The following is a 57671-nucleotide window of genomic DNA, read 5'->3' as shown; positions in this document are numbered from 1 at the left end:
ATATGACATTCGTTGGGCCGCTCAACAATTGAGAAACGGGGGCACTCTGAAACCAGTTCATAGACGCAGAGATTTGCCATGGGAACTAGCATAGTAACAGTGAGTGTTCGTTTTGCACTGTGAGTTCAACCGATAGCTGACTTTGCCCTGAGGGAGTTGGTGCCTCTGAAGAAAACTTTCCTGCCTGCCTGAATATTGCTTTTATGGCCATATCAGTGTTCTACTGGTATGGCTTTATACCCACTAGTGATGTCTATTTTTTGTACGGCTTTTAACTTGTGGGTACAAGTGCGGGTATAAGTATTTATTCCTGTTTCTAAACAGCATTGATATCAGTCTATTAGGTGTAAAATTCGGTCCGGCCTTCGCACCATAGTATGAAAATCAAGTCACCTCAGGGTGGCTTTTTTTATGTCTGAAATTCAGATGGTTATATCTTTTCCTTAATATTTTTTCCCTCAACCTTCTCAAATCATCCAATCTTCCCTTAACCACACAGATAGCCACAATCGTCATGAAAAAGAATCATATGCCGAAAGGCGGATTGTGCTTATGCTGAAACATATTACCTGCGTTGGGTTACGTGCAGAAGTACAGGAATCCCTGAAACCACATTTTCAGCGGCACGTTATTCATACTGGTCATATCTTTTTAATAAACGTGAGCTGGGGGGAGGGCGAGTGGAATTAATCGTGACGCACGACATTATCGATAGCGATCGGGAAGCACTTTTTGCGGGCCTGAGAAGCTACAACCATCGGTTTATTACTCCTGCGTCTTTTGGGCAAATCGGTATTTTTCACCGCAATAGTGCCGGGACTATGCTCGGCGGGCTGATCGCAACCCGTAAAGGATTGTGGCTGTGTATTGATTATTTGTGGGTTGGTGAGGAATCCAGAGGCCTGAAGCTCGGTAGCGCGTTGGTGAAGGAAGCGGAACAGGAGGCTATGCGTCTTGGATGCCGTCATGCGCTTGTGGATACGTTTAGTTTTCAGGCACTTCCCTTCTATGAAAAGCAAGGTTATCAGCTGCAAATGTCTTTACCTGATTTTCCTGAGGAAGGCATGTTAAGGCACTATCTAATAAAGAAAGATATGCAGGCTGCATGATAGTTAGCCGCCCATTGACCAATGACAAAGTAGATGAGGCATGGCCTTCTTTATAATCAGGCCCGTTTCTCTTCTCACTGGTGTGGACGCATGGCTTACCAACTTAATCTTAACTGGCCTGAATTCTTAGAAAAATACTGGCAAAAACAGCCTGTTGTATTGAAGAACGCTTTCCCGAATTTTGTCGATCCAATTACGCCGGATGAGCTGGCGGGTCTGGCGATGGAAGCGGAGGTCGATAGCCGTTTGGTCAGCCATCAAAATGGTCAGTGGCAGGCCAGCAACGGGCCGTTTGAGCATTTTGATAATCTGGGTGAAACCGGTTGGTCGCTGCTGGCTCAGGCAGTGAACCACTGGCATGCGCCGTCTGCTGAGCTCGTGAGTCCGTTCCGCGTGTTGCCAGACTGGCGTTTAGATGACCTGATGATCTCCTTTTCCGTCCCAGGCGGCGGCGTGGGCCCGCATATCGATCAGTACGATGTCTTCATCATTCAGGGGATGGGCAGCCGTCGTTGGCGCGTGGGCGACAAGTTGCCGATGCGTCAGTTTTGCTCACATCCTGCATTGCTGCATGTCGATCCTTTCCCGCCGATCATTGATGAGGATCTTGAGCCGGGCGACATTCTCTATATTCCGCCAGGCTTCCCGCACGATGGTTTTACGCATGAAACTGCACTTAACTACTCCGTGGGGTTCCGCGGGCCGAACGGCAGAGACTTAATCAGCAGCTTCGCTGACTACGTGTTGGAGAACGATCTCGGCGGTGAGCACTATAGCGACCCGGATTTGACCTGTCGGGAACATCCGGGGCGGGTTGAGGCGTATGAGTTTGACCGTCTGCGCGAGATGATGATCGACGTGATTAATCAGCCGGAAGCGCTGAAAGCGTGGTTCGGACGCTTTGTGACAACGCCGCGCCACGAGCTGGATATCGCTCCGGCTGAGCCACCTTACGAGCAGGATGAGGTTGTGGGTGCACTGATGGATGGCGGCGTGTTGACGCGTCTGAGCGGGCTGCGCGTTCTGGAAGTCGGCGGTAGCTACTTTATTAATAGCGAACGACTGGACACGGTCGATCCGAACGCGGCGGATGCGTTGTGTCGTTATACCGTTCTCGGGAAAAAAGAGCTGGGTGAAGCGCTGAAGAATCCGGCTTTTGTGGCTGAGCTAACCGCGCTGGTTAATCAGGGCTACTGGTTCTTCGACGAATAAATTCCCTTCTCTTTAGCGGCTTCCTGGCACGTATGGCATGACGTGCCTCGGGAGCCGCACATTACCATTCGCATGGTTCGCTGTATCAAAAGCGTATAGGTTCGCCCTGTTAACATTCGACTATCAGCCTGATGTCTGTCGCGGCAAGGTTAATATCGCCATGGCCTAATTTCTCTATTGCTAAAAGTTAGTTACCTATTGAATTTAATAATGAAGTTATCAATTTTTGACATCATTCAATCAATAACTGAACTACCTTTTAGGGGATGCCAAATCAAATAACTCTGGAGAGATGTCATGTTTCATTTACCTAAAATAAAGCAATCCCCCTTAGCGTTATGTCTCATTATATCAGCCTGTGTGGTGGCACCGTTTTCTTCCGCAGATACGAAGGCACCAGGCACGCTAGTAAAAAAAGTGCAGTTGGCTGAGGAGTATGGCTTACTGGAGGCCGCTGAGCAGTATCGGATCCTGTATCACTCTCGAAGTGGTGTGGATGGCAAAAGTCTACGGGACGACACCGGCGCTGTTTTCATCCCTAAAGGTGAGACGCCAGAAGGTGGCTGGCCAGTCGTGGTGTGGACGCATGGAACAATAGGTGTGGCGGCTGCCTGCGCACCGTCTCTCAATCCACGTTCAGCGCGAGATGCGCAGTATTTAAATACCTGGTTGTCGTTGGGGTTTGCCATTGTGGCGCCGGACTATGCGGGGCTTGGGTCTGCCGGGCTACATCATTACCTCAATGCACGAGGGGAAGCGTGGAGCGTGCTGGATGGCGTAAAAGCATCGTTGAGTACATTCCCGTTGCGTAATCAGTTAACGCTTGTCGGCCAGTCACAGGGGGCGCATGCGGCCTTTGCGACAGCGGGCTACCAACCTGATTATGCGCCGAACCTGCATATCGTATCGACGGTATTGACCGGTACGCCCTATTTTGATGACAAGACCTCTGCGGCAGATCTTTTTGCTGGGGAAAGTGGAGAGGGCGGCGATCCAAAAATACCTTATGTGATGTATATCTATCTCTCGGCGGCCGATATCAATAAAGAGCTTAAGGTTGATGATTATTTCACACCGAAAGCTGCAGCCATTGTCGCTGACGCACGTAAGATGTGTATCGGTGAGCTGACGCAAAAGGTGATGGCCGAGGGGCTGAACGCGAAGAATAGCCTGAAGCCTGCGATCCAAGGATTACTGGACAGCCAAACCCCGAGTTTGCGCTATAACACACTCAAGGTTAACCAACCGGTCTTCATCGGGATTGGGACCAATGACATTAACGTACCTACAAAGATGCAGCGTCACTTTGCGGAAGATGTTATTAATGCAGGGACGTCAGCAGAGGTACATGAATATAAAGGCATGAATCACAGTGAAACGGTTAACGTTTCACTGCGTAATTCGGCCCCCTTTGTGTGGTCGGCAAAACCGTAAACCTCTTGTCCCGACGTACCTGTCGGGACATTCATTTTTAATGTTCAATAATGTGCCAGGCATCGACGCACTGCCTGATTTTTCCGTCGGTATTGCCGCTGCCGATACCCTAACATTCCCCACGCCAGCAGGCCGTACAGCGCGGTCAGCATCCACAAGTGCCACCAAAATGCGCCGATCTGGGCAAAGTCAGCGCCCATCTGGTTAAGACGCAATATCCCCTGAATCGTGAAGACGGCGGGCACCCATTGCGCGAGCCAGTTCAGAGGCGCGGGAATCATTTCAACGGGCCAGATAAAGCCGGAGAGAAAGACAATCGGAATGGAAGACAGCAGCACAGCCTGACTGGGGAGATCTTTGCGCGTAAAGGCCGCCCCTAGCGCCACACCGAGCCATAGCGTCGAGAGCAGAAAGGGCAGCGCAAACAGCAGCAGTTGGCTCATGCTGGCTTCGCGTGCAATGCCGTAGGCATCGAGACAAAAACCGAGCATGTAGAGTAGCGAGAGCAGATAGGCTCCGCCAACGACCAGCGTGCGAGCCAGCAGCAAACGCCACGATGTCGCAGATTGCCAGTAGCGAACCTCGCCAGACTGCGAGCGCTGATTTTGTCCGGCACCGAGCAGGCCGCATCCCATCAGCAAAATCTGGTGCAGGATCAACATGAAAACGCCGGGAACCACGTAATCGACGTAGCCCATGGTGGGGTTAAATACCGGCACGGCATTCAGCGAGGTTGCCTGCCACTGTGAGCTGGCGGCGGGTATGCCTTCCCCCTGAGCCAGCAGCCGTCCGACTTTAACCTGTGCGCCCGCGGTTCCGCCAACTGTCGCCAGAGATTGCGCGATTGCGCCGTAGATCAGGAAGTAGCTGGCATCTGCTGAATAACTTACCGTGACGCTTTTTCCCTGCATGATATCGCGATAGAAGTGGCGTGGAATGTAGAGAATTCCTTTCGCTTCGCCGTGCAGAAGCAGCGCCTTGGCTTCATCCAGCGTGTTGCGTTGCGCCACCAGCCGTACCTCTGGCGTGGAATCGGCCATAAATGCCAGACGGCGTGAGAGCTGAGTGCCATCTTCATCAACCAGCACCACCGGCAGTTCGCGCGGCGTCTGGGCGAGGTAAGGCCGCGGATAGAGAAAGGAATAGAGCAGAATCCCGCCGAACAGAGTGAGCAAGATTGTCGGATCGCGCAGTAAGCTGCGCAGCTCAAACCGGATGAGGGTGGCGAGGGTCAGCATGCTACCTCCTTGTCACGAGGTCGATAGCGCCAGAGGGTGAGCGGTAGCAGCAGCCAGAATAGGGCGAGTGCTGCCAATGCGGGCGCGATCTGAACGACTCCTGCACCGTAGCTGGTGATGGCAATCGCGATATCGCCATAGTGAGCGACGGGCAGCAATTGCCGCCAGAATGTGGCGAATGTCTCCATCGCTGCCGCCGGAAAGGTGATGCCCATAAATGCCAGTCCGGGAGCCATTAACGCACCGACAATGGAAACGGCACGTGCCGGATCGCGAATCAGCGCATAGAAAGCCATGCCCAGTGCCACGCAGGCGCCGGCGGTCACGCCGATTGAGACAAAGAGCAACAGCGCTGAGCCGTTAAGCGGATAATCAAGCAGGCTATACAGCCCGTAGCTCCATAGGCCGCCCCACGCCCAGCCGATCAGCCAGTGCGTCAGGAATTTAGCACCGATGGCCGCGCGGTTCTCCGGCATCCAGTGCGCTCCGTGCCGATCCTCCCGAGCCAGCGTATTCAGGCCATATAGCGCGAGCAGGATCGACCAGATCGAGGGAATAATCGCGTTCAGTAAGAACTGGGCGTAGTTGGAATTTTGGTTAAACAGCGCGGTAATCTGTCCACCAATCGGCACCGCTAGCCCTTTGGCTTCTGGAACGGCCGCGCCTTGAGCCAGCGCCTGCACCACGGCGATCTGCCCATTGAATGTTCCCGCTACCAACGCCAGCGAGCTGTTGATGACCTTTGCAATCAGCACAAACTGCCCGTTATTCCAGGCGGTGATGGTCGGTGATGTTCCTTGCCGGATATCACGCGCAAAGTGGCGTGGGATGACCACCAACGCGTAGATCTCACCGCCGCGTAACGACGCTGAGCCTTCTGCCACGGTCGGGAACTGGTGGTTCAGGTTGAAAGACGGCGAAGCATGCAGCTCTCTGGCAAACTGGCGCGACATCGTGCTGTTATCCAGATCGATCAGGCCGATGGGGAGCTCGCGCACAATGGCCCCGGATAGCGTCCACCAGGTAATCAGCATGGCGACAAGCGGCAGCCAGAGCGCTAAAGCTATCCCCCAGCGGTCGCGCCACAGCGCCCTCCCTTCGCGCATCATCACATTTCTACCAGCGCGCTCATGCCGACACGCAGCCCACTAATCGGTTGAATCGGACGCGCCTCCACTTCGAACGTTCGCATATCGAATCCTTGTCGGGTATCCGTTGCGCGCCACGTGGCGAAGTCGCCCATGACGGAAACGTAAGACACCTTAAACCGGAATGTCTGGTTGTTCAGCGCAGGGATACGCGCCTCAAACTCGGTGCCCATCGCAAAGCGCTCAAGGAGATCCTCGCGCACCGCCAGTTGGATCCAGATGTCGCTCATGTCCAGCAGCGTGACTACAGGAAAGCCCTGTGGCGCAATTTCGCCGCTGCGCAGTAACACATTGCTGACTTCTCCTGTATGCGGGCTGACGACGCGCGCCTCTGCCAGATAGGCTTCCACCTCGGCGACCGAGCCGGCGGCCATGCGGACTTTTTCCTCTGCCGCTGCCTGAGTTTCTTTCCGCGTGCCTTCCTGCGCCATTTGATATTCCTGCCATGCCATTCCTTCGGTATAGCGTGCGGCATCCCACGAGGCTTTAGCTTCATCCCGTTTTTGCAGCGGCAGCACGCCTTCCTGATAGAGATTTTGTACGCGCAGATAGGTCTTATGACTGAGTTCGGAACCGGCTTTGGCTTTTTGCCACTGATCTTTGGCGGCGGCGATCTGCTGCTCACGTGCGCCTTTTTTGGCTTCCAATGCCACCGCACCTGCTGCGGCTTCACCTGCTTTTGCCTGTTCCAGCTTCGCATCCAGTTCCGGCGTCAGGAGCGTGAATACGAGATCGCCGACGTCAAGCTGCTGGCCTTTTTGTACCTGCACCTCTGCGATACGCCCCGCTACTTTTGATGACACCGAATACTGCTGTGCTTCGACTTGCCCCTGCAACCGTATCGGTTCGGGCTGATAGGCAAGCCAGAAGCGATAGGCTATCCAGACAACCACAATCAGCAGAACGGCCTGAAGGAGCCATTTGCGTGTTGAACGTGAAGGGAACTGGGGCTGTGTCATGGCGTCACCTGTATGGCGTATTGGGTCTGGTAGTCAGAAAAGCGGGTTATCTGGCCGGAAATCGCCATCAATCTGGCGATGGACACCACGTAACGATAGGCCGCAGAGGCACGCTGTGTTTTGGCTCCGGCCAGCTGGTTTAGCGCATCCACGACGTCCAGTGAGGTAGACATGCCCTGCATAAACGCCTTATTACGTAGCTGGACGTTCTCTTCGGCCAGTTTTTCTGTCGAAGATAGAGAATTGAACTCTTCCAGCGCCAGTCGGGCTTCTCGCCACGTACTTTCGACCATTATCTCAAGGTTTTGCCGCATATCGGCTTCCAGATGGTTAACCTGCATTTCTGCGCTTTTCGCGGCGGCGATGTTGTCGGAGCGGCCTTCACGGCTGATGAGCGGGACGGAAACACCGACACCCACCATCCAATCCGGCGTAGTTCGGGCGGCCAGCGTGTCCTGCTCATAGAGTTGATAGTTGCCGAAAAGAAATACGTCAGGAGCGTATTTGGCGCGCTCTATACGGATGAGATCCTTGGCCTGATCGCGCTTGGCAGAGAGCACCTTTAAGCCGGGGTGCGTGTTGAGTGTTTGCTTCACCAACGCAGGCAGTTCGGGAAGCGTTTTATTGACGAACAGCGACGAGGAGGGGGTGGCACCTTCTGTTTTGATGAGCTTTGCGAAGACCATTTCGGTGGTCTCCATACTGCGCCGCGCCTTTTGCGTTTCGATACGCGCCATGTCATAAGCGGATTGGGCGGACAGCACCTCGACTCGGGCGATTTGGCCTTGTGCTTCCAGCTTGCGCGCGTGGTCATAGTGCTGCGCCATGCCTTTCTCTATATCCTGACGCGTTTTCATCACCTGATGCGCCATCACCACGCCGTAGTAAGTCTGTGCCAGCGCCTCAAACTGCGCCAGCATGCGGATGATTAGCATTTGCTCAGCCTCATTGACCTGCGCGGCACGAATCGACTGAGCCGCATCAATCCGGCCTCCGGTGAATAACGGCCAGACGACCTGAACGGAGCTGGTTACCACATTTTGTTCTGTGAAGCGGGTGACGAAGGGATTGCTGCTGATATTAATCAACTGATTGAGCGCGGCGAAGATGTCCCGGTGATTCGATAGCGGGTTTAAGTCGCGTGCGTCCAGTTCGACTGGTTTGTCGAGGCGTGTATAGCTTGCGCCTACGTTGACCTGCGGCCAATAGAGCCCTTTGGCGGATTCTTTCAGGAACTGCGCGCGATCGACTCCTGCGTGTTCAGCGGCAATGCTGTCATCGCTCTGCAACAGGCGGGCCCAGGCCTGATTAAACGAGATGGTTTGCCCAAATGCCGTGGACGACCAGCACTGCAACAGCAGCAGCGCGATGGGAAAATAAGTCAGAAGCCGGATTTTGCTGTGTGTTATTCGAGGCATGACAGGTGAAATCATCCTTTTACCCAAATACCGTCAAATTGATAAAAATAAGCCCGCCAAAAGCAGCACAAGGCTTGTCCATTTTCACATAATGAGGAAAAAGCGTCTAACGTCAGGTAAACAAACTGCATATTGCAGGTGATGTGTTCCGTATTATTTTTTGTGATGATTTAGTTTTGGTCTAAATTCCCAATTATTCAAATAATATAAGGGATTGAATTGGAAATTTATTTTAGGGGCGAGGGGCTGCAGGGAATCAGTCACAGTATATCTGTGACGCCAGCATTTAGGCGGGAAAAATAATATCGCCATACTGTGAATAATAAGCAAAGAAAAGGCCCGACGTTTCCCTCGGGCCTGTGTGACAACTAGCGAAAAGCGTGGCAGAAAACGAAAATTAAACGGCTTCGTTTTCGTCGGTATAGCGTTTGGCTTTGTAGGCCGGGTGCATCAGGTTCTGGATGGAGAAAATGTCGTCCAGCTGTTCTTCGGTCAGCAGGCCGCGCTCCAGTACTACCTCACGCACGCTCTTACCAGTTTCGGCACAGATTTTCCCAACGATATCGCCGTTGTGGTGGCCGATGAACGGGTTCAGGTAGGTCACGATACCGATAGAGTTGAAGACGTAAGCTTCACACACTTCTTTGTTGGCCGTGATGCCGTCGACGCATTTTTCCAGAAGGTTGTAGCAGGCATTAGACAGAATCTGGATGGATTCGAACATCGCTTGCCCGATAACCGGTTCCATCACGTTCAACTGCAGCTGACCGGCTTCTGCCGCCATGGTGACACAGGTATCGTTGCCGATGACTTTGAAGCACACCTGATTGACCACTTCCGGTACGACCGGGTTAACTTTGGCTGGCATGATGGACGAGCCTGCCTGCAGTTCCGGCAGGTTGATTTCGTTCAGGCCAGTGCGCGGGCCGGAAGACAGCAGGCGCAGGTCGTTACAGATCTTCGACATTTTAACCGCAACGCGTTTCAGGGCGCTGTGCATCATCACGTAAGCGCCACAGTCGGAGGTCGCTTCGATCAGGTCTTCAGCCGGTACGCAAGGCAGGCCGCTGACTTTTGCCAGATGTTGAACGGCCAGCTTTTGGTACTCATCCGGCGTGTTCAGGCGCGTACCGATGGCAGTTGCGCCAAGGTTCACTTCCAGCAGCAACTCGGCGGTGCGCAGCAGGTTACGGTTTTCTTCTTTCAGCAGCACGTTAAACGCGTGGAATTCCTGACCGAGGGTCATCGGCACGGCGTCCTGCAACTGGGTACGGCCCATTTTCAGGATGTTTTCGAACTCTTTCGCTTTGCGCTCAAAGCCATCGCTCAACTGGGTAATCGCTTCGACCAGTTTCAGGATGGAAGTGTACACTGCGATACGGAAGCCAGTCGGGTAGGCATCGTTGGTGGACTGGCATTTGTTCAGGTGGTCGTTCGGGTTCAGGTATTGGTATTCACCTTTCTGGTGACCCATCAGTTCCAGACCGATATTCGCCAGCACTTCGTTGGTGTTCATGTTGACTGACGTACCCGCGCCGCCCTGATAGACATCGACAGGGAATTGGTCCAGGCATTTACCGTTATTCAGCACTTCATCACAGGCTTGCAGAATAGTGTCGGCAATTTTACGTGGGATGGTTTGCAGTTCTTTATTCGCCAGCGCGGCCGCTTTTTTTACCATTACCATAGCGCGGACAAATTCTGGAATATCGCTGATGGTGCTATTGCTGATATAAAAGTTCTCAATCGCACGCAGCGTATGGATACCATAATAGGCATCGGCAGGGACTTCACGGGTACCTAACAGGTCTTCTTCAATACGGATATTCGTTGACATGGATCTTCTTCCTTTTTTCTTGTTCGATGTACATAGCATCGTTTTCAATATTAAGACTATGATTTTTTAGGGTTTATCTTTCCTGTTTTTTGAATTTCAGGTAACACGAACCCATCACGATTTGTATAAAATCATGACTAAAAAGCGTTCTCGGGGAGACGAACATTGAATTAGCATCGTTAAATGGCTAGTGGTGGATATGTTCCTCCATTTGCTATCTCCCAATCATGAATAGGTTATTCCGTATTATCCGGGTTGATCTCAACCAACTTTTCTATTCCGCGGTTCAGCGTTTTCAATTTCGGAATAAATACGGTTTTAATAATGTCATGTGTGACATCACAAGCTTCTTCAAAGAACGCGCTGTATTCATCACGGTGCCCGACAATATACAGCGAGCGCTTAATATTCAGCTGTTCCGGCATATGTGTCAGCACTTCTCTGGAGTGCGCAACGGATTGCAGGAAACTAAGCGGAGTGGTTACCGCCCAACCGATACCAGCCGCCACCATCGACGTTAAGGTATCCGCGTTATCAAATTCGAGCATGTTCGGTACGCGAACATCAATGCGGCGCAGGTAACGCTCAATCTGCATCCCAATCTGTGAGTTCCGATTAAAGCGCACCAGCGGCAGCGCGGTGGAAAGCTCGCGGATGTCCTCAACCGTTTTGATGCGTTTGCGGTAATCCGGCGGCGTGATAATGAAATAGCCTTCGGAAAACAGCTGATGACGCACCACGCTATCGCTGTCGATCAACGGGTCGCTGGTGACGATTAAATCCAGCTCGCGTCGCATTAACGCTTCACCCTGCTGCGGGCTGAGCCCGGTACGAATCAGCAACTGCGATGAACTCTTCATCAAACTCTTGGTAAACACCGAACCGCAGGTTATAGCAAACGAATCCACCAGGCCGATACGCAAGTCGGGCTTAATCCCTTTTCCTGCTTCCAGCACCTGTGCCTTCAGGTTCGCAATCTCCTCCGTCAGGATTTCTCCCCGGTTTTTCAACGCAATGCCGTAGGGCGTCAGGACAAAGGGGCGACGAGCCCGGTTTACCAATTTGACACCAAAATCTTCTTCCAATAACCGGATCGTTTGCGAAATGGCAGAAGGTGTCAGACCTAGCCGCGCGGCGGCTGCCGTCATGCTTCCTGCTTCCGCCATCGTCACAAAAACATAGACGGCGTACATATCGATCGATTTATTGGCGGACACTGTGCGTTTAACCATGTGAGTTTGCCTACGCTGCAAGGTGGATGTCGTCGAAATATGAAGCGTTAGTCTATCTCATCTCGCTGACTACGACCTCGCTAACTGATGTCAGAATAGTCGGCTAACTTCAGAAAAAATACAGGTTGTATCACTGATTAATTTTTTCTTATTTCTAGCTTTAGCGGATCTGAAGATGATGTGTGAAGAGAGCCGGGGCACTGGCAGTCAGAGCGATTCTGCTATTTCCTCCCCTTGTGCAGGGGAGGGCTGGAGTAGGGTAAAAAATCATAACCCTAAATGTCATAACGTATTGTTTTTACTGCGTAGTGAGACGTGAATCACCCACCAGCGTTGCTGTTCGTACGTGGCGTTCGGCCTGTTCGCACATTTCCAGCAGTGCCGGTATCAGGTGTGCGGTGGCGTTGAGGCAAGCGCCGAGCTGGCTGAGGCTTTCCTGTGGCAGTTCAACGTCATTTTGCAGCGTGTCGCCGAGGTAGTGCAGGCCGTGGCACAGTCCTTCAACAGATTCGGCGGCAATCGCGCCGAGGTCGCAGAGCTGAACGTCATCTAACTGCGCGAAAGGCAGGCTGGCGATCAGGTCGCGGAAAATAGTAATGGTGCTGTCAGCGGGTGTGGCGTGATTGTCCGTCATGGTCATTTTTTCCTTGAGATAATTAAGTCCGCCACCACACAAGGTTCCAAATTCGGGTGGTGACACAGACAGGATTGGAACCCCGGCTCTCAAGAAGACCGGTCAACCTTGCGGTTGCCCTGCCTGCGTCACCGTAAAGAGTGTGCACGCAGCCCCTGAAAAAACAAAGCGTTTTTCAGTCTTGAGAGGTTCGGGGTTCCAAGCCCGGTTGCGGATGTTGCCGCAGCACAGAGACTGTATTCCAACGATGAAAAACGTGAAATAGGGTGGATGGATTTACAGTGGAATTACAGCGGGTTTTGGAATGGTGTTCGCAGAAATTGCTGAAAGGCTTGTCGCTGGCAAACCGCGATACACGGGGCGACCACAGGGGTGAGGCATCCCTCCCCCTGTGTTTCCCCTAAAATGAGGCGACTAGCTGCCTGTGAGTGCGGAAAAGTGGAGCGGTATCTTATGGAACCAATCAGTTCAACACATGATAGCGATAAAGCATTTTCTCAAGGTCCTGTTTCATGCTGACAAAGAGCAGGATCTCTATGACGCGATGCTCTTCATCAACATCATATAAACAGCGAAAATCATCTTCTATCGAGAGACGTTCACGTAGTGCGATTCCCTTATCGGATAATATTGCGTTGTGTCTGTAGCGGGCAGGATCTTTAGAAATGGCCTGTATGGATGTTAAGAACAGGGATTCAGACCACGTAGCAGCTTGTTCAATGCCAATATAGTGAGATTTATAAGACTCAGCATCCTGCAAAGACCAGACAGCCGCGGGCGCGACTTTAATGGTGTACGAACTGGCCAAATTGACTCCTTGTTTTACGTTCGCGCTTCACGTAATTTTTGTAGGGCTTCCTCTGCGGACATTCCCTGACCGTTTTTAATTTCTTTCTTGGCCGTCATCACCAGCTTTAAAAGTGCGTTAGATTGTCTTTCTCTTTCTCTCTCCAGCAGCTCTGCTTCCCGTTCCGCCGCTGTTTGCACGAAGAGTTCTGCGGAGCCGTTTTTCGTTACATAAACGCCCCCCTGAAACAGTTCAGGGTTGCCAAGGCCTTCACGGGCCGACTTCTGAGACATTGTGGTCTTCATGTTAAATACCTTAATTATAACAATATCTTATATTGATTTTGGCTATGAAAAATAGACCCCTGCCATGTGGTATAGCGAGCACTTCCATCTTGCTATTACCCGAGGATAACAGAGTAATGATATCGTAGCCTACGTGTTAAGGTATAAATTTATGATAAATTTATACCCGCTTCAACCCCTCCCAGCTCAGCCCAAAACGTGCCAGATACTTCCGTAGTCGGTCAGCATCGTTAGGCTTTTGTTTTTGCTGGCGTGAGACGGCGAACAGTCGTCGGCCGGCTTCGGAGAGCGAATTGGCGGTGCGACAGACGTCGAGCACGGTTTCAAGCTGACGCTGTTCGAAGAGGTCGATGTTGGCGAGTTCGGGCGGCAGCGCGGTTGTCGGGGCATCGCTCTGCCAACTGGCCCGCAGGCGCGTGATTTCTTCCTCTACCAGTGCCACGGTGATGCGCCCTTGTTCCGCCAGTGTCGCCATGCGGGCAATGGAGGAACCGAGTTCGCGGAAGTTGCCGCGCCATGCTGCCTGCGGCGAGCTGGCAAAGGCGAGGTAGCGCTGTCGCGCGTCTTTATCGAAGCGGATCTGTGTTTGGTGATCGCGTGTGAAGCGCTGGAGTTCATACTCAATGTTCGGTTCGATATCTTCCCGACGTTCCGCCAGCCCCGGCAAAGGGAAGGTCCACATGTTGATACGGGCATAGAGATCTTCACGGAATTTGCCCTGTGCGATCCACTCGCGCAGGTTACGGTGCGTGCCAGCAATCAGTTGAAAATCGCTGCTCACCTCTTTATCCGAGCCAAACGGTAAAAAGCGTTTTTCTTCAATCGCCTTGAGCAGCATGGCTTGTTCATCTAGCCCGAGTTCGGCAATCTCATCCAGAAATAGCATCCCGCCATCCGCTTCACGTAACAGTCCGGTTCTCGCCTGCAACGCACCGGTAAACGCGCCTTTTACGTGGCCGAACAGTGTCGACATCGCATTGTCGCCGCGCAGCGTGGCACAGTTAACCGCAACAAACCGGCCGCTAACCAGATGCCGCGACTGGCGTAGCTGGTAGATACGCTGTGCCAGAAAGGATTTCCCCGCACCGGTCGGGCCGGTTAAGAGCATCGGTGCGGTGGAACGCAGTGCGACGCGTTCAATCTGGTCGATCAGTGCGTTGAACGTGCTGTTGCGCGTTTCGATACCTGATTTCAGGAATGAGACGGAGCGCTCCTGCTCATGTTGGAAGCGGCTGGTGAGGGTCGCGTAGCGGCTGAGATCCAGATCTATGACGGAGTAGATCCCCTGCGGTGCCGGACGATCCGCTTTCTCTCCCGGTGCGGTTTGCAGCAGCTTGGCGGGCAGGTAGCGGGCTTCGGTCAGCAGGAACCAGCAAATCTGTACGACGTGGGTGCCGGTGGTGATGTGAACGAAATACTCTTCGTTTTCGGTATCGAACGGATAGCGGCTCGCAAAGTCCAGAAAGGCGCTGTAAACCTCTTCCAGATTCCACGGGTCGCGCAACTCAACGGCCTGAAGCGTGACCCGTGTGGCGGGTGACACCACGGCGATATCCTCCGCCACCTGTTGTGCCATTCCTTCGTTGCGTGACTGGTGCAGCAGTTCCAGTCGATCGACTGGAAAATCAGGCTGCTGGCACAGGCCGACGGTGGGTCGCCATTTCGTCCAGCGATTTTCTCGTTTACCCCGTTTGTCCAGCGTGGTACCCAACACACCAATAACGACGCGACGCTTCATACGATACCTTTGTATAAATTATTATCCTATGGGATAAATTTACCTATTCTTTTATCCCGTTACTAGTTTAGGTGGTGAGTTTTTTATTTGTTAATTATCAATTAATTATATTTTTATTTTGTTGTTTTCAGAAAATTGGCACGTCTTTCGCTATATCTCAGGTGAACAATACAAACAAAGAGAATGAAAAATGGAAGAAATGAAAACGCAGGATTACGACATGATGTCGCCAGTGAATAGCGCACCGGTAAAAATGTGGACACAGGGTGTACCTGTGGAGCCGGAGGCCCGCGACCAACTGCTGAATACGGCCAAAATGCCGTTCATTTTTAAACATCTGGCGGTGATGCCGGATGTGCATCTGGGAAAAGGATCGACGATTGGTAGCGTGATCCCCACGCGTGGCGCGATTATCCCGGCGGCGGTCGGCGTGGATATCGGCTGCGGGATGATTGCGGTGCGTACGTCACTGGTTGCCAGCGACCTGCCGGATAACCTGATGGGGCTGCGTAGCGCGATTGAACAGGCGGTACCGCACGGACGTAGCGTAACGCGTTCCAAACGCGATGTCGGTTCCTGGCATACCCCGCCACAAACGGTGGATGCGCACTGGTCGCTGCTGGAACCGCGTTTTAAACGTTTGACGGATAAATATCCGCAGTTGCTGAAAACCAACAATTATCAGCATCTGGGAACATTAGGAACGGGTAACCACTTTATTGAAATCTGTCTGGATGAAGTGGATCGCGTGTGGGTGATGTTGCATAGCGGGTCGCGTGGTGTAGGGAATGCGATTGGGTCGCTGTTCATCAAGCTGGCGCAGGAGGATATGCAGCAGCACATTGCGAACTTGCCGGACCGTAACCTGGCGTATTTCGAGGAAGGAAGCCTGCACTTTGACGATTACATTGAAGCGGTGGAATGGGCGCAGGATTTTGCCCGTCATAACCGTGAAGTGATGATGTCGCATACGCTGGCGGCGCTGTCCCGAATTGTGACGAAGCCGTTTACCACCCAGCAGGAAGGCGTGAACTGCCACCATAACTATGTGCAGCGTGAAACGCACTTTGGTGAATCGGTGCTGATTACCCGTAAAGGGGCTGTGTCGGCGCAGAAAGGGCAGATGGGGATTATTCCGGGGTCGATGGGCGCGAAGAGCTTTATCGTGCGCGGATTGGGAAACGAAGAGAGTTTCTGTTCCTGTAGCCACGGCGCGGGGAGAACCATGAGCCGTACCGCCGCGAAAAAACGCTTCACCGTGGAAGATCAGATCCGCGCGACCGCACACGTCGAGTGCAGAAAAGACAGTGACGTTATCGATGAAATTCCGATGGCGTACAAAGATATCGATAAGGTGATGGCAGCGCAGTCATCGCTGGTGGAAATTGTGCATACGCTGCGTCAGGTGGTGTGTGTGAAAGGATAAGAAGAGGGCTGGGAATATGGCATCGTACAATTTACTCCTGCAACAGCTGGAAAAGTTGGTGGCCTCACCAGATAACTATTATCGGCCCGCGCAGGCTGATGCTCTGGGTTCAGCGTCACACCTGATAACGCTCACACGTCACTATAACGGGCATATTCGGCAGCGTGCGGTGCTGTGTCTGGGCTTCATGGATGAGGTCTCGGCATTACCGGCGCTGATTGAACGAGTAAACGATTGGGCTGAACCGGTACGCCGCGCGGCTAAGCAGAGCGTGCGGCTACTGTTAACGCCGAACAATACCGCGTCTTTTGTCGCCAATTTGCCTGCCATTTTCTGGCTGTTGCAGTGTCAGCGGGAAGATCATCAGCCGCTGGTGGATGAGATTGTGAGCTTTCTGGTTGAGGAGCCGCACGCGCTGTCGCTATTCGCGGGGTTATGCTCGGAAGATAAAACTGTCGCCCGATTATCACTGGATATTCTGGCTCTGCGTGAGCGGTTCCCGTTGAAGCAGATCTTTGGTCAGGCGATGTTGCATCGCGATCCGTTAGTCAGAGCGAACGCGGCGCGGTATTTGCTGAGTGCGGACAAGGACGTCGATCATGAAGTGATGACCATTCTGTTGAAAGACTCGTTCGCACCCATCAAGCAGGTAGCGTTGCAGTATGTGATAGACAATGCGTTCCCCGTGTCTGATCCTCAACTGATTGCCTTACTGTTTGATAAGAATGCATTGGTGCGTCAACGTGCCTCAGCGCTACTGCGCGAACGAAACGACGATCCGGTTGTGTATTACCTTGCGGCGCTGGATCGGGCAAGTACCGTCACAGTGCGCAAAATCACGCTCTGGGGGCTGGATGAACATCGCTACGACGGTATTGTGGCATTGGCGGAACGCAATCTAGACGAACGCTATCCCAGCCTTTACTACAGTGCGTTGCGCATTCTCATTCTGCGTACGGGTGACGATGCGCGTGAGCAGCTGTTGGTCTCTCTACGTCACCCCTCGCTGGCTATTGCGAAGGTTGCACGGAAGCTGTTTTACCAGCAGAAAATTTATCTGTCGCTGTTTGAGCTTCAACGTTGTCTGGACAGCGCGTCTTCCAGAGAACACGCTGAGGTGTATTACTTTCTAGCGCACAAGCTGAATAAATGGGATTGGCTGATTTTCCTGCTGGATAACGCTGAGCCAGAGAATTCGGCACTAACGCAGGCTAGCGTTGCGTATTGGGTACAGCGGTTCAACCGTTCGGGCATGCTGCCGAATACACAACAGCAGGCACGTTTACGGACGCTGTTGGACGAACATCCACACGTCATCTCGCGCGACAGCCCCTATATCGCCCTGTTTTTGTATAGGTGATTTGTCGCTTTACCCCCGCCCTAAAAAAATATGCTCACGATGGTATGCCATCTGTGACAGGTTGGGCGGGTAGGTGTCTGGCACGTGGATTTGTTTGCCTTCGTACTGGGCGAAATTGACGTCGCTGATAGCGCTTTTCAGCTTTTTGATGCGTGGCGAAAGCAGCATTTCCAGCGAGTCGTTGAAGCTGATGAGCCCCATATCAAAGGCTTTGTCGTGCAGGTTGGACAGGCAGAGGCCGTTGCTGGGATCGAGGCGATATTCTGGTGCCGTTTTCCACGGTTGAATATGGCTGGCGACCAGCAGAGCCGGCTCTTCCAATCCTGTCACGCAGCAGCGTTCGCCGTAGTTGCTGAGCACGCGTTTGCGGAACAGCTGCTGACCGATGCGCGTTTTTACCTGTGTAAGGCGCTCGCCGCCGTGATAATCAGGGATTTCGCTGTCGTTGGCTTGGTACGGTGGTGGCACTGTTGTCGCTTCCGCCGCTCCTGCTTCGAGCGATACCATCGCTTGTTGGCACTGTTGTTCAAATAACTCGGGGTTGCTGTCCATCTCCTGCCACAGCGCGCGGTCAGCGTTGGACGCGCCACGCAAGCCAGTACGACCGGAATCGATAATAAACGGATCGAGGCTAGCCAAATTAACCAGCTTCATCGCCAATGCGGAAGGCGTGCGGTTAATCAACCCAGCATAGTGAATGATATCGGGGTTACGCGAATGTAGCCTGCCAAACGGTAGCTGACTGTACAGGGTGAAGGCGATCAGTAGCTGATCTCGCGTCCAATGGTTGGTGGCAGCCATGCGTGTGTCGTCCGTTCGTTAGCGCATTCGGTTAGTGATAGCGCTAACTATGCCAGGTCAGCCCGTAAAATGCATGTGCTTGCCTCCGGCTGGATAATTGGCGCGGGCTGCGCTAACGTTCTGACAGCTTTCCTATCATGATGCGAGAGACTATGTCCTGTTCTTCTATTCCCTTGTTTCGTCCCCTGTGCGCCTTGGCTCTGCTGGTGCTTGCGGGCTGTGCCAGCAAGACTGCGACGACACCGGAATCGCGGCCTGCGGATGTTCGTGCTCAGCTACTCAAGCTGTTACCGGACAACGTGAAAGATCGCCAAGGCTGGGCGACCGATATCGCCACGGCATTCACCACGCAGGGACTCGATCCCAGTCATGAAAATCTGTGTTCGGTACTGGCCGTAACCGAGCAGGAATCGACGTTTAATGCCGATCCGCAGGTACCGAATTTGTCGAAAATCGCCTGGCAGGAAATAGACCGCCGTGCGGAGCAGGTTCATGTTCCTGCGTTTCTGGTGCGTACCGCACTGCTTATCAAATCCCCTAACGGAAAAAGCTACAGCGAGCGGCTGGATAAGGTACGCACAGAAAAAGAGCTTAGCGCGATCTTTGATGATTTCATCGACATGGTGCCGATGGGGCAGACGTTGTTCGGTCGGCTGAATCCGGTGCATACCGGTGGGCCGATGCAGGTGAGCATCGCGTTTGCGGAAGCTAACGCGAAGGGCTATCCGTACACCGTGAACGGCACGATTCGTCAGGAGGTGTTTAGCCGTCGTGGTGGGATGTACTTTGGCATCAAGCACCTGCTGGGCTATCCGGCGAATTATCCGCAGTCGATATACCGATTCGCGGATTTTAACGCAGGATGGTATGCCAGCCGAAATGCGGCGTTCCAGCGTGCCGTTAGCCGTCTGACGGGGATCAAGCTGGCGCTGGACGGTGATTTAATCAACTACGGTTCGGATAAAGCCAGCGCTACGGAGCTGGCAGTTCGCGCGTTGGGGAAACGGTTGGACATGAGCGACAGCAGCATTCGTCGTGCGCTGGAGAAGGGCAATAGCCTCGATTTTGAAGACACCAGCCTGTATGAGCGCGTCTTTGCGCTGGCGGATAAATCGGGCACGAAGGCGCCGCGCGTCATCCTGCCGGGAATCACACTGGAAAGCCCGAAAATCACCCGTAAACTCACCACGGCGTGGTTTGCCAATCGTGTCGACGAGCGTCGGCAGCGGTGCTTGGCAAGGGCTAAATAGGCAACGCCCCCCGCCGAGGGCGCTGCTGTCATTCACTGCGGTTACTGCGTCAAACCGGCCACTGGCTGAGTTTGATGCCGCGTTCTTGCGCGTTCTCGCGGAAATCTTCCAGCATCGTGCGGACATCGGGGTCGATGTAGTCGGCGTTGTCGTGTTCGACAATCACGACGCTGTTGGCGGGGATCTTGTTGAGCAAGCCTTGCAGGCGCGGGTTGTGCACAAACGTCAGGTTCTGCTGAAAGCTCAGGACAAAGTGATCGCCGTAGCGTGTGAGCTGCATCGCGTTGCGGTGGCTTTTGTAAATGCTGAAGGCCAACTGGGTCACGATGCCAATCCCGATGCCTGCCAGCATCCCAAACACGATGATCCCGACAACGGTCGCGGCGAAAGGCACAAACTGCTGTAAACCCTGACGCCACAGCAGCAGGAACTGTTGCGGAGAAGCCAGCTTATAGCCGGTATACAGCAACACGGCGGCCAGACTGGCAAGCGGGATGACGTTGAGCAAATCGGTCATAAACAGGCCACAAAGCAGTAGCAGCACGCCGTGCAGCAGGATGGAAAATTTGGTACGCGCGCCGGCGTTGACGTTGACGGAGCTGCGCACGATCACTGCAGTGATTGGCAATCCGCCCAGAAAACCACTGAGCATGTTCCCGATGCCTTGCGCACGCATCTCTTTATCCGGCGAAGGCGCAGGGTGCTGCGGACGAATTTTCTTCAGCGCTTCCTGACTTAACAGCGTTTCCAGGCTAGCCACCAGCGCCAGCGTTACCGCGACGACATAAACCGCCGGGTTCTTCCAAGCCTGCCAGTCAGGGCGCGTCATCTCCCCCATCAGCTGTTCCAGACTGCCAAATTCCGGCAGGACAATACGCGGTAGGTTATCGACCATTTCGGAGGACAGGCGCTCGCCGTAGACGGTAAAGAGTCCGCCAAAGAGTACGGCGACCAGCGGACCGGGAAGCCAGCTAAAGGCGCTGATTTTCTGCACGGGCTTGGTGGTCCAGAGCCAAAGAATCGCCAGCCCGACCAGACAGACGGTCAGCGCGCTGGCGGAGAATCCAGGTTCGGAGGCGTCGAAGAGCGATTTCAGATTGTCCTCACCGTCCGAGCCGAAGGCGAGCGGGATTTGCTGCATAATCAGCAGGATGCCGATAGCAGACAGCATACCTTTAATCACGGTGCCGGGGATGAGCGTAATGAAACGCCCGGCGCGCAGCAGGCCCATAATGCATTGCAGCACGCCTGCGAGCATAATCGCCAATAGCAATGCCGAAAACGATCCCAGGCTGGCGATAGAGCCGGAGACGATAGTAACCAGACCGGCGGCAGGGCCGCTGACGGCGTAGCGAGATGGACTGAACAGGGTGACGACGATACCGCCGACGACGCCGGTCAGCAGACCGACAAAAGGAGGAAGACCACTGGCCTGCGCGATACCGAGGCTCAGCGGCAGGGCAACAAGGAAGACGACGAGCCCCGCGGGGATATCATGTCGGAGTGTGCTCAGATTCATGGGGATGCCTCCTGTTTCTGGGCGTGACGGTGGATGAGTTCTTTCAGATGACCGCTATGCAGGTCGTAGACACAGCCGAAAACATCAAGCTCGACGCCATTGCGCCAGGCTTTTTGCACTGGTTCACAGGCGATCAGGTGGGCGAACTGTGCCAGCACGTTGGCTTCCACCAGTTGATTCTGGCGCGTGCTTTCATCGGCATCGCTATCTTGCGAGGCGGCAATATGCGGCGAAAGCGCCTGACGCAGATCCGTGATGCGGCGGGAAAGGGCGGAATCCTCCTGAGCGAGGCCCATTTCGGGTAGGTTCACCGCTGCCTGAACACCGCCACAGCCATAGTGGCCGCAGAGCACGATGCGGGAAACATGCAGGTATTCGAGGGCATATTGCAGCACGCTCATGAAGTTATCGTCGTCTGCCACCACCATATTCGCGATGTTGCGGTGAACAAAAAGCTCGCCGGGAGCAGACCCCGTCAGCACTTCGGCAGGAACACGACTGTCTGAACAGCCGATCCAGAGCGAGTGGGGCGTCTGGCCCTGCGTGTGCTTTCTGAAATAGTGGGGATGGCGTTGGCGACGCAACGTAGCCCAACTGCGGTTTTTGGCTAATAGGGGTTTTAATGTCGTCAAATTAAACTCTCTCTTTAGAAAACACAGGGATATTTCCCGCCCAGTTGGGAAGGAAAACGGAATCATTAATTATTAGCCTTCACTTAATTAAGTTAGGCATAATTAAATTTAGTTCTGGTGTTTTCTAAATTGTGACGTTTATTGAGAATTTTCTTATATTTTGATTTGTTGATTATATAAATAAATGATTACTTAATTCCTTTTAAAACAATATGTTGGCGTTTATTTCTTTATGATAAGAAAAAGCTATTTTACTTAACCTTCTTTGAGGTTAGGTATTTAATGTTGCATTGATATTGCAATTTATATCCTTATTGCCGAGCCTTTTTATATAAAGTAATGCGTTATCGACATCCAGTTTAATTAGTTAATTAAAGCGACGAGGGTACCAATTACAATTATGTTTGGAAATATAAAATAGATTTTATCCCTATTAACCCAATATAAAGTGTGGAAATAAAGAGAAGAGATATAGAGGAAATATAGAGGAGGAAGTGATGAGGGATATACGGGATATATTGTCTAAATAATGAGATGGAGCCGGGCTGTATCGCCCGGCTAAAAGAGCAGAAAGCATTACTGTCGGTTTATGCGCTACCTTGCTAACAGCGCTTGTCGCAAAGGTTGCTGCGGTGCGTTGTCGTCAACTTTGAAGCGGCTGACTAGCGATTCCATTTCAATCGCCTGTTCATCCAGTAACTGGCTGGCAACAGAGGCCTGAGAAACCAGCGTCGCATTCTGCTGCGTGACCATCTCTAGCTGGCTGAGCGCTTCGTTAATTTGCGCGATGCCCAGCGATTGCTCATCGGCGGCGACCGCGATTTCATTCACCAGATCGCGCACTTTACGCGTCCCGGCGACGATATCGTTAATCCCCCGGTTCGATTGGTTCACCAGCTTTGTCCCTTCGCTGACGCTGGCAATGCTGTCGGCGATGAGCGCGCGGATTTTGCCCGCTTCGTCTGCACTACGCTGCGACAGCTGACGAACCTCTGCCGCGACGACAGAGAACCCGCGGCCATGCTGCCCCGCTCGTGCGGCCTCAACTGCCGCGTTCAGCGCCAGCAGGTTGGTCTGAAAGGCAATGGCATCAATGGCGGAAACCACCGCATTCACGCGCTGGCTAGCATCCTGAATTCTTTCCATCGCACCGCTGGCTGACTCGGTAATGGTGCCGACACGATGAGCCTGATCGTCTACCTCTGTTGTCAGTTGGCGCGCCTGTCCAGCAAAGTCGGCGGTTTGTTTTACCGTAACGGTAATCTCTTCCATGCTGCTGGCGGTTTGCACCAGTGAAGCGGATTGCTCTTCAGTACGCTGAGCCAGATCCTGATTGCCGTTGGCGATCTCGCTGCTGGCTTGTCCGATCGTCTGCGAGCTGCGCTTAATACTCACCACCATATCGGCGATGTTTTCCAGTGAGGCGTTGTACGCCTGATTCAGCTGTGACAGTTCATCGGTTCCCGGCACGCGCAGGCGGCGCGTAAGATCTCCGCCCATCTCGCGAATGGTCGTCAGCGTTTGTTGAAGCTGCTCGTTGATGCTGCGCATGACCATCGAAGCAAGACCGAGCGCCATGAGCAGAGAAACCAGCGCACCGGCCAAATAGCTAATCCAGGACTGGCGGGCATTGGCGGCTAAGGTATTCACCTGTGCCGTCAGGTCGTTGGTGGCGAGCTGTTCAACCTTTTTCAACTCATCGATTTTTGCCGTTTGTTGGCTAAACCACTGAGTTGCATCGATATCAAAATTGCCGCCAGGAGAAGCGATGGCTTTATTACGCATCTGAAGTGCGCTTTGTGCAGAAGGGTTGTTGAGGGCCTGTTCAAAAGCCCTGCGCAGTTCGGGATTAGCGAACATGTTATAGGCCGTGGTATAGGCATCTCCCCGACCAACCATCTGGTTCAGACGCTCGAACATACCGGTAGCAAAGCTATTGGCAGAGAACGCGTTGGAGAGCACCGCGCGTTCAAGCCCGGCCTGTTCTTTGACGTTCAGCAGGTTGTAATAGGCCGCCAGCCGCTGGGCGATACCGCCATCGCTGACCAGATGGGCCATATCCCCGACGATATTCAGCAGATTGCTGACTGAATCGGAATAGTAGCCAATGGCTTGGGCGACGGGTATCGATATGCTGTCGACACTGCGGCGGTGTTCCACAAGCTGTTGTGTTTTCTGCGTGACGCGACCGAGTTCTTCGCTGACGGCATCCCCAAGCTCGGCGCGGCTCAGGTTTGCGGCGGTTTGTTCAAGCACCTGCTGTGCCCGATCGGTGGCTTGCCGCTGCGTGGTGAGCTCTGGGCCAAAATTTTTCCCCTGACTGCCAAAATAGCCCGCGCTCAAGCCGCGCTCACGCTGTAACTGGTGAGCGTACTCGCCTGCATCGCGCGCCAGCGTGATGAGTTTCTCCATTCGGATCATTTCATTTTCGGTATTGCGGCGTTCCATCACGCCGGAAAAACTGAACCAGAGGAGGGCAAGGATGGGCGGGAGAAGGGCAAGAATGAACTTACTACGGATCGAGATGTGATGAAGGGATTTCATAGGTGTGCTCCATAGCCTGCAAGTCGTCCGTTCCTGACATGTGCAGTTTGCAAAAGTAGACAGGGGTTTATTTTAGTTTCGGCCTAATAAGGGAATGGTTTAGCGTTGACCCCCTCATTCCCTTAAAAAAACTATGTCTATTTTGATTACCACTACGTGGTATTAAATATAATCCTTATCATTTAATTGATTATGTGATTTATTCTCTTTTTTTGGCAACGATACTGTTAACTTATACTACATCCAAAGTGGTATGTATTTTTGCCACTGTATCGGTATTTTTACAGTCTAGATTACGGTAAGCAGCATCGTGACGTTAATCAGTGAAATCAGGGTAAGAAAGAAGATAACGATCCTGAATGCATGGCGAGAAGGTTTCATAGGGGCTCCTGATTTGGCGGGCGACAGCGCCCCCGCCGTGAAGAGATAAAGAAGGGCTCAGAACCACTGGCCGAAGCGGCGAATATAGGCGCGTTTGACCAGTTGAGCGACGGTGCAGTAGCCAATCAGCGTGGCGGCCAGCCACGGGAAATATTCCCACGGCAGCGGCTGTAAACCGACCAGCGGCCCCAGCGGGGAGAACGGCAGATAGATACCCAGCGCCATAACCAGACCGGTCATCAGCATCACCGGCAGTGCCGCTGTACTCTGAATGAACGGGATCTTCTGGGTACGCAGCATGTGCACCACCAGCGTTTGCGACAGCAACCCCTCAACGAACCAGCCTGACTGAAACAGGGCCTGATGCTCTACGCTGTTGGCGGCAAACACGAACCACATCAGCGCGTAGGTGGTGATGTCAAAAATCGATGACGTCGGCCCGATACACAGCATGAAGCGACCGATATTTTTGGCATCCCATTTGCGCGGTTTACGCAGGAACTCCTTATCCATTTTGTCCCACGGCAGCGACAGCTGGGAGATGTCGTACATCAGGTTCTGAATCAGCAGATGGATCGCCAGCATCGGCAGGAATGGAATAAAGGCGCTGGCGACCAGCACGGAAAACACGTTACCGAAGTTGGAGCTGGCGGTCATGTTCAGGTATTTGATGATATTCCCGAACGTCTCGCGCCCTTTAATGACGCCTTCTTCCAGCACCATCAGGTTCTTTTCCAGCAGAATGATATCGGCCGATTCTTTGGCGATATCTGTTCCCGTATCGACAGAAATCCCGATATCGGCATCGCGCAGGGCGGGGGCATCGTTGATACCGTCGCCCAAAAAGCCGACCGTATGACTATTGCCTTGCAGCGCTTTCAGCACGCGGGATTTTTGTAGCGGCGTCAATCGGGCAAAAATGGTGCGCTGTTCTACCAGTACGCCGAGCTGTTCATCGCTGAGCGCATCGATAGCGTTGCCTTCCAGCACCTCGCCCGGTTCCAGCCCGACATCGCGGCAGATCTTACTGGTAATAATTGCGTTATCGCCCGTCAGGACTTTAACCGTTACGCCATTTTCATGCAGGGCGCGAATGGCGGCAGAAGCACTTTCCTTTGGTGGATCGAGGAACGTCAGCAGGCCGCAAATTGTCAGGTCGCGTTCATCCTCGGCGCTGAGCGGCAGCGTGCTGCCCACCGGACTCAGTTCACGGGTGCCGATCATCAGCACGCGGAACCCTTGCTGGTTGTAGTTTTCTGCCAGCGTTTTCAGCGTACTGCGGCGCTCGTCATCCAGTTTATACCGCTGCCCGTTTTCACTCACGTGCGTGGCGACCGCCAGCATTTCTTCTACCGCGCCTTTGCAAATCAGGCGTTGCTGGTTGTGTTCATCGGCAACGATGATGGACAGACGGCGGCGAATAAAATCAAACGGTAGCTCATCGATTTTGCGATAGCGACCCAGCGCGGCGATGGCCGGATTATGGCGACCAAAATGCATGATGGCCTGATCCATCAGGTTTTTCATGCCGCTCTGGTGCGCGCTGTTGAGCCAGGCGAGCTGGAGTACGCTCGCATCGACCTGACCCTGCGTATTCAGGTGATGCTCAAGGATGATGCGATCCTGCGTTAATGTGCCGGTTTTGTCGGTGCATAGGACGTCCATCGCGCCAAAGTTCTGAATCGCGTTCAGGCGTTTGACCACCACTTTACGCCGCGCCATGGCAATCGCGCCTTTTGCCAGATTGGAAGAGACAATCATCGGCAGCATTTCCGGCGTCAGGCCGACGGCGACCGCCAGCGCAAACAGGCTAGCCTCCATCCAGTCGCCTTTGGTGAAGCCGTTAATCAGCAGCACGACAGGCACCATCACAATCATAAAGCGGATCAGCAGCCAGCTTACGCTGTTCACGCCGCGATCGAAGGCGGTTTGGGAACGGGTGCCGACAATCGATTTTGCCAGTGAGCCAAAGTAGGTGTGGCTGCCGGTTGCCACGACGATGGCCGTTGCCGTGCCGCTGGAAATGTTGGTTCCCATCAGACAAATGTTGGACAGTGCCAGCAGATCGCTTTCGCCGCCGCAGCCTGCGGGCTGACAGCCTTTGGCGCTGATATCGCTGAACACGTCATATTTTTCGATCGGCAGCGATTCGCCGGTCAGGACGGCCTGGCTGACGAACAGATCGCGTGATTCCACCAGCCGAACATCCGCTGGCACCATATCGCCAGCGGAGAGCGTCAGGATATCGCCGGGAACCAGCTGCTGAAGCGGGATTTCCTGCATGACGGCGGTGGCGCTGGCGTGAGGGCGGCGCAGTACGGTAGCCGTTGTCCGCACCATCGATTTCAGCGCTTCGGCGGCTTTATTGGTCCGAAACTCCTGCCAGAAGCGCAGCAGACCGCTCAGGCTGACCATCACCAGAATGATGAGCACGCCGGTGAGCGACGTCTCTTCGTTATGGCGCAGCGGTAGCCAGTAATCGGTGAAAAAGCTGATCGCGGCCAGCGCCGTCAGCACGTAAATAAACGGGTTATTAAATGCGGCGGCCAACTGCACCAGCGCGTGCGGCGCTTTTTCATGAGCGACGCGGTTTTCGCCATAGGTTTGCTGACGCTCAATGACGTCATCATGGCTTAAGCCGTGCAGATGCGTATTTAGGTTAGCCAGTGTTTGATCGAGGCTGTTTTGCGCCTCGCGGGCAATCGCAAAGGTGGCCGTGGGTGTCTTACGGGCGCGGCGATACCCCGTTTGCGTGATCATATCGGTCATGATGCTGCTCTCTTAATGTTGCCTGTCCGCCGCGCACGGGCGCGCATCCCGGATTAAGGGACGTAAAGCGGAAAAAAATGAAGGTATTAAGGGAGGTAAACGGCGCAGACGGAGAGAACAGAGAGGTCGAGGAAGAAGACGGTCCTTATTCTAACGGATGCGGTTTACCGGGCCATCGAGGGTGCTCGTCCATGTTGTCTCCTTATCGCCGTGCGGCGAGATGTAAAAAATAGTCGTCAGCTGACGAAGCCCAGTACGTAGAAACAGATTGCGCAGAAACCTAGTACATAGAAAACGGGTACGTAAAAACACAGCACGTAGTGTAGTGGTGCAACGATAACCCCGTTTGCCTAAACCAGACGTCAACGTTTGTTCATGAAGCAAACGGGGTGAGCTAGCAGGCGTCGCTGCGGCGTATTGCGTCGTTATAGGGAGAGGCTTGTAAGGGGCGTTATCAGGAACCGCAGTTATCAGAAACCGTAGTTATCAGAAGCAATAGTTATCAGAAAAAACAGTGCTCAGAAATAGGTGGCTGCCCCGCCGAGTAGTCGGCGGGGCAGAGGAGAATTAATGGATTCTCAGCATGCGGTCCTGATTCACTTTGAAGAAACGAACCGCATCACGCAGCTGCGCACCCTGTTCCGTCATAGCGTGTGCTGCCGTGGCCGATTGTTCAACCAGCGCGGCGTTCTGCTGAGTGACCCGATCCATTTGTTCTACCGCCACGCTAATTTCTTTGATGCCGATATGCTGCTCGTTGGAGGCCTGAGAAATCTCCGCCACGATATCCGTGACTTTTCTCACCGACAGCACAATTTCCGACATCGCCTGACTGGCTTTGTCTGCCCGCGCGGAGCCGTCGGTAATCTTCTCAACGGTGCCTTCGATCAGCGTTTTGATCTCTTTGGCGGCATTGGCGCTCTTCTGTGCCAGCGTCCGGACTTCGCCCGCAACAACGGCAAAGCCTTTCCCTTCGCTACCCGCTCTGGCCGCTTCTACGGCGGCGTTCAGTGCAAGGATATTGGTCTGGAAGGCAATCCCTTCGATCACGGCGATAATATCGACGATCTTCTGTGAACTGTCGGAGATCTCATGCATACGTTTGAGCATGTCGTCTACGATAAGCCCGCCCTGAGAAGCCGTTTCCGATGTTTGCTGCGCCAGTTGGCTGGCTTCTTTGGCGTTATCCGCATTCTGGCGCACGGTGTGCGTCAGCTGCTGCATATTCGCCGATGCCTGAATCAGCGAAGCCGCCTGCTCTTCGGTACGCTGCGACAGGTCGCTGTTGCCCTGAGCAATCTCGTTGGACGCCAGCGAGATGGATTCACTGCCGCTCATGATGGTATGCACGATGCTCATCAACTGCTGGTTCATGTAGTTGATGGAGGCCAGCAGGCTGCTGTTGTCCCCTTGGCGCAGCTGGATTTGCGCCGTCAGATTACCAGAGGCGATCTCCGTCATGATTTCTTGGGCGTAATGCGGGTCGCCGCCGAGCTGGCGCGAAATATTACGTGAGATAACGGTCGCGATAATGGCCGTCGTCAGCAGGGCGAGCAGCAGCAATCCCCAGACATAGTACTGTGACGTCCGATAAGTCGAATCGGCACTGGCAACGATATTTTTTGCCGTCGCCACTTCCATATCCACCAGTCGGGCCAGATCTTTCATTAGCTGACTACGATATTTGGAAGAGCTTGCCCCGCTGATTTTACTCGCTTCTGCCAGATCGCCCCGATTGACGGTATCAACCAGCGTGGCGTTGACCGAGTTAAAGCCGGAGAAATTTTCGCCAATTACCTTAATCAGCGCTTTTTTATCCTCGCTGTTAGCAACGGTTTGGTAGTTCTTAAATGCAGCAAGAAAGGCATCGGCATTTTGCAGTAATTCTTTGCGATGACCTTCGCGCTCTTCAGGCGTTTTGGAGTCGATATATTGTATTTGCTGCAAACGTGTTTCAGACAGTGCGCCGCGCATTTCCAGGCTATATCGCACGCCGGGCAGACTGCTGCTGCTTAATTCATCAATACGATTATTATTAACGCTAAGCTGGAGTAGTGAAACCACACCTAATAACAACATCATGGCTATCAGGACAGAAAAACCGAGTAATAACTTAGAGAACACTGTGAGTTGGGAAAATTTCATCGTTATTCTTATTGATTATAGAGAGAAGGTAGTAGTGATAACGGCAAAGAAAATAAGATCTTTATAATACGTAATTCGATAAAGAGAGGTTGATGCATAAACGGAATTTAATAAAAATCAGACTCATCATGGCGAGACTAAATTCTGTTTATTTTTAAAATATCAACTTATTATTTTAAATTGAGGGCGGGTTGTTAAATATTGTTTTAATAAATGTTTTTATTTTTAATGTGAAGGAGGGATATTTCACAAATAGGAAAAATAAAATGTGACAGCCATCAATAATCGATAATTATTTATACCCGTCATACTTCAAGTTGCATGTGCGTTGGCTGCGTTCAGTCACCCGAATCACTTACTCAAGTAAGCTCATCGGGACTCCTTCGCTTGCCGCCTTCCTGAAACTCGAATTATTTAGGGTATGTAAATTAAAAATAATGATAATAACTAACAGGATTCATTAATTAAGTGACACGTTATTTCTTTTTTATAACTTCAACAATAATGACGCAGCGGTAATGTTATTACCGCTACACGATGATGCCTGGTTCAGAGAATGCTTTAGTCCAGATAGAACACCGGTTCCAGCGCATCACTGACCGGGCTGTTATCAGGGTTGGCGGGCATGACGTCGCTCATGTGTTTCCACCAGCGCTGGCAGACATCCGTTTGTGCAATCGCTTCCCAGCGCGCTTCAGATTCGACCTCGACATAACCGAACAGCAGATTGCGCTGCTTATCCAGAAAAATGCTGTAGTGGTGCGCACCGTGGTTCTTGAGCACCTCGGCCAGTTCCGGCCAGATAGGATTGTGGCGACGCTGATATTCATCGTGGCTGTCAGGAAAAACTGACATCACAAAAGCCTTACGCAACATGGATGAATCCCCCGTAGTCGTTGGCAGAACGCCACGGCGGTGAGGCCGTGGCGAGTTGAGGCCTAATCGTTATGTGCACTACACGCGCAGTGCGGCTTCCATTGGCGTGACGCCGAAACGTTTACCCAATGCGATCAGCTCTTCGGTCGAGATTGTCTGTTTCTTACCGCCCATTGATATCACTTTCACCATCACTTCGGCGGATTTCTCTGCGGTATCGATCAGGCCGAAGGCCTCGTCCAGCGTCGGTCCGGTGCCGAAGATGCCGTGGAAAGGCCACAGCACCAGAGAATGATGCTTCATTTGTTCGGAGGTGGCATCACCAATGGCATCGGTGCCCGGCACCATCCACGGCACAATCCCCACGCCGTCCGGGAAGACGACCAGACACTCCGTGCTGCCTTCCCACAGTTCACGGGTGAACTTAGCGGTATCCAGCTCCAGCACATAACTCAAGGCGATCAGATTGGTCGCGTGGCAGTGCATGATGACGCGGTCGCGCCCGTGGGTCACGCCCATACGGACAATGTGCGACTGGAAATGCGAAGCCAGTTCAGACGTCGGCAGGCCGCCGTTGGTGAGCCCCCAGAAAATACGATAGCCTTTACCGTCGCTATCGACCTGCAACACCACCAGTGAATCGGCCGGATCCAACTGCACGTTGCGGAAGAATTTGCCGGAGCCGGTGACGATAAACCAGCAGTCAGCCAGCGCAGGCATCGGCTGCGAAAGAGCTTCATGACGCGGCTGCGGGTAGAAATCGCTTTCATAAGGCGTCACATCCTCAGCCGTCAGGCGCAGGCTGACGTTACCGCCGTTACGTTCGTCCCAGCCTTTGAGCCACATGTCGCTGGTGGCTTTAATCATTCCCTGTACAAACCAGGAAGAGAGAATTGCTTGCATAGTCTTACCCTTGACGTTGAGTGAGGATGGTTTCTTCATACTGACGCACCTGTTGCAGCCATTCGCTGCCTGGGATGACGTCATGACGCTGGCAGTAGTGTTCCCACACGGCCTGCCACGGTAGCGATTTTTGCTCTTCCAGCAGAGCCAGACGCGCAGTGTAATCGCCGTTTTGTTCCAGTGTGCGCAGCGTTTCCGTGGGTTCCAACAGCGCGCATAGCAGAGCTTTCTTCATATTGCGGGTGCCGATGACCCAGGCGGCGATGCGGTTGATCGAAGCATCAAAGAAATCGAGCCCGATATGCACGCGGTTAAGCAGTTTATGGCGCACGATTTCGTGTGCGATGGCCTGCGTTTCGTCGTCCAGTAGCACCACATGGTCGCTGTCCCAGCGTACCGGGCGGCTGACGTGCAGCAGCAGGCGCGGGACGTAAAGAATGGCGCTGGAGATCTTGTCGGAAATCACTTCGGTTGGGTGGAAGTGTCCGGCATCCAGACAGAGCGCGGTGCCGCGGCTGGCCGCGTAGCCGAGGCAGAATTCGCTGGAGCCGACGGTGAAACTTTCCGCACCGATCCCGAACAGCTTGCTTTCCACCGCGTCGATATGGTGTGCCTGATCGAGCGGTTCGGCGATGACCTCATCCAGCGCGCTGAGCAGCCGCTGGCGGAACGCCAGACGATCGATGGTCAAATCTTTCATGCCGTCCGGCACCCAGATGTTCATTACGGACGGCGTGCCGAGTTCGCGCCCGAAGTAGGCGGAAATCCGGCGGCTGGCCTGACAGTGTTCAATCCAGAAGCGGCGTACTTTTTCGTCTGGATGCGACAGGGTAAAGCCGTCCGCGCTCAGCGGATGAGAAAAGCAGGTCGGATTAAAATCCAGTCCGAGCTGGTGGCGCTTGGCCCATTCAACCCAGGTGCTGAAATGCTCGGGGGCAATTTCGTTACGGGAAACGGGCTGGGTGGATTCCAGATAGATAGCATGCAGGTTCAGCCGTTTAGGACCGGGGATCAGCGCAAAGGCTTGTTCCAGATCGGCACGCAGTTCATCCGGCGTGCTCGCCTTACCGGGGTAGTTGCCAGTGGCCTGAATACCGCCGGTCAGTGGCCCGCCGGTGTTCTCGAATCCGGCTACGTCGTCGCCCTGCCAGCAGTGCATTGACACCGGAATCTGATCGAGCTGTTCCAGCACGGCCTCTACGTCAACATTTAGGCTGGCGTAACGCGCTTTTGCCAGTTGCCAGGCTGCTTCAATTGGTGTGCTCATTGCGTAGTCTCCTTTTTGCCCTGTGGGGCGGGTTCTGGCTGGCTGAGCGCCTGAAAACGACGCCAGTGCCCGGCAAAATCACTCTCCGCACGCGGGGTATAGCGATGTAGAGGGAAGTTATGAGTCAGCATGTGCCGGAATGCGGCAAGGTCGGCGACGGCGCCTAGCGCCATCAGTTGGCAGCCGATATTGCCAAGCGTCGAGGCCTCGACCGGCCCGGCCAGAACCGGAATCTGGCACACATCGGCGCACAGCTGGTTCAGGAAGGCGTTCTGGCTGCCGCCGCCGACAATATGCAGCTGGCGGATTGGCGCGTGGCGCAGTTCGCCCAGTTCCAGTACCACCTGTCGGTAGAGCAGCGCGAGGCTGTCGAAGATGCAGCGTGCCAGTTCGGCATCGCTTTGGGGTACGGGCTGGCCGTGCTCACGGCAATAGTCGCGGATCGCCTGATGCATGGACGGCGGATTGATAAAGCGATCGTCATTCGGGTTAATCAGACTGACGAAAGCGGGCAGAGCGGCGGCGGACTGAATCAGCGCGCCTAAATCCTTGATGTCACGCTCCTGACAAACGCGCTGTAGCAGCCACAGGCCCATGATGTTTTTCAGTACCCGATAGGTGCCGTCCACGCCGCCTTCGTTGGTGATATTGGCGGCCAGCGCCTGTGGGCTGTTAAACGGCGTGTCGCTCTCGATGCCCATTAGTGACCAGGTACCGGAACTGAGGTAGGCGCTGTCGCGGCTCAGCAACGGCGCGCCGACCACCGCGCTGGCGGTGTCGTGCGTGGCGACGGCGGTGACGGGAATTTGCCGTCCGCTCGGTGCTGTCCAGTTTCCCACGGCGTGGCCCGGCTGTACTGGTTCGCTCAACCAGCGGCGCGGGATGCCCAGATAGTCCAGCAGTTCGCTGTCCCAGGTTTTCTTTTCCAGATTAAGCAGTTGGGTCGTGCTGGCGTTGGTGTATTCGCAGACCCGATTCCCGGTGAGGCGATAGTGAAAATAGTCGGGAATCAGCAGCAGGTGTGCCACCTGATTCAGATCGTCTGATGATGTGTCACGCAGCGCTTTAAGCTGGTACAGCGTATTAAACGGCAGGAACTGAATGCCGGTACGTTGATAGATCGCCTCACGCCCCAGTTCGGCAGTGACGGTAGCCATCACGCCGTCGGTGCGGTGGTCGCGATAGGAATAGGGCAGGCCAACACGCTGCCCGTCCTTATCCAGCAGCACATAGTCCACGCCCCAGCTGTCGATCCCGATGCTATCGGGGGTGATACCCATGGCATCGATTTGGTGTAATCCGGTGAGGATGTCGCCTTCCAGCGCGGCCAGATCCCACTGGTGATGGTTGTCCTGAAACACCAGCGTATTGCTGAAACGGTGAATTTCTTTCAGCGTCAGATGCTGCGTTGCGGTGTGCAAGGTTGCCAGCATGACCCGACCACTGGATGCACCTAAATCTACCGCCACGATATTCTTCACCGCCATAGCCGCACTCCTTACTTGTTGAATGTGTTGCAGTGTAAGGAGCGGTAACAGAAGCCACCTTCCGATGAGTGCCATCTGCAACAGGCGGCTGGCAAAATGACAAAGCTGACCGTGAAAGGGCTCACAATCTGGGAAATTATTTAGGGAATAACCATGAAAATATCAGGGGAAAGACGGTGTGATCCTTGCCACACTTCAACTAATTAGGCGGTGCGATCTTAAAAAAAGAGCAGCCAGATGGCGTGTGGGCGACGGTATTTGAAGGCCGGTTTTGTGGCTTCTGACTACCCTTTTTCAAAGGCCGCACTTTTGCCAGAGGCTGAATGGAGAACTGAAATGACGTTACTTCGTGGTGATGATTTTTTTACTTCGCGTGCCGTAACGGTTGCGGTGGAGCCGCGCACCCCACAAGCGGCGTTTCCTGAGCACTATCATGATTTCTGGGAAATTGTGCTGGTGGAGCAGGGCGCTGGCGTCCATGTGTTTAACGATCAGCCCTATGCGCTATGCAGCGGTTCAGTATTCTTCGTTCGCGATAACGATCGGCATCTGTTTGAAGACGTCGAAGGGCTGTGCCTGACCAACATGCTGTACCGTTCGCCACGTGGATTCCGCTTCCTTTCCGATATCGCTGCCTTTTTGCCATATGGTCCGAACGGCGAGTGGCAGGGGCAGTGGCAGGTGAATGCGGCGGGGATGCAGCAGTTGAAACAGTCGATGAACAGTCTGGCGGAGCTGGCACAGAGCGATGCGCCTGAAGCGATTGCCGCCAGCGAGAGCCTGTTTCTGCACATTCTGGTGCAGCTGCGCCAGCACTGTTTCCAGACGCAGGCCAACGGCTCCGAGCGTCAGGGGGTGCAGGCGCTGCTAGGCTGGCTGCAAAATAACTACAGCGAAGAGGTGAACTGGGGCAGTCTGGCCGATCAGTTCTCGCTACCGCTGCGTACGCTGCACCGTCAGCTCAAACAACACACCGGTATGACGCCACAACGCTATCTGAATCGGTTAAGATTACTGGAGGCTCGTCGGCGGTTGCAGCAGAGTGATGATTCCATTACCACTATTGCGCACGCCTGTGGATTTAGCGACAGCAATCACTTTTCGACGCAATTCCGCAAGGCATTCTCGCAGGCACCTAAGTCACTGCGCCATCAGGCGTTTTCTCGTGAAGAGTAGGTAACGGCAACTGCGGGTGAGGGAATGACGACAGTAATACGGGGTTTGAAATTACAGACTGAAGACTATTTCCTCACCGATAAGAATGCCGTGATGGTTGCCGAACGGCATCCACAGCCTGTGTTTCCGCTACATCATCATGATTTCGACGAACTGGTGATTGTCTGGCGTGGCAATGGTCTGCACCTCTGGAACGATGTGCCTTACCGCATCACTCGCGGCGATATGTTCTATGTTTCCGCGAACGACCGCCACAGCTATGAATCCGTCAACGGACTCGAACTGGACAACATTCTCTATATCCGCAATCGCCTGACGCTATCTGCCGACTGGCAAACATTACTACCGGGTGGGGAGCTTTCACAAAGCCAGCGCCACTGGTGCTTAGGCTCGGAAGGCATGGATACCCTCCGCGAGAAGGTGGATGCGTTGAGGCAGGAGTGCATGAAGTCGGATGCGCTGTCGCTGCAACTGAGTGAAGCGCTGCTGTTGCAGATTGCGCTGCTGGCGGCGCGCTATCGCCACACGCCGGATAGTCCACAGCTGGCCGATGCGCATCAGTTGGATATGTTGATGAATGCGCTGCGTGCCAGCATCGCAGCTCCATTCCGCTTTGAAGCCTTCTGCGAACAGCACCACTTCAGCGCCCGCAGTTTACGCTCGCGCTTTAAAGAACAAACCGGCATGAGCGTGCCGCACTACCTGCGCCAGCTACGGCTATGCAAGGCGATGGAACTGCTGCGTTATGATCTGCAAACCATTGGCGACGTTGCCGCGCTGTGCGGTTTTGAAGACAGCAACTACTTCTCCGTGGTGTTCCATCAGGCGTTCGGCGTCTCACCCAGTGCCTACCGCCAGCGCTTCCTGAATGTGGAGTGACGGCGTTAGCTATTGGGCATGATGAATTGTGCAGACTCGGACCTTATCTGGCAGTGTTCCGTGTGAGAGCATGACTTAACCTGATAGTCGGCAACGAGCTCAATATCGTCATTCGCATCCGGATATGATCTGGCGAGACAGCATCACTCCTTGAAAAAATTACGCGGAATGCCAGCGATGTCGGGGCGAATGGCATACAAATCCCCAGCATCCGGGTAGCGATCCAGTTCCGAGGGTGTCATGGCAAAGCGTGCGGTAGTGATAAACAACGTATCCAAGCCCTCCCCACCAAAGCAGCAACTGGTGGGACGTGGCACGGGCATGGCGAGATGTTCGCTCAAGTGCCCGTCGCGGTCGTAGCGCAACAGGCATCCGCCGTTGAACTGACATACCCACAATCCTCCCGCCCGGTCCAGAGCGATACCATCAGGGCGACCCAGTTCTGTCGGGGTCTGGGCGAATAGCGTCACTGCGCCGAGTTCACCCTCGACTGAATACGTCGTTCGAAAGATCGAGCGTGCAATAGAATCGACAAAAAACAGCGTGCGCCCATCTTCCGACCAGGCCAGGCCATTGGGCAGTGCTACGCCCTGGAGGATGATTTGGGCATTAAGCTCACTGTCATAGCGGTACAGCGCGCTGGCCCTGCGGTTTGGAGCTTCATCCATAAGGCCGGTGATGAAGCGTCCCTGTGGATCGCAAGCGCCATCGTTGAAACGATAACTTGCCCCGTCATATAAGGCAGCGGTGCGCCTGCATACCTCGCCGGTTTCCATATTAAGCATGGCGAGGCTGGCGTTTTCAGTGAATATCAGGTTGCCTTTATCGGTCAAGCCGAGGGCACCGATGCGTGCCGCCGATTTATAAATGGTTTCAACCCGAGCCTGCGGGCACAGCACCTTGATTTCACCTCCGGTGATATCAACGAAGTACAAAAGCCCGTTACGTTCATCCCACACCGGACTCTCGCCAAGATCGGCGTGGATATGCGCGATCTTGCGCAGGCTTCCATCTTCATGCATCGCCGAACTCCTTGATGCGTTGCCAGTTCCGGGCGATGTCTTCCACGCTGTCACATTCGATCCGGGCCAGATTCGTGGGGTAATCGACGCCAGGATTCTCGCAAAATCGGGTGGCGGTGAACTGACCGTTGCTGGCCCGAAGAATGACCCCCGTGTCCTGACACAGCGAGCTGGCCAGATACAGTACGCCGGGGGCTACCCACTCGGGCTTGAGATTCTCGGGTGGCTGTGTGATTCCCCACATGCGTGTTTTGGCAACAGGGGAGACCGCATTGACGAGTATGCCGTGCGGTTCACCTTCCATACTTAAGGCATTCATAATGCCTATCTGGGCCATTTTGCTGGCGGCGTAGGCCGTCAGACCTGACTGCGCGTATCGTTGGTACATGGCGCGGTCAGACGTATTCAGCACGACACGCGCCGACGAGGACTGTTTGAGATGCATCCAGGCGTGCTTGCACAACCAGATCGGTGCACGCACGTTGATACCAAGAGCGCGCTCAAGGAAATCGTCTTCCTGCTCCTCAACGGACTGGTAACCGACCCAGCCGGCATTGTGGATCAGAATGTCCAGCGCGCCGAACTGCGAGATAGCCAGCTCCACGAGCTGTTTGCAGCCAGCTTCGTGGTCCAGTCGCCCACTATGGGCGATCAATTGTCCGTCATCGGCCTGCAAGGTGCGCGCCGCTTCGGCGATCGCGCTGTCGTCGGCCCCCTCGCCAGATCTATCCGTGCCCGGATCGCTGGCGACAACACGTACGCCACGGTCGAGCAGCGCCTGCACGTAGGCTCGTCCCAGCCCCTGCGCGGCACCAGTGACGATGGCAACCTTCCCCTTGAATATCTCGCCTGTCTGAAGGTGTGTCTGCTCCATCTTTCATCTCCATGAACCTGAATGTCACGATGATGAGTTCTCCGCCTTCGTTCGTAAAATATATTATTTATACTGAAATGAGATTTAAATCGTCTTAACGGTTGTCGCTGATGCCATTGTGTTACGTACTTCGTCGATTAGCCTGTCTCGGATTACACATGGCGTGTGTTCTCTCCATGCCATCAGCAGTTCTACGTGCCGTAATGCATCCGGTGCATCGACTTGAATTTGCCGGAACACCACGTCCTTGCGCCCATCCTGTGCCAACGAGGCCGGCAGCAGTGCAACGCCGAAGTCGCCTGCTACCAGAGCGACCAGCGTCTGGAGTTGCCGCGCCTGCTGGGTAATGCGTGGTACGAAGCCTGCAGCCTCGCAAAGCTGAATAAGTTGGTCATGAAAGCCCTGACCTAAATACCGGGGCGATGAGACGAAGGCATCATCCTGAAGAGCGGTCAGTGAAATAGTCTTTTTGCCAGCAAGGCGATGCCTGACTGGCAAAGCTACCACGATGGGTTCACGCAAAATGGACGCGAATCGTAAGCCCGGTGCCGTTCTGCCTGATGGCCTCATGAAACCGAGGTCTGCACGGCCTTGTTCGAGGGCGTCGACCTGTTCTTGCGTTGTGGCTTCCTGCATCGTGAAGGACACTGCCGGGAATGCGGCTCGGAAGCGTCGTAGAGCATCCAGCAACGCACTATAGGGCGCGATGTTGATGAAGGTCAGGGTGAGATGGCCCTCAATACCTTGTGCAACGCGTCGGGTCTGCTCCACGCTCTCATCAAGTAGGTGCAATACTTTTCTGGACGACTCCAGAAAGGCTGCCCCGGCAGGCGTGAGCGACACGCGCCGGTTGGTGCGCTCGAAGAGCGGCGTGCCGATCTCCTGTTCTAGCCGACGAATAGCCTGACTTAAGGGTGGCTGCGCCATGTGAAGCCGTTCCGCCGCACGATTAAAGTGCAACTCCTCTGCGACGGCGATGAACTGGTGAAGCAGTCGGGTTTCAATCATGAGACTTACAAAATATCATTGTGAAAATTATATATTAGCAAAGTATCGTTCGTGGGGGCGTGCTGTCGGCATCGGACATGGACATATAACTACATGATGATGTAACGCAACCAATGCAACAGGCGTCTGCAATAGGCAGCTCATCGTGTCGTCCGCAGGCTCAGTATGACTGAGCGCCGGGAGACATTGGACTACCATTTAAACTCGGCTAAACGTCTTAATTCCAGCGGCAAGCCGGGAATTGATGCATCAGTTCCAACATATCAATGAGAACGTCCGTAATCGGGGGGAAGTGAGTTGCAGGATATCGGGGATGAGATCGCCTGGATCATCCCCAAAAGATGTTCTGCGCGAATTCATTGGTCTTTTTGACCATCCGCTTATCGATGCCCTGCCAGTACAGAATGTACAATGTCGCTGCGTTTTTAAGCTCTCAACCCTTCGTCAACAGCGCTACTCCGCCACCGTCGAAAGCAGCAGGCGCGTGTAAGGGTGCTGCGGCTGATTGAAGATCTGCTCGACCGGCCCTGTTTCTACGATATCTCCGTCTTTCATGACCGCGATGCGGTGGCTCATATGCTGTACCACGCCCAGATCGTGGGAAATGAACAGCATCGTTAGCCCCAGTTGGCGTTGCAACGCCACCAACAAATCCAGCACCTGCGCCTGTGTGGTGACGTCCAGCGCCGATACCGGTTCGTCGCAGATCAGAATCTCGGGTTCTGAAGCCAGCGCCTGTGCGATGGAGACGCGCTGACGTTGCCCACCGGACAGCGCTCTTGGACGGCGGCTCAGCAAGTCGGGCGTCAAGCCGACATACTCGAGTAGCGTCAGAATGCGCCGCTGTTTCTCATCGTCGCTCAAATCGCGGCGCAAACGCAGCGGCTGATTCAGAATCTGGGCGACGGTAAATTGTGGATCGAACGAGCTAAGCGGATCCTGTGTGATCGTCTGAATGCGCGCGCGCAGCGGTCGGCGTTCGCGTTCCGTTAATGTGCTCCAGGCATTGTCCGCGAGTCGGACTTCGCCGCTGTCTGGCTTTTGCAGTGCCAGAATGACTTTGCCCAGCGTGGTTTTCCCCGAACCGGATTCCCCAACGATGCCCAGCGTTTCGCCGCGTTTGATCTGGAGAGAAACCTGATTGACGGCCTGCATCCGGCTGCCGTCCGGGCGTTTGAACGACACCGCAATCCGATCTGCCGTGAGTGCAATGGTATCGTCGGTGCTGGTGTGATCGGCTGCCAGAGAAGTGGGTGACGGTGCAATGCCGCTCTGTAACGGGTCAGCGCCAGCCAGCCATTTTCCACGGGTAGACGCGGTCGGGATCGCCGCCAGCAGCTTGCGGGTATAGGGATGCGTCGGTGCTGACAGGATCTGTCGCGCCTCACCGCCTTCTACCAGCGATCCTTGCTGCATCACGATAACGCGATCTGCTACCTCAGCGACGACGGCGAGATCGTGAGTGATCAGTAAAACGCCGTGTCCTGCCTGCGCCAATGCGGTGAAGACTTTCAGCACCTGCTTTTGCACCGTGGCATCCAACGCGGTGGTGGGTTCATCGGCAATCAACAGCTGTGGGCCTGCCGCCAACGCGGAAGCGATAAGCGCACGCTGACGCAGCCCGCCGGACAGCTCATGCGGATACTGCGCCGCGCGATTCTCTGGATCGGGAATGCCCGCTTTCGTCAGAAGTTCGGCGACGCGTGCGGGAACCTGCTGGCGAGGCAACAGGCGATGGGTCAGAATTGGTTCGGCGACTTCCTGCCCGATCTTGCGCAGCGGGTCGAGAGACACCAGCGCATCCTGCAAAACAAAGCCGATTTCACGGCCGCGAATCGCCCGCCAGTCGCGATCGGTCAGATAGCGTAAATCACACAGGCTGCCGTCATGGCGCGTGAGCTCAATCGCGTTTGCCTGTACGTCAACGTTTTCACCAGCCAGACCCACCAGCGTGCGAGCGGTGACGGATTTCCCTGAACCCGATTCGCCGACCAGCGCCAGAATTTCTCCGGCATTCACCTGAAAAGAAAGATTTTTAACCGAACGAACGGGGCCGAAAGGGCTGGGAAAGGTCACGCTCAGACCGTCTACGCGCAGCAGCGGCGTTTTTGCGGACGTTTCTGAAGGTGAATGAGAGGGGTGAGAATGTGTGTTCAGGCTCATCGTGCCTCTCCTTTTGCCAAAATGGCCTGTAAACGACGTCCCAGCAGCGTGATGGAAATCACCGACAGCGCGACGACGCTGGCGGGCAGCAGGCTGACCCACGGTGCGATATCAAGGAAGTTGCGTCCGTCAGCCAGTAGCGCGCCCCATTCGGCGGTCGGTGGGACGACGCCCAATCCGAGAAAGCTCAGCGCCGAGGCGGACAGCACCGCGTGGCCGACGCCAATGGTGGCGACAATCAGCAACGGGCGCAGCGTATTGGGAATGATGTGGCGGAAAACGATATACAGCGGGTGTTCACCCAGCGCAATCGCGTGCTCAACGTAGCCGGATAGCCTGACTTGCAGCACCTGAGAACGAATCAAACGTGCATAGCCAGCAATTCCCGCCAGACCGACGGCCAGCATAGTGTTTTCCGGTCCTCGTCCCAGAACGGCGATCACCAGCAGCGCCAGCAGCAGGTCGGGAAACGCCAGCATGATGTCCAGCAGACGAACCAGAACCTGACGGATACGCAGCGGCGCGAGCACTGACAGGGTGCCAAACAGCACGCCGCCGAAGCAGGCGATCAGCATCGCGCCGACGCCAATCCCCAGCGACAGCGAGGTGCCGTGGACGATACGGGAAAAAATGTCGCGTCCCAGCTGATCGGTGCCGAACCAGTAAGTGCTATTTGGCGACTGAAATACCGCGCCCATATCCATTTCATCGGCGGTACGACTGGTAAACAGCGAGGGGAAAAAGACCGCCAGCGCCAGCAGGAAAACGATAGCGGCAGGCAGCAGCGTCGCTGCGCTCAGCCATGGGCTACGATAGGTTCTTCTTGAGGGTGTCTGCGTGAAGGGCATCGGTTCACTACTCATGGGCGCTCGCCTTCTTGCGTAAGCGGGGATCGATGATGAGATACAGCGCATCCACCAGCAGGTTGATGACGACGAACAGGAACGCGGACAGCATGACGACGCCCAGCACCAGCGGCATGTCGCGGTTTTCAATCGCGCTCAGCGTAACCTGTCCAATCCCCGCGCGGCCAAAGACGGTTTCGGTCAGCACGGAACCGCCGAGTACGCTTGCCAGCAGCGTGCCAGTCAGCGTTGAGGCGGCCAGCGCCGCGTGGCGTAAACCGTGGCGGAAGCGCAGCAGGATTTCGCTGACGCCGCGCGTGCGCACGGTAAGCGAGAACGGCTGGGAAAGCGCATCTTCCAGACCGTCGCGCAGTACCTGACTCAGAATAGCGGCAATCGGTAGACTCAGCGTGATGACTGGCAGCACCAGCGACATCACCCCATCGTTGCCGGTGACCGGAAACCATTGCAGACGAAAACTGAATAGGCTCAGCAGAACGATACCAATCCAGTAGACCGGCGTGCTAAGCAGCGTCAGCTCCAGCCAGGATACGGTGGTTCGCAGCACGCCGTAGCGACCTGCGGTCAGCAGCGCGCTGGTGATGGCAAGGAGCAGAGCCAGAATCAGGCCGCCGAGCGCCAGCGGCAAGGTTTCATGCATCGCATCGCTAATCACGCTGCCAACTGGCAGACGATAGAGATAGCTGACGCCAAAATCACCCTGTAGCGCCTGCCCACAGTAGCGCAGATATTGCACCCACAGCGGCTGGTCGAGCCCAAATTGTTTGATGAGTACGGCGCGATAGGCTTCGTCTACCACGTTATCGCCGCCGCTAAGAATGGCGACCGGATCGCCGGGGATCAGTTTGACGGCAATAAACGTCAATGTGGCTGCGCCCCAGAGCACAGCCAGAATGGTGAAAAGACGTTTACCTATCGCGTACAGATTAACGTTTAATCCAGACATCATAGAAGTTCGGTTTTGCGTTGGTGGCCCAGCTTATGCCCTGTACCTGTTTGGACAGGCCGAGTTGATAGGCGGGAATGTACAGTGGAACAACATACGCCTGATCGATGACCTCACGCTGTATCTCGCTATACAGTTGTTTACGTTCCGCCTCGCCCGCACCGATGGCTTTTCTCAGTTTGCCGTCCAGCGAGCTGATGCGAGTAAAGCCGTTACCGTTCGGTGGCGCATAGGCCGAATCGAACACGGTACGCAGAATATCTGGCTCTGCACGCACGAAGAAGTTAGAAGCAATATCGTACTCGTTGGCATTGGTGCGTGTGGTGAATTCACCCGCATCAACTGGCGTCAGTTTGACTTCGAAGCCTGCCTGCTTCACCTGATATTGTACCGCTTGGAACAGCGCGACATCCGCGGCTTCAACGTTGGTTGAGGCGTAAACGAAGCTGACGCTCAGGCGTTGGCCATCTTTGGTTCGGAAACCTTCGCCGTCTTTCTGTTTCCAGCCTGCGTTATCCAACAGTTCGTTAGCTTTTTTCGCATCAAAGCCCCAGCGGGACGCGACGCTTGGATCGTAGTACAGCGTGGCCGGGCCGAGAACGTTATCGGCGGCTTTCAGCGTACCGAAGAAGGCGACTTTCACTGCCGCGTTGGTATCCACCGCGCTCTGGAATGCCTTACGCACCGCGACATCCTGGAAAGGGCCTCTGGTGGTGTTGAGATAGAGTACGCGGTTAACGCCCGGATTCTCATAGGTGATCACTTCCAGCTTCGGATTGCGCTTCACCGTCGGGAAATTAGCCGGTGGTACGGCGTCAATCGCCTGAATCTGGCCGCTGCTCAGGGCGCCGAGGCGAACCGACGCTTCCGGCAGATATTTGAACACCAGACCGTCGAGATAAGCTGGACCCGTGTGCTTGGCATAGCCCGGCCCCCAGTTGTAATCAGGGCGTTTCGTCAGCTTGCTGCCGCTGCCTTTCACAAAGGAATCGAGAATAAACGGACCGGAACCCACCACGGTGGTACTGGTGTTTGGTGTTTTCTTCAGATACGTCGGTGATTGAATGCCCAGATACGGCAGGCTCAGGCCTTGTAACAGCGCCGCAAACGGTGAGCTGTAGTGGATCACAATCGTATAGTCATCCGGCGTTGAGATCTTGTCGATAGGACCTAACAGCGATTTCGCGTAGCTGGAGGTGGTCTTCGGATCGAGAATACGTTCGATGTTGTATTTCACCGCTTCCGCATCCAGCTTGGTGCCGTCGCTGAACGTCACGTCCTTGCGCAGGTGGAAGGTGTACTCGGTGTTGTTGTCGTTAATTTTCCAGCTTTCCGCCAGCCAAGGCGTAAAGCGGTTATCTTCCGCCTGTCCTACCAGTGAATCCACCACGTTACGCGCAATCAGCGCTGTAACGCCATAGGCCGTAATGTGTGGGTCGATAATCGGCGTATCGCTGCCCAATCCAACATTCAGAATACCGCCAGACACCGGTTTTTCGCCGGTTTCCGCTGCGTACGCTCCGGGGTTGAATGCAAAAAGTAACGAGAGTAACCCTGCGGCGAGAGTCGTAACTTGCGGATGATTTTTTTCCATTCCCTGTGTCCCTTACAAATGACATGAGGCCATACACGGCGGTCTTTTCGCTACTCTAAAGGGGGGGCTTATGCATGTAAAAGAATAAAAATTGATTTTCAATTCCATAAAAATATATATGCGAAAGGTGGCTGCCACGATTCAGGTGTCTCAGCAACCTTATGATTCATGCAGCTTTTTATTCGTTCGCGATGTATTCCCTCCGTAACGGCAACTACGCTTATGTCATGACCGACGACGCCAGATGGAGGGCTGCATGGAGACACCAGAGTTTTGTGACGTTAAATCAAATGGATATTCGCGACTGTTTGATTTTCTCTCCGAGGCTGGAGTGACGCTCTACGCGGGCGTGACAGGCGGCGGGGTGATTCATTTTGTTAAAGACATTCATCCTGTTGACTGGTCGGCTCAGGATAAAACCGGTTTTTTAACGCTGTGTGAGTACAGCGCGGGCTTTGTTCCGCTGGGCTACTATCTCGCCAGTGGAAAATACGCGGCGGCGGTGGCTACCACGGGAGCGGCAACGAAGCTGCTAGGCTGTGGGCTTAGTGATGCCAAGCTGCACGATATTCCTGCGGTTTATCTGGTCGCGCTATCGGGGAAGCATACGGACGGCCTCTTGCCGTTGCAGGATACATGGGAGCACGGTAGCAATATTGTGCAACAGCTGCGGGCTGAGCTGCCTGACTCGGTTTTTGTGCTCGACAACCCGCAGACGCTGAATGAAACATTGGCATTGGCAAGGGCGCAGTTGGGAAACGCGAAACCGGTGGTGCTGGTGTTGGCACACCATGCGCTGGCTGAGGCCACCAGTGAGAATGCTCTTCCTCCAGATTCACGACCCGCTTCTGCCTGTGGCGATCTCGGCGCCTTTGTCGATCGCTTTCGTCAGGCTGTAAAGGGGAAGCGCGTGGTGATGTTGGTTGGAGAGGAGATGGCGCGGTATCCCAATGCACCAGCGTTGACGACCCAGCTCGCTGTGCAACTGCATGCCGCAACGGTGTGGACGATCAATGGCGCGAACGCCGTCAGCCGAGATAATCCGTATGGTTACGGCTATATCGGCTTTGGTGGAAACGACTGTGCGACGGCGCTTTATGCATCGCTGAATGATGATGATGTTCTGCTGGTTCTGGGGGCGAGCCCTGATGAATATTCGGTGAATTTGCAGCCTTTTACCGCCGGCGAAACGTTCTACCTAAGCAATATTACACAGGCCTACGGCCAGATTGAGGGCGGCTTTCAGCACCGAGCTTCGGTGCACTATCACCATCTTCATGGGCCGATCGATCAATCGCTGCTCAGGTTGATTGCGGCTGCGGAAGCGTATCCCTTTGCTAACACGGGGGCCGAACCTGCACCGGACAACCTAAATCATCATGCCTTCTCTTCCCCACGTCAGGGATACGTCAATATGGCGACGCTATATCAGCGTCTGGATAGCTGGTGGCCTGCGAACTCGATTGGGTTTGATGATATTTGCCTTGCATATAAAGATCGCCAGTACGTGACGCAGCGGCCGCATCCCCACATTCGTTTCTACTCTTTTTACCGTGGCTCGGCGATGGGCGGCGCATTTGGCGCGGCTGTGGGGGCGAAGCTGGCTCGACCGGAACACGCGGTCTTTTTATTTACCGGTGATGGCTGCTTTCGCCAGTTTTCTGGCGCGTTAGGAGAAGTTCGGAAACTCGGTATTGTCATCTTCCTGTTAAACAATGAGAGCCTGGCTATCGTGGCGCAAGGGTTGCCCAAGATCCTGCCGGAGGTCGCGCCAGAACATTATCACGCTGGCGTGTGCTCTCTCGACTACTGCGCCATTGCGAAGGCCTGTGGCTGGGAGGTGAAGCAGCTTCAGCCCGATCTCGCTAATTTAGATGATGTTTTGGTCAGAGCAGGCGAAATTGGGCGTCCTTCTCTACTGGTTGAAGTACCGGTTGATGCGTATCAACGGCTGGGGAGCAATCCACGTATACGGAATCTTTAAGGAGGTGCTATGTCACTCGCGTTGCTTGAGAAGATTGATGCGTGCTATCTGGCTCTGAGCGGTGCTGTATTGCCTTCGCCCGCTGGCGTGGCAGAACGTTACAGATGGCTGCATGAACAGGCGCCGTATAGCGTGTTGGCGCAAGAAGTGGGGGACGATCCTCGTTTTATTTATGCCAATCGCTTTGCGCTCGATTGCTTCGGATATAACGAAGCAGAAATGCTGGCGTTGCCTTCTCGACTGTGTGTCGAGAGCTCTTTACGGTCAGCGCGGCAGCAGTTTCTGGAAAGTGTGTCTCAGCAGGGGATCGCCAATAATTACGCAGGAATCCGGGTCAATAAAAACGGGCAGATGTTTTCAATTTATGGCGGCGTGGTCTGGCAGTTACGCCACCCGGATGGAGCGGCATGGGGAATGGCCTCGCTATTCTGGCGCGAGGAGCATCAACGGCCAGATTGGTTCAGCGCTGATTAAGCGATAAGCGTGGGATACGGTTTTATGGCACCAGTTATTCCGTTGAACTGTCGCAGACTGAATATCAATTTTTGCTGACATGCGTGAAAATTCGGAGCGGATTCGTGTGTGATGCAGTGTGAAAGAATACGTTATTGATCTGTTATTCTTTCACAAAAAAATAACCAGGCTATTTCTTATTGATAATATTATTGGTGAATTGTTATTCTTTCGCATCATTTGGGATATACATTTCGGATACGTTATAGAATCTGGTTTTTCAATTATTGAATAAAAGTTTCACAAAAAATAAACGCATGATTTCTTCTTTTTATTTTTATAAAATTTAAAACTACGTTCCTAATAACAAAATATACTAGAGAGATGGTTAGATATATCAATTAACCTCTTTATAAATACATGATGTCTATGTAAGACTATAACCTTTAATGGTTAGATTGGTAAAAAAATGAACTTTTTTGAACAAACACCTCCATCTCGGAGACGCTATGGATTAGCTGCTTTTATTGGTTTGATTGCAGGTATTGTTTCGTCTTTCGTTAAGTGGGGCGCGGAAAACCCGCTTCCTCCACGTAGCCCTACTGATATGTTTACCGGTGCTTGTGCACCTGAATCACTGATTAGAGCTGCCGAGCAAATTGATTGCTCTCGTAATTTTCTTAACCCTCCCTACATCTTTTTACGCGATTGGCTTGGGGTGGTTGACCCTAATGCGGCGGTTTATACCTTTGCCGGCCACGTATTCAATTGGGTTGGTGTAACGCATATTATTTTCTCTATTGTTTTTGCTTTAGGTTACTGCGTTGTTGCAGAAGTATTTCCTAAAATAAAATTATGGCAAGGTCTGTTGGCTGGTGCGCTGGCTCAATTATTTGTCCATATGATTTCCTTCCCATTGATGGGGCTTACGCCATCTCTGTTTGTTCTCCCTTGGTATGAGCATGTATCAGAAATCGTAGGCCATCTCATTTGGTTCTGGTCTATTGAGATTATTCGCCGTGATTTACGTAACCGAATGACTCACGAACCGGATCCAGAGATTCCTTTGAGTGCTTCACGATAGGCTGTGATTTTATTTTAGATAATGTGAAAAAGTGCGATGCTTATTATTTAAGTGTCGCACTATTAATAAATCAACGCCTCCGCCCTTACCCATGAACAATGGCCTCTCTCTGTATGACGACGAGAAAGGCATTCGACGGGGAAACGATGGATTCAGGCAGAGGTATAGGTAGAAACAGAAAATGTCATCTATTCTGTTTCGTCCGTCCAAACGTCCTCATATCCAGCTCGATCGATAATGAATTTCGTCCCTTCGGGTAAAAAGAGATACGGTACGACTTCAGGCAACGTGTCCTCTAAGTGACAGGTGTGAAGGGCCTGATAAAAACCGCTCTCGGATGAATGCTCGCCACAGTGGATAAACCAGCTTATCGTGCCGTTTTCTGGCAATGCTATCCGGGTTCCGTAAATGGGCGAGCTTTGTAAGGTATCTAGCGCAATCGCAACCATTTCTTCTGGAGGATGCTGCGGTAATTGGTACTTATCGCAGGTCTGTTTCTGTCGCGCATTGGGTAGGGTTCGATCTGCTTTTTGCATGATTAGGTCCGCTGTCGCTTTTCGTGCATGTCTGGATGTTCGAGATACGTTATTTCAGCTGAGGGGCTAGCCGTGGGCACCTAGCTATCCAGCCACCAATTTAAAAGCGTTTCGTCTTCATCGTCATCGATATTCTTATAAATGTTCGCGAAGTACCATTGAACGCCTGTTTTTTCGCGAAAGGCGTCGAAAACATCGGCAATCTTATCTATCCCATTCCGTGCTGGAACGGCCAATGTCAAATTTCCCTCAAATCTGCCGTCTAATGTTCCATTCAACTGACGGGCTACATCGTTTTCCAAACTGGCGATGTCCTCAGAGGGAAGCTCATCCGCATAAATATGAATGCAAAAGTTGCCGCCTCTTTTCAAGACTTCCGGGTGCGCATGTTTGTCTTTAATTCGGAAAATATCTCCACGCGCCAGGTTTAATGCAAGGCCGGGAGAAGACAGCAATTCGTAAGTATCCTTCTCGATTTCCCGGACATGTAGTTGTTCAAACACGGGGCCATCATCATTATTTGCTACGTATATATGAACTAACATAGGTAGGTATTACCAATATTTGAATCAGTGACATAAATTTATGTCCCGATGTTAGCCCAAAAATACGCTTTCGTATCTTGTTTTCCCTGAGACTGCTTTTTGTGCAGTGGAGTGCGGCTATGATCGAGAGACGTTTGTTGGTGTGTCGATAAAGATTTGCCGAAGCGATGCTTCAATGTCGTCAATGGCTGCCAACTGAGGCGAAATACCTATCTCAAGTGTTTTTATCGTTTTGCACCAGATCGTGGTGTCGGAATAGGTAAAAATTATTTTTTCTTCCGTAATCGAAACATCATCAATCCCACCATATCCGGCCATGCCTGGATCGCCTATCTCAACATAGTAGGTATCTTGGCCCAGTTCTTCATCTTGCTCGTCAGGCTCTTCAGCCCGTTGCAGAATCAGAAAGCTCTGTGGGTCATTTTCACTATCGGCAAACCCAACCGTTAAAACGGCCTCTTCAGAGGATGAATCGTAATAGGTTGCTGGAAATTTAACGTTCATGATTCTCTCCTACCGCTTTGTTCGTGAAATCTCGCCACTCATCTCTCATCAACGTTATATTTGGCGATCTTAATGACGCCTTCGTCCGCATCCGACAGCAGTCTCTCCAGGATTTCAACTGGCGTTTTCCTGTTGGCCGCAATCGCCACTCGTACTGTACGACTTGCATCACGCGAAAGACGTTCGAACAAGGCCGGCGACAATTTTCTTTTACTCGCAACACATGCCCGTGTTATTTCATCAAACGAGCATAAAGCCTCGAGGATTGCTAACGGCACTGTCTTATTATGTGCCACCCACTTTCCATAACCTGGGTATTTTTTAAGAACGTCGAACCAGACATCCAAGGGGGCTTCTTCCATGGCCGACCTATCATACTCACTTTTTATGTCACTACTGCGCAAGGCAATAAACTCTTCAGCAGATTCGATCATTTCTTGACCTTACACCTTGGGGTTTAACTTTATATTTATCTCAACGCCGCCCGTACGTTTGGGAAACGCCTGATTCGCATATCTCAATGGTATTTCACTTCAGGCGGGTGAATGCAGCCGCAGTGGGAACTTATCACGCAGGGCGATACGTTGACAGTTGCCGACGCGATGAAAACACTTTCTTCAATATCTGTGGCAATATCGGTATCAGGATAGAAGACGATTGATAGAAAAAACGGTGAATAGGGTTGCTCATGACAAAGGCTACGAGGTTGCTTGATATTCCAATCGTGAGTTCGCTGCTTGACGATCTCAGAAAACAGTTTCAGGGGTTTGACGCGACCGATTCGTACCAGATTTATCTGGCGTGTCGTGATTCGGTGGATGAATGGAAATTTTCTGATGGTGATTATTTTTGTCACTTACCCTACAGCGATGAGCGTATTGGCTTTTCCCCTCCTCGGCTCATGAAAAGGAAATATGCAAGCCTGGATGAAGCGCGCTGGCTGGGAAAATATTGCTCTGGTTTCTCTGACGATCGTCATGTTATTACGATCTCTCCAGGGCAGAAGGGGATTCAAGCGATTCAGGCAACCCTATATAACCGTACTGACGATGTTTTAGAGATCGCAACTCTGCATTTCAAGGGAATGGATCGCCCAGCAGGCAGTGAATCAAAATTGCTTGGTTTAGGGAGGATGCTGCAATTAGGCGACAACGCCAAGGTTTATGTCGGGGTCGGTATTAGAGAGGCTTTTGCCGTATTTCTTTACCAGTATTCCTCTTCTGGTCGCCTGTTATCTGGTCGAGCCTTTTCCAAAGGATGGCCCAGTGAAGATGAATGGTTCTGTCACTACGATAATGACGGGCAGCTTGCCGAGATAACGTCAGGTGATTCGTCCGTTTGGCGGAAGAAGTAAGCCATTTTAAATGGGCTGTTGCTATCGATAATGAAGGCGAGAAAGGCGATAGTTAGGTTCTCGCCTCTTTTTTTCATATTTTTCGAGTATCGGATACTGCATGTCTTTTCATTTAAAGCTCAGGCAGATCGATATGATTCTGGGACAGAATCATGGCTATCTTTCCTACAAACTCAACCGGAAGCGTTGTTGGTGTTCCATACATATCCACGATTCCGACCTCTACTGCGATATCAACAAGATAAGTGAAATCTTCAATATCCCGAGGTGAAATCGACAGGGTCAGATCTTGCGGCATCTCATCTCCTCGGCCATTTAACGGCAGTAACGCGCCGCTTCTTTCCCATTCAACCAGACTGCCATTTTCAGGGTAACAATTAAGGTGAGTTATCAACGCGTCGATCGCGGGGTGTTGAATCAATTTTGCGTGGCAATAGGCCTGCAAACAGGCGGAGGCATAGCGTTGCAACGCTCTCGGGGAAAGCCTGGCTATTTTGTTAAAAACGTCTGACATCCTCATTTCCCCTTGGTTATTCCCACAAAATGCAAATTAAACGTTTCTGGTAATAAATTGCAAACTGAACGGTGTGAGACTTATTTTGTGGACATTAACAGGGGGCTATCTGGCCTAACGTTCGGTCATTCGTATTGTTCACGTTCTTCTTTAATGGCGCGCAGTAAGGCTGTTGGGGGAATGAAAAAACCGTGTTCACTTGGCGTGGGGAAAATTTGACATATTCTACCGTCGTTCTGCATTCCAGGGAGCCAATGCGATAGAAATACGTTTAGCTCAATCACTTTTGCTGTGAATCCCGCCCATTCACCATGAGCGCACAGTGTGGCAAAATTTTCCTCAGGCCAGAAGGGAATAGCCATTTTCTGACCGGATATGGCCGTTGCCCACCCTTCATTAAATAATCCCCAGACAATTTCAAAATCAGTAATCTTACGGATAAAGTAATCACACCTTTCTTGCGAGTCTAAACGATAAATATTTTCAATTTTTTTAGGATGCGTGCTCGTCATTATTTAAATAATATCCTCATCGGAATGCCACCACGTTGTCCCACAGAACAATGTTTTCAGCGAAAATCCTGTCGGTTTTTAGCGCAGTAAGTTCCCCCACATACTGTGGATCGCTTTTTATCTTTTCTTCGTCATCATCATTCAACACGACCGCTTTTCCTTCCTTCTCGTTGAGTAAAAATTGTTGAGCCGCCATGTAATCATAAGCGTCAATAATGGATGATTCTGCTGCCTCTAAGCTTGCCTTTCCCTCGGAGAAAAACATCAGAAAATCTGAAAAGGCGTACAGATACAGATTTTTTAAAATCTCTTCGCTATTCGCCCCCTGTTCATCCACCACGGTAGCATCGATAGCCTCAAGCGCTGGATTAATGTTGATGTATTGCGCCTCTGAGGCAAGGTAGTTCCAGAGATCGTCCGTAAGTAAAACAACGGCTTTCGGTAAAGTCATGTCCATCGATTGAAGGACATCGGCAAATCTGTCAAACGCTTTTAATAGTACGAAGAAAGCGCTCTTTTCTGCATTTTCCATTACCAATCCTTATTTTGAAGGTGTTTAACCGATGAAATTGGATTCACACCATGACTAATAATGGCGTCTTTAGAAGGGCAGGATATAGGGAGGAATGCAGTAATATCAACGGCTCAACGTATTTTTTCCGCCAATCGGTTGAGGCTATTATCATCGCGTTCGGTACTCGCTTTGATGATACCGAACGCGATGACAGAGCGCTTACGCGGCCATTCCTAACCCGACGATATTCGCCGCAAGAATAATGACCACGCAGCCGAGAACCAGCATACGCACCGGTTTCTGACCCACGGCTTTCCACTCTTTAAACAGCAGGCCCACAATGCCGCCGCACAATACATAGAAACTCATGTGCAGCATCCAACTGATGTAGGTGTAATCGGCCGGAATGTTGGCGTGTCCCCAGGCATAAAAGAAGAACTGCAAATACCACATAACGCCGCCCAGAATGGCGAAGAGCGCGTTGGCAATCAGCAACGGTTTAACCTGTGCCAGATCGGCTTTTAATGAAATACCCTTGCAGGTCGCCAGACGGATGAAACAGAAGCCTAGATTGACGATGGCACCGCCGCCCATAATCACCACATAGCTGGGAAGTGCGACATACAGTGCATTGATCCCCAGCTCTTGTGCTGCGGTATGCATGGGTTTCGCGGCATCCATCGCAAAAGACATGCCTGCGGAGAAGATGCCGCACATCACGGCCAGAATCAGCCCTTTTTTCAGGTTGAATTCCTCGGCGCGAATACCGAGCGCACGCTCTTTCAGTAAACCGGCATAGCTGACAATCGCGACGCCAATGACTGCGACCAGCACGCCCAGTAGCGTCATGCGTCCGCCTGCCGAGCCAAACAGAATGGAGAACTTGCCTTGCAGGACCGGTGTCATCAGCGTGCCGATAATCAGCGTCACGCCGATGGCGATACCGATGCCCATCGACATGCCAAGGTAGCGCATCGTCAGGCCGTAGTTGATATTGCCTATCCCCCACATCGCGCCGAAGAGAAAGATGGGGAGTAGCGTCGCCATATCGAACGAGCCGTAATAACGCCAAAAATCAGGCAGTAACCACCAACTGATGCACCAGGGCAGAATAATCCACGAGAAAAATCCGCCCAGTGACCACATGGTTTCCCACGACCAGTTTTTGACCTGCTTAAACGGTGCATAGAAGCAGGCCGCGCTGGCCGCTCCGATGAAGTGCCAGAAAATACCAAGGAAAATAGGATCGCTCATGCGTAACCCCTTGTTTTATTTTGTGGTAAGCCTGTATTCGGCTCTGAATGTAGAGTGCAGTGTATGATTGCTGCCAGACCTGCTGACGCTAGACAGTGTAGGAAGGTGAAAAAGGGTGAACCTTCAGATGCGTGCCATGAGCGGCAGGAGGACGGCATCGGTTTGAAGGTGAGTGCAGGCCGGATCACAAAACGCGGAAATCATTGCTGGGGGCACGATAGGACAGAGCATTCTGTAAATGGTGCATTCTGCTCAAGAATTGATTAACACCACAGCAGGACTTTTCGCTATTATTTCCCTCTTTTCCACCTGCATATAGTGAGTTATGGAACGTTTTATTGAGAATCTGATGTACTCATCGCGCTGGCTGCTTGCCCCTGTTTATCTCGGGCTATCGCTGGGATTGCTGGCGCTGGCGATCAAGTTTTTCCAGGAGGTGTTCCACGTCCTGCCTAATATCCTGGATATCGCTGAAGCAGATTTGGTGCTGGTGCTGCTGTCACTCATCGATATGACGCTGGTCGGCGGATTGCTGGTGATGGTGATGCTGTCCGGTTACGAGAACTTTGTCTCGGCGCTGGATATCTCCAAAGGTAGAGAAAAGCTGAACTGGCTCGGTAAGATGGACTCCGGCTCGCTGAAAAATAAAGTTGCCGCGTCGATTGTCGCTATCTCGTCGATCCATCTGCTGCGCGTGTTCATGGATGCCCGTAATATCCCGGATAACAAGCTGATGTGGTACGTGATTATCCATTTGACGTTTGTGCTGTCTGCACTGGTCATGGGGTATCTGGATCGCATGTCGCGTTACGAAAAAAGCAAAACGGCATAACGAACGCCGCACGGTTTGCGTAGCCAGATGAAAGAACAGATCCTATTGTTAACGAAGTGATTTTATCAACACGCTTTGTTTAACGGAGGATATTATGCCGCAGACCGATCAAATTAACCGCCGTGTGGTTCTGGCTCAGCGCCCGCACGGCGCGCCAACACAAGAGACTTTCCGTGTGGAACAGCAGCCTGTCCCGCAGGTCGATTCAGGACATATCCTGCTGCGTACGGTGTTTCTTTCCCTTGACCCTTATATGCGTGGCCGCATGAGCGACGCCCCTTCTTATGCTAAACCTGTCGAACTGAATGACGTGTTGGTCGGCGGGACAATCAGCCGCGTGGTGGAGTCAAAACACCCTGATTATCAGACCGGTGATTGGGTGCTGTCCTTCAGCGGCTGGCAGGATTATGCAATTTCCGACGGCAAAGGATTAACCAATTTGGGTCAGTCGCCGACGAATCCTTCCTACGCGTTGGGCGTGCTGGGTATGCCGGGCTTCACCGCGTATATGGGACTGACGGATATCGGCCAGCCGAAAGCGGGTGAAACGCTGGTGGTGGCTGCCGCGACCGGCCCAGTCGGCGCGACGGTTGGACAGCTCGGGAAATTGAAAGGCTGTCGGGTTGTTGGCGTGGCAGGGGGCGCAGAGAAATGTCGCTATGCGGTTGAGGTGCTGGGATTTGATGCTTGCCTCGACCACCGGGCGGATGATTTTGCAGAGCAGCTGAAACAAGCCTGCCCTAAGGGAATCGATATCTACTTTGAAAACGTTGGCGGGAAAGTCTTTGACGCCGTGCTGCCGCTGCTGAATACCTCGGCACGTATTCCGGTGTGCGGATTAGTCTCCGGATACAATGCGACAGGGCTGCCGGATGGGCCGGATCGTTTACCGCTGCTGATGGGGACGATCCTGAAGAAACGTATTCGGATGCAGGGATTCATTATCTTTGATGATTATGGTCATCGCTTCGATGAGTTCTGGAAGGATGTATCGCCGTGGGTCGAAGAAGGTAAGATCAAATATCGCGAAGAGATCGTCGACGGATTGGAAAATGCTCCCGAAGCCTTTATCGGCCTGCTGCACGGCCGCAACTTCGGTAAATTAGTAGTCAGAGTCGGACCCGACGCCTGATACACCAGACTCGCCGCTGCGGCGGCGAGTTTTGCGCTAGACAGAGTGTGTTACCAGTACGGGCAGATAGTCACGCGCGTATAGAAACTGCCTGAGTAATACATGAGAATAACAAGGTAAGTAATTATTCTTGGCGGAGTCCGTTTAACCAAAAGAAAAGGTATAGACAAAGGAATGATAATAAAATTTGAAAAACTATCAGCATAGCTTCTCGGGTTTTCACAAAAATTATTAAGTGAGCTGTCACCAAATAGCCACCCAGACTCGATTGATGAAAAGGCATTAATTAAAAAAAAGCACAAGATTGAGTAAGCGTAAAAATAGACGTTATAGGTATAGTTTTTTTTCAGCATTTTGTTGGGTCTTGTTTAGTCAACTATTGAACAAACACTAATGCGTGTATAGAAACGGTATGAGTGATACATCAGGATAGCAAGATAGGTGACGATTCTAAGCGGAGTTCTTCTGACCAGAAGAAAAGGGATAGATAAAGGAACGATAATAATACTTAAGAAACCATCTGCATCGGATTTTGGCACTTCACAGAAATCTGCAACTGAGTCGCCATCTATCATCCATTCATATTCGATGGTAGAAAAAACGTTAATTAGAAAAAAGCATAAGACAGAATAGGCGTAAAAATAGACGTTGTAGATATAGCTGATTTTTCTTAACATTTTTTAATTTCCCGATTTCTAATTCCTTTTAGAGTGGGTTCTAAGCCAAAGACATATCAAACGCGAATGTAATCATTTTTAAGCCACAACGCTATTCACTCATTCATTAGCGTTGCTCCTTGGATAAATCCAACATTAAACATTCGACTTCTTTCATTGTTACCCTATCTTTCTCTTTTATTCTAATGATTTGAAAGTATTCATCGAATGATGGGTAATTACCTAAGGAAAAGTCATCAATTAATGGGATTCCAGTGCTATTAACATAATCAAGCAACTCATCGTAAGCCTCATTAATGTTATCTAGGTCACATAAATATATCGTGCTTATCTGGGGGGTTGCCTCATCACTAGGCCCATAAGAAAAATAATAATTATTTGACAGTCTCGGTACGTCCCTGATTTCTTTATAGGTTAATGTATAGTACTTAAAAATGTCTTTTTCCGTATAAACGGTATAAGGAACGATGATAAGCCATCCCCAAAAAAACAGCAGGGAAGATAATGAAATGAAGATGGTTAAGAACGTTTTCATTACAATTTAAATCCCAGGAATGTATTCTCATCAATCGTGTTGATCACCAGATCGTTTTCATAAGATGAAAACGGTTTTATAACAGACAAATAAGGTGGTAACGGTTTTTTATAAGGGTAAGCATGCATCTCCGGATCGGGGAAAATGAGTGGTTTAAGTTCATTGTTCTTATATCTCCCTACTGGACCATAGTAATCCCATATTTTAAAAGCATATTCTTTCGATTTTTTCTGACTAAGTGCAATATAGTCTCTGGGAAGAACTACTGAATAAAAGCCGACTAAATTGGAAACCAGATCTTC

At 52.7% G+C, this 57671-nt stretch carries 53 protein-coding genes (1 of these 53 cut by a window edge); 14 read left to right on the top strand and 39 right to left on the bottom strand.

Annotated elements, in window-relative coordinates:
- Positions 1-680 precede the first annotated feature (680 nt).
- The 3 genes from NXT09_RS09820 (at position 681) to NXT09_RS09810 (ending at position 3755) form a co-directional block, all read left to right on the top strand.
- A complete protein-coding gene (locus NXT09_RS09820) occupies positions 681-1109 on the top strand; it encodes a GNAT family N-acetyltransferase (RefSeq protein WP_268579562.1) in 429 nt (142 codons plus the stop codon).
- Positions 1110-1199: 90 nt separating this feature from the next.
- Positions 1200-2321, top strand: coding sequence for a ribosomal protein uL16 3-hydroxylase (locus NXT09_RS09815; RefSeq protein WP_268579561.1), 1122 nt, complete (start codon positions 1200-1202; stop codon positions 2319-2321).
- 297 nt (positions 2322-2618) lie between these two features.
- Entirely contained in the window at positions 2619-3755 is a 1137-nt protein-coding gene (locus NXT09_RS09810) for a lipase family protein (RefSeq protein ID WP_268579560.1), read from the top strand.
- Positions 3756-3799: 44 nt separating this feature from the next.
- Here the strand turns inward: NXT09_RS09810 and NXT09_RS09805 are convergent, their stop codons facing one another.
- From NXT09_RS09805 to rtcR, 10 genes are all read right to left on the bottom strand, one after another.
- Complete coding sequence (locus NXT09_RS09805; protein ID WP_268579559.1) at positions 3800-4993, bottom strand: ABC transporter permease; 1194 nt, start codon at positions 4991-4993, stop codon at positions 3800-3802.
- Entirely contained in the window at positions 4987-6102 is a 1116-nt protein-coding gene (locus NXT09_RS09800; protein WP_268579558.1) for an ABC transporter permease, read from the bottom strand. Before NXT09_RS09800 ends, NXT09_RS09805 begins: the two co-directional genes overlap by 7 nt.
- Complete coding sequence (locus NXT09_RS09795; protein WP_268579557.1) at positions 6102-7100, bottom strand: HlyD family secretion protein; 999 nt, start codon at positions 7098-7100, stop codon at positions 6102-6104. Before NXT09_RS09795 ends, NXT09_RS09800 begins: the two co-directional genes overlap by 1 nt.
- Complete coding sequence (locus tag NXT09_RS09790; RefSeq protein ID WP_268579556.1) at positions 7097-8518, bottom strand: TolC family protein; 1422 nt, start codon at positions 8516-8518, stop codon at positions 7097-7099. Before NXT09_RS09790 ends, NXT09_RS09795 begins: the two co-directional genes overlap by 4 nt.
- Positions 8519-8915: 397 nt before the next feature.
- Positions 8916-10355: an aspartate ammonia-lyase gene (aspA, locus tag NXT09_RS09785; protein ID WP_010298348.1), complete on the bottom strand. Its 1440-nt coding sequence runs from the start codon at positions 10353-10355 to the stop codon at positions 8916-8918.
- A gap of 236 nt (positions 10356-10591) precedes the next feature.
- The gene (locus NXT09_RS09780; protein ID WP_205553962.1) at positions 10592-11587 is read right to left on the bottom strand and encodes a LysR family transcriptional regulator; all 996 of its coding nucleotides are present in this window, start codon (positions 11585-11587) and stop codon (positions 10592-10594) included.
- Positions 11588-11885: 298 nt separating this feature from the next.
- On the bottom strand, positions 11886-12221 hold the full coding sequence (locus tag NXT09_RS09775; RefSeq protein WP_205553954.1) for a hypothetical protein: 336 nt from the start codon (positions 12219-12221) through the stop codon (positions 11886-11888).
- Between the two features lie 463 nt (positions 12222-12684).
- Entirely contained in the window at positions 12685-13029 is a 345-nt protein-coding gene (locus NXT09_RS09770) for a type II toxin-antitoxin system RelE/ParE family toxin (protein ID WP_240584389.1), read from the bottom strand.
- Between the two features lie 14 nt (positions 13030-13043).
- Positions 13044-13313, bottom strand: coding sequence for a hypothetical protein (locus NXT09_RS09765; RefSeq protein WP_039462890.1), 270 nt, complete (start codon positions 13311-13313; stop codon positions 13044-13046).
- 160 nt (positions 13314-13473) lie between these two features.
- Positions 13474-15051 carry an RNA repair transcriptional activator RtcR gene (gene rtcR, locus NXT09_RS09760; RefSeq protein WP_268579554.1) on the bottom strand — a complete coding sequence of 526 codons (1578 nt, stop codon included), beginning with the start codon at positions 15049-15051 and terminating at the stop codon, positions 13474-13476.
- Positions 15052-15241: 190 nt separating this feature from the next.
- Between rtcR and NXT09_RS09755 the strand changes: the two genes are divergently transcribed.
- Together NXT09_RS09755 and NXT09_RS09750 are read left to right on the top strand one after the other, a co-directional pair.
- The gene (locus NXT09_RS09755; RefSeq protein ID WP_164671250.1) at positions 15242-16477 is read left to right on the top strand and encodes an RtcB family protein; all 1236 of its coding nucleotides are present in this window, start codon (positions 15242-15244) and stop codon (positions 16475-16477) included.
- 16 nt (positions 16478-16493) lie between these two features.
- Positions 16494-17837 carry a HEAT repeat domain-containing protein gene (locus tag NXT09_RS09750; RefSeq protein WP_268579553.1) on the top strand — a complete coding sequence of 448 codons (1344 nt, stop codon included), beginning with the start codon at positions 16494-16496 and terminating at the stop codon, positions 17835-17837.
- Between the two features lie 9 nt (positions 17838-17846).
- Here the strand turns inward: NXT09_RS09750 and NXT09_RS09745 are convergent, their stop codons facing one another.
- Entirely contained in the window at positions 17847-18638 is a 792-nt protein-coding gene (locus NXT09_RS09745; RefSeq protein ID WP_205553935.1) for an HNH endonuclease, read from the bottom strand.
- A gap of 152 nt (positions 18639-18790) precedes the next feature.
- Here NXT09_RS09745 and NXT09_RS09740 point away from each other — a divergent pair, with 152 nt between their 5' ends.
- Complete coding sequence (locus tag NXT09_RS09740) at positions 18791-19888, top strand: DUF1615 domain-containing protein (RefSeq protein WP_268579552.1); 1098 nt, start codon at positions 18791-18793, stop codon at positions 19886-19888.
- 49 nt (positions 19889-19937) lie between these two features.
- On the opposite strand, the gene NXT09_RS09735 is transcribed toward NXT09_RS09740, so the two are convergent.
- The 9 genes from NXT09_RS09735 to rhaB all read right to left on the bottom strand — a co-directional run bounded on the left by NXT09_RS09735 (position 19938) and on the right by rhaB (position 34411).
- Positions 19938-21407, bottom strand: coding sequence for a SulP family inorganic anion transporter (locus tag NXT09_RS09735; RefSeq protein ID WP_268579551.1), 1470 nt, complete (start codon positions 21405-21407; stop codon positions 19938-19940).
- Positions 21404-22072 carry a carbonic anhydrase gene (locus NXT09_RS09730; RefSeq protein WP_072012979.1) on the bottom strand — a complete coding sequence of 223 codons (669 nt, stop codon included), beginning with the start codon at positions 22070-22072 and terminating at the stop codon, positions 21404-21406. Before NXT09_RS09730 ends, NXT09_RS09735 begins: the two co-directional genes overlap by 4 nt.
- 561 nt (positions 22073-22633) lie before the next feature.
- Positions 22634-24583 (bottom strand): methyl-accepting chemotaxis protein, encoded by a 1950-nt coding sequence (locus tag NXT09_RS09725; protein ID WP_268579550.1) that lies wholly within the window; start codon positions 24581-24583, stop codon positions 22634-22636.
- A gap of 438 nt (positions 24584-25021) precedes the next feature.
- Entirely contained in the window at positions 25022-27733 is a 2712-nt protein-coding gene (gene mgtA / locus NXT09_RS09720) for a magnesium-translocating P-type ATPase (RefSeq protein ID WP_268579549.1), read from the bottom strand.
- A 567-nt stretch (positions 27734-28300) separates the two neighbouring features.
- The gene (locus NXT09_RS09715) at positions 28301-29878 is read right to left on the bottom strand and encodes a methyl-accepting chemotaxis protein (RefSeq protein WP_268579548.1); all 1578 of its coding nucleotides are present in this window, start codon (positions 29876-29878) and stop codon (positions 28301-28303) included.
- A gap of 561 nt (positions 29879-30439) precedes the next feature.
- Positions 30440-30754, bottom strand: coding sequence for an L-rhamnose mutarotase (gene rhaM / locus NXT09_RS09710; protein ID WP_010285280.1), 315 nt, complete (start codon positions 30752-30754; stop codon positions 30440-30442).
- A 78-nt stretch (positions 30755-30832) separates the two neighbouring features.
- Positions 30833-31657: a rhamnulose-1-phosphate aldolase gene (gene rhaD, locus NXT09_RS09705; RefSeq protein WP_205561738.1), complete on the bottom strand. Its 825-nt coding sequence runs from the start codon at positions 31655-31657 to the stop codon at positions 30833-30835.
- 4 nt (positions 31658-31661) lie between these two features.
- Positions 31662-32924 carry an L-rhamnose isomerase gene (locus tag NXT09_RS09700; RefSeq protein ID WP_268579547.1) on the bottom strand — a complete coding sequence of 421 codons (1263 nt, stop codon included), beginning with the start codon at positions 32922-32924 and terminating at the stop codon, positions 31662-31664.
- A complete protein-coding gene (gene rhaB / locus NXT09_RS09695; protein WP_268579546.1) occupies positions 32921-34411 on the bottom strand; it encodes a rhamnulokinase in 1491 nt (496 codons plus the stop codon). Before rhaB ends, NXT09_RS09700 begins: the two co-directional genes overlap by 4 nt.
- A 336-nt stretch (positions 34412-34747) precedes the next feature.
- On the opposite strand from rhaB, the gene rhaS reads away from it, so the two are divergent.
- Together rhaS and NXT09_RS09685 are read left to right on the top strand one after the other, a co-directional pair.
- Positions 34748-35587, top strand: a complete 840-nt coding sequence (gene rhaS / locus NXT09_RS09690) for an HTH-type transcriptional activator RhaS (RefSeq protein WP_014913998.1) — start codon at positions 34748-34750, stop codon at positions 35585-35587.
- 24 nt (positions 35588-35611) lie between these two features.
- Entirely contained in the window at positions 35612-36466 is an 855-nt protein-coding gene (locus NXT09_RS09685; RefSeq protein WP_268579545.1) for a helix-turn-helix domain-containing protein, read from the top strand.
- A gap of 143 nt (positions 36467-36609) precedes the next feature.
- Here NXT09_RS09685 and NXT09_RS09680 read toward each other — a convergent pair whose 3' ends face one another.
- The 7 genes from NXT09_RS09680 to NXT09_RS09650 all read right to left on the bottom strand — a co-directional run bounded on the left by NXT09_RS09680 (position 36610) and on the right by NXT09_RS09650 (position 44939).
- Positions 36610-37488, bottom strand: coding sequence for an SMP-30/gluconolactonase/LRE family protein (locus NXT09_RS09680; protein ID WP_268579544.1), 879 nt, complete (start codon positions 37486-37488; stop codon positions 36610-36612).
- Positions 37481-38362, bottom strand: a complete 882-nt coding sequence (locus NXT09_RS09675; protein ID WP_268579543.1) for an SDR family NAD(P)-dependent oxidoreductase — start codon at positions 38360-38362, stop codon at positions 37481-37483. The genes NXT09_RS09680 and NXT09_RS09675 overlap by 8 nt, the downstream gene beginning before the upstream one ends.
- An 84-nt stretch (positions 38363-38446) precedes the next feature.
- Positions 38447-39370: a LysR substrate-binding domain-containing protein gene (locus NXT09_RS09670; protein ID WP_268579542.1), complete on the bottom strand. Its 924-nt coding sequence runs from the start codon at positions 39368-39370 to the stop codon at positions 38447-38449.
- A 453-nt stretch (positions 39371-39823) separates the two neighbouring features.
- A complete protein-coding gene (locus NXT09_RS09665; RefSeq protein ID WP_268579541.1) occupies positions 39824-41533 on the bottom strand; it encodes a dipeptide ABC transporter ATP-binding protein in 1710 nt (569 codons plus the stop codon).
- The gene (locus NXT09_RS09660; RefSeq protein ID WP_268579540.1) at positions 41530-42396 is read right to left on the bottom strand and encodes an ABC transporter permease; all 867 of its coding nucleotides are present in this window, start codon (positions 42394-42396) and stop codon (positions 41530-41532) included. The genes NXT09_RS09665 and NXT09_RS09660 overlap by 4 nt, the downstream gene beginning before the upstream one ends.
- Entirely contained in the window at positions 42389-43348 is a 960-nt protein-coding gene (locus NXT09_RS09655; RefSeq protein ID WP_268579539.1) for an ABC transporter permease, read from the bottom strand. The genes NXT09_RS09660 and NXT09_RS09655 overlap by 8 nt, the downstream gene beginning before the upstream one ends.
- Positions 43326-44939 carry an ABC transporter substrate-binding protein gene (locus NXT09_RS09650; RefSeq protein ID WP_268579538.1) on the bottom strand — a complete coding sequence of 538 codons (1614 nt, stop codon included), beginning with the start codon at positions 44937-44939 and terminating at the stop codon, positions 43326-43328. The genes NXT09_RS09655 and NXT09_RS09650 overlap by 23 nt, the downstream gene beginning before the upstream one ends.
- A gap of 256 nt (positions 44940-45195) precedes the next feature.
- On the opposite strand from NXT09_RS09650, the gene NXT09_RS09645 reads away from it, so the two are divergent.
- The 3 genes from NXT09_RS09645 to NXT09_RS09635 all read left to right on the top strand — a co-directional run bounded on the left by NXT09_RS09645 (position 45196) and on the right by NXT09_RS09635 (position 48460).
- Positions 45196-46923: a thiamine pyrophosphate-dependent enzyme gene (locus NXT09_RS09645; RefSeq protein ID WP_268579537.1), complete on the top strand. Its 1728-nt coding sequence runs from the start codon at positions 45196-45198 to the stop codon at positions 46921-46923.
- A gap of 9 nt (positions 46924-46932) precedes the next feature.
- Positions 46933-47397: an MEKHLA domain-containing protein gene (locus NXT09_RS09640; protein WP_268579536.1), complete on the top strand. Its 465-nt coding sequence runs from the start codon at positions 46933-46935 to the stop codon at positions 47395-47397.
- Between the two features lie 448 nt (positions 47398-47845).
- A complete protein-coding gene (locus tag NXT09_RS09635; protein WP_205553896.1) occupies positions 47846-48460 on the top strand; it encodes a YagU family protein in 615 nt (204 codons plus the stop codon).
- Between the two features lie 188 nt (positions 48461-48648).
- Here NXT09_RS09635 and NXT09_RS09630 read toward each other — a convergent pair whose 3' ends face one another.
- The 4 genes from NXT09_RS09630 to NXT09_RS09615 all read right to left on the bottom strand — a co-directional run bounded on the left by NXT09_RS09630 (position 48649) and on the right by NXT09_RS09615 (position 50479).
- Positions 48649-48996, bottom strand: a complete 348-nt coding sequence (locus tag NXT09_RS09630) for an immunity protein Imm33 domain-containing protein (protein ID WP_268579535.1) — start codon at positions 48994-48996, stop codon at positions 48649-48651.
- 80 nt (positions 48997-49076) lie between these two features.
- Positions 49077-49499: a DUF4265 domain-containing protein gene (locus NXT09_RS09625; RefSeq protein WP_268579534.1), complete on the bottom strand. Its 423-nt coding sequence runs from the start codon at positions 49497-49499 to the stop codon at positions 49077-49079.
- A gap of 159 nt (positions 49500-49658) precedes the next feature.
- Positions 49659-50045 carry an Imm10 family immunity protein gene (locus NXT09_RS09620; protein ID WP_268579533.1) on the bottom strand — a complete coding sequence of 129 codons (387 nt, stop codon included), beginning with the start codon at positions 50043-50045 and terminating at the stop codon, positions 49659-49661.
- A gap of 38 nt (positions 50046-50083) precedes the next feature.
- Positions 50084-50479: a hypothetical protein gene (locus NXT09_RS09615; RefSeq protein WP_268579532.1), complete on the bottom strand. Its 396-nt coding sequence runs from the start codon at positions 50477-50479 to the stop codon at positions 50084-50086.
- A gap of 254 nt (positions 50480-50733) precedes the next feature.
- On the opposite strand from NXT09_RS09615, the gene NXT09_RS09610 reads away from it, so the two are divergent.
- Complete coding sequence (locus NXT09_RS09610; protein ID WP_268579531.1) at positions 50734-51399, top strand: hypothetical protein; 666 nt, start codon at positions 50734-50736, stop codon at positions 51397-51399.
- 112 nt (positions 51400-51511) lie between these two features.
- On the opposite strand, the gene NXT09_RS09605 is transcribed toward NXT09_RS09610, so the two are convergent.
- The 4 genes from NXT09_RS09605 to rhaT all read right to left on the bottom strand — a co-directional run bounded on the left by NXT09_RS09605 (position 51512) and on the right by rhaT (position 54193).
- A complete protein-coding gene (locus tag NXT09_RS09605) occupies positions 51512-51913 on the bottom strand; it encodes a hypothetical protein (protein WP_268579530.1) in 402 nt (133 codons plus the stop codon).
- A gap of 125 nt (positions 51914-52038) precedes the next feature.
- Positions 52039-52425 (bottom strand): DUF2750 domain-containing protein, encoded by a 387-nt coding sequence (locus tag NXT09_RS09600; protein ID WP_268579529.1) that lies wholly within the window; start codon positions 52423-52425, stop codon positions 52039-52041.
- Between the two features lie 16 nt (positions 52426-52441).
- Positions 52442-52957 carry a hypothetical protein gene (locus NXT09_RS09595; RefSeq protein WP_268579528.1) on the bottom strand — a complete coding sequence of 172 codons (516 nt, stop codon included), beginning with the start codon at positions 52955-52957 and terminating at the stop codon, positions 52442-52444.
- 201 nt (positions 52958-53158) lie between these two features.
- The gene (rhaT, locus tag NXT09_RS09590) at positions 53159-54193 is read right to left on the bottom strand and encodes an L-rhamnose/proton symporter RhaT (RefSeq protein ID WP_268579527.1); all 1035 of its coding nucleotides are present in this window, start codon (positions 54191-54193) and stop codon (positions 53159-53161) included.
- Positions 54194-54518: 325 nt separating this feature from the next.
- On the opposite strand from rhaT, the gene NXT09_RS09585 reads away from it, so the two are divergent.
- Both NXT09_RS09585 and curA read left to right on the top strand, forming a co-directional pair.
- Positions 54519-55025 carry a TIGR00645 family protein gene (locus NXT09_RS09585; RefSeq protein ID WP_010285299.1) on the top strand — a complete coding sequence of 169 codons (507 nt, stop codon included), beginning with the start codon at positions 54519-54521 and terminating at the stop codon, positions 55023-55025.
- Between the two features lie 94 nt (positions 55026-55119).
- Positions 55120-56157, top strand: coding sequence for an NADPH-dependent curcumin/dihydrocurcumin reductase (gene curA / locus NXT09_RS09580; protein ID WP_268579526.1), 1038 nt, complete (start codon positions 55120-55122; stop codon positions 56155-56157).
- Between the two features lie 50 nt (positions 56158-56207).
- Here curA and NXT09_RS09575 read toward each other — a convergent pair whose 3' ends face one another.
- From NXT09_RS09575 to NXT09_RS09560, 4 genes are all read right to left on the bottom strand, one after another.
- Entirely contained in the window at positions 56208-56510 is a 303-nt protein-coding gene (locus NXT09_RS09575; protein WP_268579525.1) for a DUF2645 family protein, read from the bottom strand.
- A gap of 15 nt (positions 56511-56525) precedes the next feature.
- On the bottom strand, positions 56526-56834 hold the full coding sequence (locus NXT09_RS09570; RefSeq protein ID WP_268579524.1) for a DUF2645 family protein: 309 nt from the start codon (positions 56832-56834) through the stop codon (positions 56526-56528).
- Between the two features lie 106 nt (positions 56835-56940).
- A complete protein-coding gene (locus NXT09_RS09565; RefSeq protein ID WP_268579523.1) occupies positions 56941-57369 on the bottom strand; it encodes a hypothetical protein in 429 nt (142 codons plus the stop codon).
- Positions 57369-57671, bottom strand: the 3' portion of a protein-coding gene (locus NXT09_RS09560) for a hypothetical protein (protein WP_268579522.1). It continues 318 nt past the right edge of the window; 303 of the gene's 621 nt are visible here — the last part of the coding sequence; its start codon lies beyond the right edge, outside the window — the gene reads right to left on this strand; it ends in the stop codon at positions 57369-57371. The genes NXT09_RS09565 and NXT09_RS09560 overlap by 1 nt, the downstream gene beginning before the upstream one ends.

Source organism: Pectobacterium jejuense (genome assembly GCF_026800125.1).
GTDB lineage: Bacteria > Pseudomonadota > Gammaproteobacteria > Enterobacterales > Enterobacteriaceae > Pectobacterium > Pectobacterium jejuense.
Note: the sequence above shows the minus strand (reverse complement) of the source record. Positions and strands in the feature narration are given on the sequence as shown.

Excerpts from the sequence above, each read along its gene's own strand:
- rhaB (WP_268579546.1), bottom strand. The coding sequence starts at position 34,411 with ATGGCGGTGAAGAATATCGTGGCGGTAGATTTAGGTGCATCCAGTGGT.
- NXT09_RS09745 (WP_205553935.1), bottom strand. The coding sequence starts at position 18,638 with ATGGCTGCCACCAACCATTGGACGCGAGATCAGCTACTGATCGCCTTC.
- NXT09_RS09715 (WP_268579548.1), bottom strand. The coding sequence starts at position 29,878 with ATGAAATTTTCCCAACTCACAGTGTTCTCTAAGTTATTACTCGGTTTT.
- NXT09_RS09685 (WP_268579545.1), top strand. The coding sequence starts at position 35,612 with ATGACGACAGTAATACGGGGTTTGAAATTACAGACTGAAGACTATTTC.
- NXT09_RS09775 (WP_205553954.1), bottom strand. The coding sequence starts at position 12,221 with ATGACGGACAATCACGCCACACCCGCTGACAGCACCATTACTATTTTC.
- NXT09_RS09780 (WP_205553962.1), bottom strand. The coding sequence starts at position 11,587 with ATGGTTAAACGCACAGTGTCCGCCAATAAATCGATCGATATGTACGCC.
- NXT09_RS09575 (WP_268579525.1), bottom strand. The coding sequence starts at position 56,510 with ATGCTGAAAAAAAACTATACCTATAACGTCTATTTTTACGCTTACTCA.
- NXT09_RS09655 (WP_268579539.1), bottom strand. The coding sequence starts at position 43,348 with ATGATGTCTGGATTAAACGTTAATCTGTACGCGATAGGTAAACGTCTT.
- rhaM (WP_010285280.1), bottom strand. The coding sequence starts at position 30,754 with ATGTTGCGTAAGGCTTTTGTGATGTCAGTTTTTCCTGACAGCCACGAT.
- NXT09_RS09600 (WP_268579529.1), bottom strand. The coding sequence starts at position 52,425 with ATGACGAGCACGCATCCTAAAAAAATTGAAAATATTTATCGTTTAGAC.
- NXT09_RS09565 (WP_268579523.1), bottom strand. The coding sequence starts at position 57,369 with ATGAAAACGTTCTTAACCATCTTCATTTCATTATCTTCCCTGCTGTTT.
- rtcR (WP_268579554.1), bottom strand. The coding sequence starts at position 15,051 with ATGAAGCGTCGCGTCGTTATTGGTGTGTTGGGTACCACGCTGGACAAA.
- NXT09_RS09585 (WP_010285299.1), top strand. The coding sequence starts at position 54,519 with ATGGAACGTTTTATTGAGAATCTGATGTACTCATCGCGCTGGCTGCTT.
- rhaD (WP_205561738.1), bottom strand. The coding sequence starts at position 31,657 with ATGCAAGCAATTCTCTCTTCCTGGTTTGTACAGGGAATGATTAAAGCC.
- NXT09_RS09765 (WP_039462890.1), bottom strand. The coding sequence starts at position 13,313 with ATGAAGACCACAATGTCTCAGAAGTCGGCCCGTGAAGGCCTTGGCAAC.
- NXT09_RS09595 (WP_268579528.1), bottom strand. The coding sequence starts at position 52,957 with ATGGAAAATGCAGAAAAGAGCGCTTTCTTCGTACTATTAAAAGCGTTT.
- NXT09_RS09700 (WP_268579547.1), bottom strand. The coding sequence starts at position 32,924 with ATGAGCACACCAATTGAAGCAGCCTGGCAACTGGCAAAAGCGCGTTAC.
- NXT09_RS09570 (WP_268579524.1), bottom strand. The coding sequence starts at position 56,834 with ATGTTAAGAAAAATCAGCTATATCTACAACGTCTATTTTTACGCCTAT.
- curA (WP_268579526.1), top strand. The coding sequence starts at position 55,120 with ATGCCGCAGACCGATCAAATTAACCGCCGTGTGGTTCTGGCTCAGCGC.
- NXT09_RS09750 (WP_268579553.1), top strand. The coding sequence starts at position 16,494 with ATGGCATCGTACAATTTACTCCTGCAACAGCTGGAAAAGTTGGTGGCC.
- rhaS (WP_014913998.1), top strand. The coding sequence starts at position 34,748 with ATGACGTTACTTCGTGGTGATGATTTTTTTACTTCGCGTGCCGTAACG.
- NXT09_RS09790 (WP_268579556.1), bottom strand. The coding sequence starts at position 8,518 with ATGCCTCGAATAACACACAGCAAAATCCGGCTTCTGACTTATTTTCCC.
- NXT09_RS09640 (WP_268579536.1), top strand. The coding sequence starts at position 46,933 with ATGTCACTCGCGTTGCTTGAGAAGATTGATGCGTGCTATCTGGCTCTG.
- NXT09_RS09630 (WP_268579535.1), bottom strand. The coding sequence starts at position 48,996 with ATGCAAAAAGCAGATCGAACCCTACCCAATGCGCGACAGAAACAGACC.
- NXT09_RS09670 (WP_268579542.1), bottom strand. The coding sequence starts at position 39,370 with ATGATTGAAACCCGACTGCTTCACCAGTTCATCGCCGTCGCAGAGGAG.
- NXT09_RS09810 (WP_268579560.1), top strand. The coding sequence starts at position 2,619 with ATGTTTCATTTACCTAAAATAAAGCAATCCCCCTTAGCGTTATGTCTC.
- NXT09_RS09725 (WP_268579550.1), bottom strand. The coding sequence starts at position 24,583 with ATGAAATCCCTTCATCACATCTCGATCCGTAGTAAGTTCATTCTTGCC.
- NXT09_RS09800 (WP_268579558.1), bottom strand. The coding sequence starts at position 6,102 with ATGATGCGCGAAGGGAGGGCGCTGTGGCGCGACCGCTGGGGGATAGCT.
- NXT09_RS09665 (WP_268579541.1), bottom strand. The coding sequence starts at position 41,533 with ATGAGCCTGAACACACATTCTCACCCCTCTCATTCACCTTCAGAAACG.
- mgtA (WP_268579549.1), bottom strand. The coding sequence starts at position 27,733 with ATGACCGATATGATCACGCAAACGGGGTATCGCCGCGCCCGTAAGACA.
- NXT09_RS09615 (WP_268579532.1), bottom strand. The coding sequence starts at position 50,479 with ATGATCGAATCTGCTGAAGAGTTTATTGCCTTGCGCAGTAGTGACATA.
- NXT09_RS09610 (WP_268579531.1), top strand. The coding sequence starts at position 50,734 with ATGACAAAGGCTACGAGGTTGCTTGATATTCCAATCGTGAGTTCGCTG.
- NXT09_RS09605 (WP_268579530.1), bottom strand. The coding sequence starts at position 51,913 with ATGTCAGACGTTTTTAACAAAATAGCCAGGCTTTCCCCGAGAGCGTTG.
- NXT09_RS09755 (WP_164671250.1), top strand. The coding sequence starts at position 15,242 with ATGGAAGAAATGAAAACGCAGGATTACGACATGATGTCGCCAGTGAAT.
- NXT09_RS09660 (WP_268579540.1), bottom strand. The coding sequence starts at position 42,396 with ATGAGTAGTGAACCGATGCCCTTCACGCAGACACCCTCAAGAAGAACC.
- NXT09_RS09650 (WP_268579538.1), bottom strand. The coding sequence starts at position 44,939 with ATGGAAAAAAATCATCCGCAAGTTACGACTCTCGCCGCAGGGTTACTC.
- NXT09_RS09805 (WP_268579559.1), bottom strand. The coding sequence starts at position 4,993 with ATGCTGACCCTCGCCACCCTCATCCGGTTTGAGCTGCGCAGCTTACTG.
- NXT09_RS09735 (WP_268579551.1), bottom strand. The coding sequence starts at position 21,407 with ATGAATCTGAGCACACTCCGACATGATATCCCCGCGGGGCTCGTCGTC.
- NXT09_RS09620 (WP_268579533.1), bottom strand. The coding sequence starts at position 50,045 with ATGAACGTTAAATTTCCAGCAACCTATTACGATTCATCCTCTGAAGAG.
- NXT09_RS09675 (WP_268579543.1), bottom strand. The coding sequence starts at position 38,362 with ATGGAGCAGACACACCTTCAGACAGGCGAGATATTCAAGGGGAAGGTT.
- rhaT (WP_268579527.1), bottom strand. The coding sequence starts at position 54,193 with ATGAGCGATCCTATTTTCCTTGGTATTTTCTGGCACTTCATCGGAGCG.
- NXT09_RS09635 (WP_205553896.1), top strand. The coding sequence starts at position 47,846 with ATGAACTTTTTTGAACAAACACCTCCATCTCGGAGACGCTATGGATTA.
- NXT09_RS09795 (WP_268579557.1), bottom strand. The coding sequence starts at position 7,100 with ATGACACAGCCCCAGTTCCCTTCACGTTCAACACGCAAATGGCTCCTT.
- NXT09_RS09740 (WP_268579552.1), top strand. The coding sequence starts at position 18,791 with ATGTCCTGTTCTTCTATTCCCTTGTTTCGTCCCCTGTGCGCCTTGGCT.
- NXT09_RS09680 (WP_268579544.1), bottom strand. The coding sequence starts at position 37,488 with ATGCATGAAGATGGAAGCCTGCGCAAGATCGCGCATATCCACGCCGAT.
- NXT09_RS09815 (WP_268579561.1), top strand. The coding sequence starts at position 1,200 with ATGGCTTACCAACTTAATCTTAACTGGCCTGAATTCTTAGAAAAATAC.
- aspA (WP_010298348.1), bottom strand. The coding sequence starts at position 10,355 with ATGTCAACGAATATCCGTATTGAAGAAGACCTGTTAGGTACCCGTGAA.
- NXT09_RS09645 (WP_268579537.1), top strand. The coding sequence starts at position 45,196 with ATGGAGACACCAGAGTTTTGTGACGTTAAATCAAATGGATATTCGCGA.